This is a genomic window from Hoeflea sp. CAU 1731 (assembly GCF_039888615.1).
In the GTDB taxonomy this organism is placed as follows: Bacteria; Pseudomonadota; Alphaproteobacteria; order Rhizobiales; family Rhizobiaceae; genus Flavimaribacter.
Map to the genome: position 1 here is coordinate 226,037 of NZ_JBDQQS010000007.1, position 49,664 is coordinate 275,700.

Annotated in this window: 47 protein-coding genes, 1 tRNA gene and 1 rRNA gene (1 of these 49 cut by a window edge); 17 read left to right on the plus strand and 32 right to left on the minus strand. The window is 59.3% G+C overall.

From position 1 onward, the window contains the following. Positions 1 to 3 carry the end of a CaiB/BaiF CoA transferase family protein gene (locus AAFN47_RS13675; protein WP_499809793.1) on the plus strand. It extends 1,191 nt beyond the left edge of the window, so 3 of the gene's 1,194 nt are visible here — the last part of the coding sequence; the start codon falls outside the window, past its left edge; the stop codon is at positions 1 to 3. Positions 4 to 14: 11 nt separating this feature from the next. After that, on the plus strand, positions 15 to 1,694 hold the full coding sequence (gene hutU, locus AAFN47_RS13680) for a urocanate hydratase (RefSeq protein ID WP_499809794.1): 1,680 nt from the start codon (positions 15 to 17) through the stop codon (positions 1,692 to 1,694). Here the strand turns inward: hutU and AAFN47_RS13685 are convergent, their stop codons facing one another. Together AAFN47_RS13685 and AAFN47_RS13690 are read right to left on the minus strand one after the other, a co-directional pair. Further along, a complete protein-coding gene (locus tag AAFN47_RS13685; protein ID WP_499809795.1) occupies positions 1,695 to 3,002 on the minus strand; it encodes an HlyD family type I secretion periplasmic adaptor subunit in 1,308 nt (435 codons plus the stop codon). Continuing rightward, complete coding sequence (locus AAFN47_RS13690) at positions 2,999 to 4,783, minus strand: type I secretion system permease/ATPase (protein WP_499809796.1); 1,785 nt, start codon at positions 4,781 to 4,783, stop codon at positions 2,999 to 3,001. Before AAFN47_RS13690 ends, AAFN47_RS13685 begins: the two co-directional genes overlap by 4 nt. 410 nt (positions 4,784 to 5,193) lie before the next feature. Here AAFN47_RS13690 and AAFN47_RS13695 point away from each other — a divergent pair, with 410 nt between their 5' ends. Together AAFN47_RS13695 and AAFN47_RS13700 are read left to right on the plus strand one after the other, a co-directional pair. Beyond that, entirely contained in the window at positions 5,194 to 8,139 is a 2,946-nt protein-coding gene (locus AAFN47_RS13695; protein ID WP_499809797.1) for a calcium-binding protein, read from the plus strand. 78 nt (positions 8,140 to 8,217) lie between these two features. Continuing rightward, positions 8,218 to 11,163, plus strand: a complete 2,946-nt coding sequence (locus AAFN47_RS13700) for a calcium-binding protein (protein ID WP_499809798.1) — start codon at positions 8,218 to 8,220, stop codon at positions 11,161 to 11,163. 25 nt (positions 11,164 to 11,188) lie between these two features. On the opposite strand, the gene AAFN47_RS13705 is transcribed toward AAFN47_RS13700, so the two are convergent. From AAFN47_RS13705 to AAFN47_RS13720, 4 genes are all read right to left on the minus strand, one after another. Beyond that, entirely contained in the window at positions 11,189 to 11,659 is a 471-nt protein-coding gene (locus AAFN47_RS13705) for a deoxycytidylate deaminase (protein ID WP_499809799.1), read from the minus strand. A 120-nt stretch (positions 11,660 to 11,779) separates the two neighbouring features. Then, positions 11,780 to 11,965: a PLDc N-terminal domain-containing protein gene (locus tag AAFN47_RS13710; protein ID WP_499809800.1), complete on the minus strand. Its 186-nt coding sequence runs from the start codon at positions 11,963 to 11,965 to the stop codon at positions 11,780 to 11,782. Between the two features lie 42 nt (positions 11,966 to 12,007). Further along, on the minus strand, positions 12,008 to 12,148 hold the full coding sequence (locus AAFN47_RS13715; protein WP_499809801.1) for a hypothetical protein: 141 nt from the start codon (positions 12,146 to 12,148) through the stop codon (positions 12,008 to 12,010). A 28-nt stretch (positions 12,149 to 12,176) separates the two neighbouring features. Beyond that, entirely contained in the window at positions 12,177 to 12,542 is a 366-nt protein-coding gene (locus tag AAFN47_RS13720; protein WP_499809802.1) for a hypothetical protein, read from the minus strand. Positions 12,543 to 12,699: 157 nt separating this feature from the next. Here AAFN47_RS13720 and AAFN47_RS13725 point away from each other — a divergent pair, with 157 nt between their 5' ends. Beyond that, positions 12,700 to 12,879: a hypothetical protein gene (locus AAFN47_RS13725; RefSeq protein ID WP_499809803.1), complete on the plus strand. Its 180-nt coding sequence runs from the start codon at positions 12,700 to 12,702 to the stop codon at positions 12,877 to 12,879. Positions 12,880 to 12,935: 56 nt separating this feature from the next. Here the strand turns inward: AAFN47_RS13725 and AAFN47_RS13730 are convergent, their stop codons facing one another. Then, positions 12,936 to 13,427: a DUF992 domain-containing protein gene (locus AAFN47_RS13730; protein WP_499809804.1), complete on the minus strand. Its 492-nt coding sequence runs from the start codon at positions 13,425 to 13,427 to the stop codon at positions 12,936 to 12,938. Positions 13,428 to 13,493: 66 nt separating this feature from the next. Beyond that, on the minus strand, positions 13,494 to 14,837 hold the full coding sequence (locus tag AAFN47_RS13735) for a mechanosensitive ion channel domain-containing protein (RefSeq protein ID WP_499809805.1): 1,344 nt from the start codon (positions 14,835 to 14,837) through the stop codon (positions 13,494 to 13,496). 211 nt (positions 14,838 to 15,048) lie between these two features. On the opposite strand from AAFN47_RS13735, the gene AAFN47_RS13740 reads away from it, so the two are divergent. Continuing rightward, positions 15,049 to 16,950 (plus strand): CHASE2 domain-containing protein, encoded by a 1,902-nt coding sequence (locus tag AAFN47_RS13740; RefSeq protein ID WP_499809806.1) that lies wholly within the window; start codon positions 15,049 to 15,051, stop codon positions 16,948 to 16,950. Here the strand turns inward: AAFN47_RS13740 and AAFN47_RS13745 are convergent. Next, complete coding sequence (locus AAFN47_RS13745) at positions 16,929 to 17,561, minus strand: FecR family protein (RefSeq protein WP_499809807.1); 633 nt, start codon at positions 17,559 to 17,561, stop codon at positions 16,929 to 16,931. The genes AAFN47_RS13740 and AAFN47_RS13745 overlap by 22 nt on opposite strands. Positions 17,562 to 17,689: 128 nt before the next feature. Here AAFN47_RS13745 and AAFN47_RS13750 point away from each other — a divergent pair, with 128 nt between their 5' ends. After that, entirely contained in the window at positions 17,690 to 18,457 is a 768-nt protein-coding gene (locus AAFN47_RS13750; RefSeq protein ID WP_499809808.1) for an HpcH/HpaI aldolase family protein, read from the plus strand. On the opposite strand, the gene AAFN47_RS13755 is transcribed toward AAFN47_RS13750, so the two are convergent. Next, positions 18,446 to 19,675, minus strand: a complete 1,230-nt coding sequence (locus AAFN47_RS13755; protein ID WP_499809809.1) for an MFS transporter — start codon at positions 19,673 to 19,675, stop codon at positions 18,446 to 18,448. The genes AAFN47_RS13750 and AAFN47_RS13755 overlap by 12 nt on opposite strands. A gap of 45 nt (positions 19,676 to 19,720) precedes the next feature. Continuing rightward, the gene (locus tag AAFN47_RS13760) at positions 19,721 to 20,413 is read right to left on the minus strand and encodes a GntR family transcriptional regulator (RefSeq protein WP_499809846.1); all 693 of its coding nucleotides are present in this window, start codon (positions 20,411 to 20,413) and stop codon (positions 19,721 to 19,723) included. A 330-nt stretch (positions 20,414 to 20,743) separates the two neighbouring features. On the opposite strand from AAFN47_RS13760, the gene AAFN47_RS13765 reads away from it, so the two are divergent. From AAFN47_RS13765 to AAFN47_RS13775, 3 genes are all read left to right on the plus strand, one after another. Continuing rightward, positions 20,744 to 22,381 (plus strand): FAD-dependent monooxygenase, encoded by a 1,638-nt coding sequence (locus AAFN47_RS13765; RefSeq protein WP_499809810.1) that lies wholly within the window; start codon positions 20,744 to 20,746, stop codon positions 22,379 to 22,381. Positions 22,382 to 22,517: 136 nt separating this feature from the next. Further along, a complete protein-coding gene (locus tag AAFN47_RS13770; protein WP_499809811.1) occupies positions 22,518 to 23,582 on the plus strand; it encodes an NAD-dependent epimerase/dehydratase family protein in 1,065 nt (354 codons plus the stop codon). Positions 23,583 to 23,655: 73 nt separating this feature from the next. After that, on the plus strand, positions 23,656 to 25,530 hold the full coding sequence (locus AAFN47_RS13775) for an adenylate/guanylate cyclase domain-containing protein (RefSeq protein ID WP_499809812.1): 1,875 nt from the start codon (positions 23,656 to 23,658) through the stop codon (positions 25,528 to 25,530). 3 nt (positions 25,531 to 25,533) lie between these two features. Here the strand turns inward: AAFN47_RS13775 and AAFN47_RS13780 are convergent, their stop codons facing one another. From AAFN47_RS13780 to AAFN47_RS13815, 8 genes are all read right to left on the minus strand, one after another. Next, positions 25,534 to 26,475 (minus strand): nucleoside hydrolase, encoded by a 942-nt coding sequence (locus tag AAFN47_RS13780; protein ID WP_499809813.1) that lies wholly within the window; start codon positions 26,473 to 26,475, stop codon positions 25,534 to 25,536. 13 nt (positions 26,476 to 26,488) lie between these two features. After that, complete coding sequence (locus AAFN47_RS13785; RefSeq protein WP_499809814.1) at positions 26,489 to 27,382, minus strand: ABC transporter permease; 894 nt, start codon at positions 27,380 to 27,382, stop codon at positions 26,489 to 26,491. Next, a complete protein-coding gene (locus AAFN47_RS13790) occupies positions 27,375 to 28,415 on the minus strand; it encodes an ABC transporter permease (RefSeq protein ID WP_499809815.1) in 1,041 nt (346 codons plus the stop codon). The genes AAFN47_RS13785 and AAFN47_RS13790 overlap by 8 nt, the downstream gene beginning before the upstream one ends. Further along, positions 28,405 to 29,976: an ABC transporter ATP-binding protein gene (locus tag AAFN47_RS13795; protein WP_499809816.1), complete on the minus strand. Its 1,572-nt coding sequence runs from the start codon at positions 29,974 to 29,976 to the stop codon at positions 28,405 to 28,407. Before AAFN47_RS13795 ends, AAFN47_RS13790 begins: the two co-directional genes overlap by 11 nt. Before the next feature lie 32 nt (positions 29,977 to 30,008). After that, complete coding sequence (locus AAFN47_RS13800) at positions 30,009 to 31,079, minus strand: BMP family ABC transporter substrate-binding protein (RefSeq protein ID WP_499809817.1); 1,071 nt, start codon at positions 31,077 to 31,079, stop codon at positions 30,009 to 30,011. A 74-nt stretch (positions 31,080 to 31,153) separates the two neighbouring features. After that, entirely contained in the window at positions 31,154 to 31,474 is a 321-nt protein-coding gene (locus AAFN47_RS13805; protein WP_499809818.1) for an NIPSNAP family protein, read from the minus strand. Beyond that, positions 31,471 to 33,102, minus strand: coding sequence for a GMC family oxidoreductase (locus AAFN47_RS13810; RefSeq protein ID WP_499809819.1), 1,632 nt, complete (start codon positions 33,100 to 33,102; stop codon positions 31,471 to 31,473). The genes AAFN47_RS13805 and AAFN47_RS13810 overlap by 4 nt, the downstream gene beginning before the upstream one ends. Positions 33,103 to 33,106: 4 nt before the next feature. Next, a complete protein-coding gene (locus AAFN47_RS13815; RefSeq protein WP_499809820.1) occupies positions 33,107 to 33,955 on the minus strand; it encodes a uracil-DNA glycosylase family protein in 849 nt (282 codons plus the stop codon). A 205-nt stretch (positions 33,956 to 34,160) separates the two neighbouring features. Here AAFN47_RS13815 and AAFN47_RS13820 point away from each other — a divergent pair, with 205 nt between their 5' ends. After that, a complete protein-coding gene (locus AAFN47_RS13820) occupies positions 34,161 to 34,799 on the plus strand; it encodes a TetR/AcrR family transcriptional regulator (protein ID WP_499809821.1) in 639 nt (212 codons plus the stop codon). A gap of 57 nt (positions 34,800 to 34,856) precedes the next feature. Here AAFN47_RS13820 and AAFN47_RS13825 read toward each other — a convergent pair whose 3' ends face one another. Further along, the gene (locus AAFN47_RS13825) at positions 34,857 to 35,309 is read right to left on the minus strand and encodes a MaoC family dehydratase (protein WP_499809822.1); all 453 of its coding nucleotides are present in this window, start codon (positions 35,307 to 35,309) and stop codon (positions 34,857 to 34,859) included. A 401-nt stretch (positions 35,310 to 35,710) separates the two neighbouring features. Between AAFN47_RS13825 and AAFN47_RS13830 the strand changes: the two genes are divergently transcribed. Then, entirely contained in the window at positions 35,711 to 36,196 is a 486-nt protein-coding gene (locus tag AAFN47_RS13830; protein ID WP_499809823.1) for a hypothetical protein, read from the plus strand. On the opposite strand, the gene AAFN47_RS13835 is transcribed toward AAFN47_RS13830, so the two are convergent. Beyond that, positions 36,175 to 36,387, minus strand: a complete 213-nt coding sequence (locus AAFN47_RS13835; protein ID WP_499809824.1) for a hypothetical protein — start codon at positions 36,385 to 36,387, stop codon at positions 36,175 to 36,177. The genes AAFN47_RS13830 and AAFN47_RS13835 overlap by 22 nt on opposite strands. A 130-nt stretch (positions 36,388 to 36,517) precedes the next feature. Here AAFN47_RS13835 and AAFN47_RS13840 point away from each other — a divergent pair, with 130 nt between their 5' ends. The 5 genes from AAFN47_RS13840 (at position 36,518) to AAFN47_RS13860 (ending at position 40,618) form a co-directional block, all read left to right on the plus strand. Beyond that, positions 36,518 to 37,699 carry an alpha/beta hydrolase gene (locus AAFN47_RS13840; RefSeq protein WP_499809825.1) on the plus strand — a complete coding sequence of 394 codons (1,182 nt, stop codon included), beginning with the start codon at positions 36,518 to 36,520 and terminating at the stop codon, positions 37,697 to 37,699. A 93-nt stretch (positions 37,700 to 37,792) separates the two neighbouring features. Further along, positions 37,793 to 38,788: an LLM class flavin-dependent oxidoreductase gene (locus tag AAFN47_RS13845; RefSeq protein WP_499809826.1), complete on the plus strand. Its 996-nt coding sequence runs from the start codon at positions 37,793 to 37,795 to the stop codon at positions 38,786 to 38,788. A 47-nt stretch (positions 38,789 to 38,835) separates the two neighbouring features. Beyond that, the gene (locus AAFN47_RS13850; RefSeq protein ID WP_499809827.1) at positions 38,836 to 39,279 is read left to right on the plus strand and encodes an SDR family NAD(P)-dependent oxidoreductase; all 444 of its coding nucleotides are present in this window, start codon (positions 38,836 to 38,838) and stop codon (positions 39,277 to 39,279) included. Continuing rightward, positions 39,230 to 39,601 carry an SDR family oxidoreductase gene (locus AAFN47_RS13855; RefSeq protein ID WP_499809828.1) on the plus strand — a complete coding sequence of 124 codons (372 nt, stop codon included), beginning with the start codon at positions 39,230 to 39,232 and terminating at the stop codon, positions 39,599 to 39,601. Before AAFN47_RS13850 ends, AAFN47_RS13855 begins: the two co-directional genes overlap by 50 nt. A gap of 9 nt (positions 39,602 to 39,610) precedes the next feature. Beyond that, a complete protein-coding gene (locus AAFN47_RS13860; RefSeq protein ID WP_499809829.1) occupies positions 39,611 to 40,618 on the plus strand; it encodes a serine hydrolase domain-containing protein in 1,008 nt (335 codons plus the stop codon). A 251-nt stretch (positions 40,619 to 40,869) separates the two neighbouring features. Here AAFN47_RS13860 and AAFN47_RS13865 read toward each other — a convergent pair whose 3' ends face one another. The 11 genes from AAFN47_RS13865 to rrf all read right to left on the minus strand — a co-directional run. Then, complete coding sequence (locus AAFN47_RS13865) at positions 40,870 to 41,082, minus strand: hypothetical protein (protein WP_499809830.1); 213 nt, start codon at positions 41,080 to 41,082, stop codon at positions 40,870 to 40,872. 45 nt (positions 41,083 to 41,127) lie between these two features. Continuing rightward, complete coding sequence (locus AAFN47_RS13870; protein ID WP_499809831.1) at positions 41,128 to 41,727, minus strand: ANTAR domain-containing response regulator; 600 nt, start codon at positions 41,725 to 41,727, stop codon at positions 41,128 to 41,130. Continuing rightward, entirely contained in the window at positions 41,724 to 42,863 is a 1,140-nt protein-coding gene (locus AAFN47_RS13875; RefSeq protein WP_499809832.1) for a transporter substrate-binding domain-containing protein, read from the minus strand. Before AAFN47_RS13875 ends, AAFN47_RS13870 begins: the two co-directional genes overlap by 4 nt. Then, the gene (locus AAFN47_RS13880; RefSeq protein ID WP_499809833.1) at positions 42,850 to 44,217 is read right to left on the minus strand and encodes an amidase; all 1,368 of its coding nucleotides are present in this window, start codon (positions 44,215 to 44,217) and stop codon (positions 42,850 to 42,852) included. Before AAFN47_RS13880 ends, AAFN47_RS13875 begins: the two co-directional genes overlap by 14 nt. Further along, positions 44,201 to 44,356 (minus strand): hypothetical protein, encoded by a 156-nt coding sequence (locus AAFN47_RS13885; protein WP_499809834.1) that lies wholly within the window; start codon positions 44,354 to 44,356, stop codon positions 44,201 to 44,203. Before AAFN47_RS13885 ends, AAFN47_RS13880 begins: the two co-directional genes overlap by 17 nt. Positions 44,357 to 44,358: 2 nt before the next feature. Continuing rightward, entirely contained in the window at positions 44,359 to 45,057 is a 699-nt protein-coding gene (locus AAFN47_RS13890; protein WP_499809835.1) for an ABC transporter ATP-binding protein, read from the minus strand. Next, on the minus strand, positions 45,050 to 46,861 hold the full coding sequence (locus tag AAFN47_RS13895; protein ID WP_499809836.1) for a branched-chain amino acid ABC transporter ATP-binding protein/permease: 1,812 nt from the start codon (positions 46,859 to 46,861) through the stop codon (positions 45,050 to 45,052). Before AAFN47_RS13895 ends, AAFN47_RS13890 begins: the two co-directional genes overlap by 8 nt. Before the next feature lie 10 nt (positions 46,862 to 46,871). Continuing rightward, positions 46,872 to 47,738: a branched-chain amino acid ABC transporter permease gene (locus AAFN47_RS13900; RefSeq protein ID WP_499809837.1), complete on the minus strand. Its 867-nt coding sequence runs from the start codon at positions 47,736 to 47,738 to the stop codon at positions 46,872 to 46,874. 53 nt (positions 47,739 to 47,791) lie between these two features. Further along, complete coding sequence (locus AAFN47_RS13905; RefSeq protein ID WP_499809838.1) at positions 47,792 to 49,003, minus strand: urea ABC transporter substrate-binding protein; 1,212 nt, start codon at positions 49,001 to 49,003, stop codon at positions 47,792 to 47,794. Positions 49,004 to 49,390: 387 nt separating this feature from the next. Beyond that, positions 49,391 to 49,467, minus strand: a tRNA-Met gene (locus tag AAFN47_RS13910). A gap of 110 nt (positions 49,468 to 49,577) precedes the next feature. Further along, a 5S ribosomal RNA gene (gene rrf / locus AAFN47_RS13915) occupies positions 49,578 to 49,664 on the minus strand; the annotation flags it as partial.

Consider the following 49,664-nt stretch of genomic DNA (forward strand, 5'->3'; position numbering starts at 1 on the left):
TGAAGGGTGAGGACATGAACACAAACCTGTCGAACACGCGGGTTGTTCGCGCGCCGAGGGGCGCGGAACTGAACGCCAAGAGCTGGCAGACCGAAGGCCCGCTGCGCCTGCTGATGAACAATCTCGACCCGGAGGTCGCCGAACGGCCCCAGGACCTGGTGGTCTATGGCGGCATTGGCCGGGCGGCGCGGGACTGGAATTCCTTCGACGCGATCGTCCAGCAGCTGAAAGACCTTGAAAGCGACGAGACGCTGCTGGTCCAGTCCGGCAAGCCGGTCGGCGTGCTGCGCACCCACAAGGGCGCGCCGCGGGTGCTGATCGCCAACGGCAATCTCGTGCCGCACTGGGCGACCTGGGAGAAATTCCATGAGCTCGACCGGCTGGGACTGACCATGTTTGGACAGATGACGGCCGGTTCCTGGCTCTATATCGGAAGTCAGGGGATCGTTCAGGGCACCTTCGAGACCTTCTCGGAAATCGGCCGCCGGCATTTTGGCGGCGAGACCGCCGGCAAGCTGGTGATGACCGGCGGGCTTGGCGGCATGGGCGGCGCCCAGCCGCTTGCCGCGACCATGGCCGGCTTCAACGCCATCGTCGCCGAGTGCCAGCCGAGCAAGATCGAATTCCGCCTGCGATCCGGCTATCTCGACACGCAGGCATCGAGCCTTTCGGAAGCACTCGCCATGATCGAAAAGACCAACGCAGACGGCAAGCCGCTGTCCGTCGCGGTGCCCGGCAATGTCATCGACATGCTGGAGGAGACGCAACGCCTTGGCGTTGTGCCGGACGTGCTGACGGACCAGACCTCGGCGCATGATCCGGTCAACGGCTACCTGCCCCATGGCTGGACGCTTGAAAAGTGGGAGAGTATGCGCGAGAGCGACCCCGACACGGTTTCAAAGGCGGCCAAGGATAGCATGGCGCGGCATGTCGGCCTGATGCTCGAATTCGAGGAGAAAGGCTCCATCGTTCTCGAATATGGCAACAACCTGCGGGCCATGGCGCAAGAGGCGGGCGCCGACAACGCATTCGGCTTCCCCGGCTTCGTGGAAGCCTATGTCCGCCCGCTCTTCTGTCGGGGCAAGGGACCGTTCCGCTGGGTGGCGCTCTCGGGCGACCCGGAAGACATCTACAAGACCGATGCGAAGGTGCGCGAACTGATGCCGGACGACGCGTTTCTGCACACCTGGCTCGACAAGGCGCGCAAGCACATCAAGTTCCAGGGCCTGCCGTCCCGCATCTGCTGGGTCGGGCTCGGCGACCGACATCGCCTCGGCCTCGCTTTCAACGAGATGGTGCGCAACGGCGAATTGTCGGCGCCGGTGGTGATCGGCCGCGATCATATGGACAGCGGCTCCGTCGCCAGCCCCAATCGCGAGACCGAAGGCATGAAGGACGGATCGGATGCAATCTCCGACTGGCCCATTCTCAACGCGCTGATGAATGCCGCCAATGGCGCGACCTGGGTGTCGTTCCACCATGGCGGCGGCATGGGCATGGGCTATTCGCAGCACGCCGGCATCGCGCTCGTCGCGGACGGCTCGTCAGACGCCGACGCCATGATCGAACGCACGCTGTGGAACGACCCCGCAAGCGGGGTCATCCGGCACGCTGACGCGGGCTATGAATCGGCGATCGAATGCGCCGAGGAGTTCAAACTGAACATCCCCATGCCGCAGCGTCGAACGCCTTAATCAGCGTTCGCGCAGGGCGTGGGCGATCTGGTCGGTCATCGGCTTGACCAGATAGGACAGGACATTGCGGTCTTCGGTCTTGATGAAAACCTCCACCGGCATGCCGGGAAGCAACGGCTTGTCGCCAAGTCTGGCGATTTCATCTCCGCCGATTGCAAGGCGCATATTGTAGAAACCCTGACCGGTCGTTTCGTCGAAGACCAGATCCGGCGAAATGGTCTGCACCGAAGCTGTAAGCGTCGGCGTGGTGCGCTGGTTGAAGCTCGGGAAACGCAAGGTCGCCTCCTGTCCTGGCGCGAGCTGGTCGATACTGACAGGAGACACCGGCGCTTCGACCACCAGGACGTCCGCGCCAGGCACGATCTGCATGACAGTCTGGCCAGAGCCGATCACGCCGCCCACCGTGTGCATGCCGAGCGCATGCACGTATCCGGATTTCGGCGCGCGCAATTCGTTGCGCGTCAGGCGATCCTCGGCGTCCACCTTCCGCTCTTCCAGCCTGGCGATTTCAGTGCGGACCTGGTCCAGTAGCTCCAGCGTTTCGGCGCGAAAATCCTCGTCAATCCGGATTTCCTGGACGCGGCGCTCGCTGATCGCCTCTTTGGCTTCGGCGATCGCCGCCGTGAGGCCGCCATGATCGCCGAAAAGTTGCGCGCGCGTACGCTGCAACGCCGTTACGCGGCTTTGCTGGACGAGCTGCTGTTGCAGCAGATGCTCGAGGTCGACGAGTTCCTTTTCGACCAGTTCGATTTCCTGCACCTTCGCGGTGAGTTGCGCCTCGAACCCCTCGATCTTCTTGTTGATCTGGTCGATCTGGTCGATCAGTTGGTGTTTGCGGCCCTCACGGCTCTGGCGGCGGGCGTCCATCAGATGGGCCTGATGCTCTTCATGGCGCCAACGCGCTGTTTCCGTCGCGCCGGCCTTGCTTGCGGGAAGGGCGAGATCCGGGAGGCCGTCGCGCTCGGCCTTCAGGCGGAGCTTCTTAGCATGCAGGGAGTCAAGCTGCTGCGTCAGCGAGCAGACCTCGGCGCGGGTGACCGTGTCGTCCAGAACCAGGAGGAGATCGCCGGCCTGAACATAGTCGCCGTCGCGGACATGGATGTCGCGCACGATGCCGCCCTCCTTGTGCTGGATCGTCTTGATCCGGGATTCCACGACCAGCGTTCCGGGCGCCACGACCGCGCCGGAGATCTCGGTGAAGGCAGCCCAGCTTCCCATCCCGATCGTCAGGGCGAGAACGACGACGAAAGCGGCTGTCAGATGACTGCGTATGCTTTTGGTGAATACGCTTGCGGTCTTCATGGTCATTCTCCTGTCTCCTTGACAGCTTCCACCGGCCGGACAAGCTTCTGCCTGGGTCCGAAAGCCGCCACCTGACCGTCTCTCAAGCAAAGGACCTTGTTGCTGACGGCCATGGCGGACGGACGATGGGATACGATGATGACGATCGAACCCTTCTCGCGCAGGGTCTGGATTGCCTCTGTCAGCGCAGCTTCTCCATTGGCGTCGAGATTGGAGTTCGGCTCGTCGAGAATGACGACGAAGGGGTCTCCGAACAGGGCCCTGGCGAGCGCGATGCGCTGCTTCTGGCCGCCCGAGAGCGAATAGCCCGCCGATCCGATGACCGTGTTGTAGCCGTCCGGCAGACCCACGATCAATTCGTGAACGCCGGCGAGACGGGCCGCCTCGACAACGGCCGCCGGATCCGCCTCCCCGTCGAACCGCGCGATATTCGCAGCAACCGTTCCGTCGAACAGCTGGATGTCCTGCGGCAGGTAGCCGATGAAGGCGCCGATCCGGTCATCGGCCCACTGCTCGAGCTCGGCGCCGTCGAAACGCACGTCGCCCGACATGCGCGGGATCGCGCCGGCGATGCCTCGCACCAATGTCGATTTGCCCGATCCGGAGGGGCCGACGACCGCCAATGCGTCGCCTGCCTCGAGATCGAAGGTCGCGGCCTTGACCACGGCCTGGCCGTCCGGACCACAGGTGAAGCGGTCGAGTTTCAGCGACTTGTTGGGCAAGGGCAGCGGAATGAGACCGGACGCTCCCTCATTCTCCCGCAGGATCTTGCGCAACTGGCCGAGGCTTCTGCGCGCCGTCACGAAGACCGGCCAGTTGCCGATCGCCGCTTCCACCGGCGCAAGCGCGCGCGCCGTCATGATGGAGGCCGCGATCATGACCCCTGCGGAGATCTCCTGCTGGATGACGAGCCAGGCGCCGACGGCGAGCATGGCTGACTGAAGCACCATGCGCGTGCTCTTGATCATGGTGGAGAACAGCGACGACCAGTCCGCAGCGTGGCGCTGTTTGTTCAGATAGTCGGTGTTGCTGTCGATCCAGCGGGCCGTCAGCGCGCCGGACATTCCCATGGCCTGGATCGCTTCGGCGTTGCGGCGGGACTCCTCGATGCTGGAGGTGCGCCGACCGGCCGTCTGCATGGCGCTTTTCACCGCCTTGCGCGCAATGAGCTCGTTGATGATGATCAGGGTGAAGATGATCGCCGCGCCGGCAAGGGCGACATAACCCAGCAGGCTGGCGAACAGGAAGACAATCCCCAGATAGAACGGCAGCCAGGGCATGTCGAAGATCGCCGCCGGACCGGATCCGGCGAGGAATGCGCGAATATTGTCGAGATCCTGAACGGGTCTGATCGCCGCGCCTTTTGCGCCGAACCTGACCGGCAGGACTGTCGATGTCCGGAACGCCAGACCCGACAAGCGGTTGTCCACGTCCTGGCTGATCCGGGTGAATATGCGGCTTCTCAATCCGTCGAGCAGCGCCATGAAGCCGAAGAGCGCCAGCACCAGCCCGGATAGGGTGACCAGCGTCGGCACAGAGCCGCTTGCAAGCACCCGGTCATAGATCTGCAGCATGAAGATCGGTCCGGTAAGCATCAGCAGATTGATGACGGCGCTGACGACGGCGACGCCGGTGAAACATGCCCGAAGCGACCGGAAGGCGTCTCCTACCGGATCGACGCTCTTGCCAGTCGGCGCGGCTCGGTCATCCGCGGCCTTCCCTGGATCAGCGTGTTTTGGCTTGGCCGGGGGAACCGACAAGTCCGCATAATTTTCTGCAATGGACATAACAGACGCTCCCGTTCGTCCTTTCATGCCGGCCAGACGGCCGGTCGGATGCGCCGGATATAATGATACCCCTGGTTGAATTCCACGCGGCTTCCATTAAAGATTCTTAATGCGGATCATTTCGGCTCACCGTAAGCGGTCTGAAAGATCGGCTTGTAATCCCGACACCTTGGTCGGCAGAGCCACGAATCCGTTTCGCAACGGCAGCCTGCGACGATCCGGCTCTTCCATATGCGACTAAAGATGCAATTTCAGGTCGAAACATTACCGGCGACTAACCCCTGGATTAAATCTCGTCCATGATGGTGCAAGCGGCATTGATCGAACACATTTCCTGTGTCTAAAGCCAACACCAATGACAGGGCAACTTTGCCCGACATTATTGCGTCACGACAAAGGAGGACGATATTATGTCTGGATATCAATGGGATGAGCACTGGATCGAGCCCGACGACGGGGGAAGGATCAGCACCTGGACGTCACTGAAACTGGGGCATAGCTTCCAGTTCACCAGCAACGGCACGTACCAGATGACAGATACCTATTATGACAACAGCTGGGACGTTGTCCCTGGCGGAACTTTGTCGTTCACCACGAGGCATTACGCCCATTCCACCATCATCGGAACCGACGGCGACGATGTAATCCACGGCAATGACGATTACTCCAAGGAGTATACGATTCCATCAGGCCCCGGAGGTACGAACAAGGAAACCATCAAGCACGACGCCATCGGCGATACAATTTATGGTGGAGAAGGCGACGATATCATTTACGGCTACGGCGGCAACGACTGGCTGGAAGGCGGGTCTGGCAACGATTTCCTTTACGGAGGCGATGGCGCGGACACGCTTATCGGCGGCAGCGGCAACGACTGGCTGTTTACCGGCAGCCTGAAGGACAATGAGGGAGACACGCTGACCGGTGGCGAGGGTTTCGACACTTTCGTCATCGGGGAACTGGAAGGCCCCAGCTACACGCATTTCGACTGGGAATATTGGGGCAATCAGCTTGTAAACGCGTTTACCCAGACAGCTGGTGATATGGGCCTGATAGCGGTCAGCGGGAACAAAGCCTATCGCGGCCTTGTGCCGGTAATGTCGAATTTTATCGCAGCCCTGTCCTCTACCGGAGGGACGACAGTTACCCCCGCCCCTTCCGCCGCTTTCGTCGAGATAACCGATTTCGATCCGACGCGCGACGTCATCATCTTCCCGCTGGACGGAAGCTCCAAGCAGGGCATATTCCTGTCCGAGGACTACAATTTCGTCAGTGATTTCAGTTTCACGCAGGACCTCGACAACACCGCCGACAAGATTTTGACGGTCAAGTTCGATCAGCTTGCAGAGGAACTCGGCCTGGGATCGAACCTTGATACGGCCGAGAAGGCCGCCTTTATCGAGGCGCTGAAGCAGAACGCGATTCTGATCACCCAGGACGGAGTTTACAGGGGCATCAACGGCCCGACGCCCGTCGAGGGATTCGATCCTGAGCTACTGGCCGGAATCGGCAATGGTTCGTACCTGATCCTTGGCGCCCATGGCGGCTTCACCGTCGAAGGCACGGTGTCGGACGATCTCGTCCTCGGAACCCAGTATGGCGATGTCCTTTATGGCTTTACGCCGGACGGCTATGAGGCCAGCAACGACGGCAACGACACATTGCACGGCTTCGGCGGAGACGACGTGTTCTATGGCGGCGGCGGCAACAACTTTCTCTACGGTGGAGAAGGAAGCGACACAGCCTCCTACATATCGGCCAATCGCGGCATCACCGTCGACATGACGGACACATATTCCGACGCCAGCGGCCAGGAGTATTACGAGGTCGTCAACGGCCACGTGTACAAGATGGAACTCAACGGCGTGCTGACCGACGTCATCGGCGTTGACCGCAACTACAGCATCGAGAACATTCGCGGAACCGAGTTCGACGACGACATCCGCGGAGACGCAAATTCGAACATCCTGATGGGCGGCGGCGGCGACGACTACCTGTTCGGCGACGACGGGGCGGACATACTGGCCGGAGGCGAAGGCGACGACACGCTGGAAGGCGGCAAGGGTCGCGACCTGTTCGTTCTGGACGGCGGCGAGAACACGATCGTCGACTTTGAACCCGGCGAAGACCACATCGAGATCGATTACGAAGCTTATGGAATTACCGGTCGCGACGACCTCGTCTATATCGGACCGGACGCCGATGGAAACGGCTATCTGCAGATCGCCGCGACCGGAGAGACGATCGCCATCCTGCAGAACATGACGGGCAAGACCTTCTCCATGGAGGTGGACATTCCAGAAAAGCTGTTCGCCGACGACGACAACGCAAGCAGCCTGACGGGAAGCGAATCGGCAAACTGGCTCTACGCCGGCAGAAGCGGCTTCACCAACCTCACCGGCGGCGACGGCGTCGACACTTTCATTTTGCGCGGCGGCTATGAACACTGGATCATGGATTTCTCGGTCGCCGAAGGCGAAGTCATCCATATCTCGGCAGACACCTACGGGCTTTCCGGGTTCGACGACCTCGTCATCCAGCAGTTCGGCGCGAACCGCTTTTTCGTTTTCGACGCCGAAGGAAACCCCATAACGCTGATCTCAGTCCAGGGATCTCAGGCCACGGCCGAGGACCTGCTGGGTCAGATCTATCTCGACGGGGTCCGCTACAATGACGATGCTGCCGATTCAGTAGAGGCAGGACCAACGCATGCGCTCAACATCTACGGCGTCGATGTTGAAAAGACCTACGCCGGCTATCAGTTCGACCCGGATCTCGACCGGGACGAAGCCATGGCACGATGGGCGGAGTCCGGCGACGACGTCATGACGGGATCATCGGCCGACGAGCTCTTCGTTCCCGGAGCGGGCAACAACACGATCGACGGCGGCGAAGGCAACAACACCGTCTCCTATGCGGACAGCGCCGAAGGCGTCACCGTCTGGCTCGGCATGGCGGCCTACACCGATTCCAGAAGCGCCTCCGACGCGTTGAAGAACATCCAGAACTATATCGGCAGCGATTTCGACGACCGGATCTGGGGCAGCGACCAGGACAACATCATCGTTTCGGGCGCAGGAGACGACTGGCTGAAAGGCGATGGCGGCGTCGATACGTTCTACCTCAATGGCGGCAGTAACGAGATCGCGGACCTCTGTATCGTTGACGGTGAAACGGTCCACATCTCGATGGACGTCTACGGCGTCGACAGTCTTGATGACCTCGAGATCGTCTTCAAGGACGGATCGGACACCGATTTCTACGTGCAAATCGCCGGTTCGTCTTTTGTGATCGCCGACATCACCCAGGTCGGCAACGCCAACTTCAAGATCCAGGACTTCGTGGAACTCTACTAACCGGCAATCAGGAGGCCGAAGCGGCCGAATATTTACTTTGATGATTGCAAGGGCGCAGCAGCCCAGGAGGACAAGATTATGTCTGCCTATGAATGGGATGAACATCTGATCGAACCCGACGACGGGGGCAGGATCAGCACCTGGACGTCATTGGAACTGGGGCGAAGCTTCCAGTTCACCAGCACCGGCACGCACCAGATGACCGATACCTATTATGACAACAGCTGGAACGTTGTCCCTGGCGGAACTTTGTCGTTCACCACGAGGCATTACGCTCATTCCACCATCATCGGAACCGACGGCGACGATGTGATCCACGGCAATGACGATTACTCCAAGGAGTATTCGATCACCTACGGCCCCGGAAACACAAATACGGTCACCATCAGGCATGACGCCATTGGCGACACAATATATGGCGGCGCTGGCGACGACATCATCTACGGTTACGGTGGAGACGACCGGCTGGAAGGCGGGTCGGGCGACGACTTTCTTCATGGCGGCGCCGGCGCCGACATCCTGATTGGGGGCACAGGCAACGACTGGCTGGTCACCGGCAGTCTGAAAAACAACGAGGGCGACACGTTGACCGGAGGCGAGGGTTTCGACACCTTCGTCATCGGAGAGATAGAACAATCCGTCTACAAGGCGTTCGATTGGGGAGAACAGACTTCCGAATTAATGAGCGGCCTGTTCTCCGACATGATCGATTTGGGCGTGGACCTGGGGTTCGGAGACGGCGGAGAACCGCTGAAGGAAATGGCGATGAGGATTGTTGAATTCATCGAAGCCTGTTCGTCCGCAAAAGGCGAAACGACGGCGCCGCCTTCCGCAGCCTTCGTCGAAATCACCGATTTCGATCCGACGCGGGACGTTATCATCTTCCCGCTGGACGGAAGCTCCAAGCAGGGCATATTCCTGTCCGAGGACTACAATTTCGTCAGCGATTTCAGTTTCACGCAGGACCTCGAAAACACCGCCGACAAGATCTTGACGGTCAAGTTCGATGAACTCGCCGAGGAACTTGGGCTTGGATCGAGCCTGGACGAGGCCGAAAAGGCGGCCTTCATCGAGGCGCTGAAGCAGAACGCCATCCTGATCCGGCCGGACGGAGCCTATCTGGGGATAAACGGCTCAAAGAAGATCGAAGGCGTGGATCTGGACAAACTGGCGGAACTGGGAGACGGTTCTTATCTCATTCTCGGCGCCCATGGCGGCTTCACCGTCGAAGGCACGGTGTCCTACGACCTCGTTCTCGGAACCCAGTATGGCGACGTGCTCTACGGCTTTACGCCGGACGGCTACACCGCCAGCGACGACGGCAGCGACACGCTGCACGGTTTCGGCGGAGACGACGTGTTCTATGGCGGCGGCGGCAACAACTTTCTCTATGGAGGAGAAGGAAGCGACACCGCCTCCTATGTCACCGCCAATCGTGGCATTACCGCCGACATGACGATCACCTATACGGACAGCAACGGCGAACAGTACTACGAGGTCGTCAACGGCCACGCCTACAGCGAACAGATTGACGGCGTTGTACGAGAAGTAATCGGCGTCGACCGCAACTACAGCATCGAGAACATCCGCGGCACGGAATACGACGACGATATCCGCGGCGACGAGCAGTCGAACACGCTCATGGGCGGCGCCGGCGACGACACCCTCTACGGAGCCGGAGGCGCCGATGTGCTTGTCGGCGGGGCCGGCGACGACACGCTGGAAGGCGGCGAAGGACGCGACCTGTTCATCCTGGACGGCGGCGAGAACACCATCGTCGATTTCGAACCGGGCGACGATCATATCGAGGTCGACTACGAAGCCTACGGCATTACCGGTCGCGACGATCTCGTCTATGTCGGACCGGACGCCAATGGAATCGGCTATCTGAGGATCGCCGCGACCGGCGAGACCATCGCCGTCCTGCAAAACATGAAAGGCAAGACCTTCTCCATTGAGGCGGACATTCCAACCAAGTTCTTTGCCGACGACGACAAGGGCGGCACAGTGACGGGAGACGATACAGCCAACTGGCTCTATGCGGGCAGGAGCGGCTACAGCAACCTCGTCGGCGCAGACGGCGCCGACAGCTTCCTGCTGCGCGGCGGCTATGAACACTGGATCATGGATTTCTCGATTACTGAGGGAGAAGTGATCCATATCTCCGGCGACGCATACGGACTTTCCGGGTTCGACGATCTCGTCATCGAGCAGGTCGGCGGCAACCGGTTCTTCATATTCGACGGCCAGACCGGAAACGTCATCACCCTGGTCACCGTCCAGGAGGACTACTGGACCATCGATGAGCTTCTGCAGCGGATCACGATCGACGGAGAAGGCGTGGACGGATCCGTCACGGCCGGCGACGGCGTCGTGAACCCTTACGGGATGTTCGGGATCGATGTCGGCAAGATCCACGAAGGTTATGACTTCGACCCGGACCTCTGCCAAAAAGACGCCATGGCCCGGTGGGCGGAGTCCGGCGACGACGTCATGACGGGCTCGGCGGCCAACGAGCTCTACGCGCCGGGAGCGGGAAACAACACGATCGACGGCGGCGAAGGCAACAACACGGTTACCTATGCGGACAGCGCCGAAGGCGTCACCATATGGCTCGGCATGGCGGCCTACACGGATTCCAGAAGCGCCTCCGACGAATTGAAAAACATTCAGAACTATATCGGCAGCGATTTCGACGACCGGATCTGGGGCAGCGACCAGGACAATATCATCGTGTCGGGCGCCGGAGACGACTGGCTGAAAGGCGATGGCGGCGTCGACACGTTCTACCTGAATGGTGGCAGCAACGAGATCGCCGATTTCTGCATCGTTGACGGTGAAATGATCCACATTTCGAAGGAAATCTACAAGATCAACTGCCTTGACGACCTCGAGATCGTCTTCAAGGACGGATCTGACACCGATTTCTATGTGCAAATCGCCAAGTCATGCTTCGTCATCGCCGACATCACCCAGATCGGCGACGCCAACTTCAAGATCCAGGACTTTGTGGAGCTGTACTGATAAAGGCGGCTCTCAAATCGCCTTGCTATTCGATTTCCAGGGTATCGAGTTTGACGCCCGCTTCCCTGAGCATGATTTCGGAAACGTCGAAACTGTGATCGAGCGCCCCGTCGAATTCGGGCTTGGCGGGGCAACACACCCTGGAAATACCCGACTGTATGATCGAACGGGCGCAATCCGAACAGGGAAACCGGTTCACATAGATCGTGCAGCCGCCAACCGGAACGCCAGCCCTCGCCGCATTGTAGATCGCGTTGCGCTCGGCGTGTTCGAACCAGAAGAACTTTTCGCCGCTGGCCCGATCGAAGCGGCTGTCGTCATCGTCTTTCACGCCGCGGGGCAAACCGTTGTAACCAGTCGATCGGATCTCGAGCGCAGGCCCGACGATCACCGCTCCGACCTTGAAATCTCGGTCTTCGGTCCATTGAGAAATGTGATTGCTGAGGGCGAGAAACCTCTGATCCCACAGCTTCTGCTTTTCCGCACTGACTTCCACGCCAAACTCCGAGTCTCAATTCGAGACTGGACCATACGGACCCCATGCTGGAAGCGCAATCTGGCCCAAACAAAAACGGCCCGGAAAATTCCGGGCCGCCAAAATCCGGTATCCGTTTGCCTAGACCGTCACGCTTCCAGCCGCCTTCGGGCCGGCAATCAGCCAGACGATGAAGCCGACGATCGGGAAGAAGATGATGCCAAGTATCCACAACACCTTGGCGCCCGTGGCGGCGCCGCTCTGGACGACCTTGATGATCGCATAGATGTCGAGAATGAAGATCAGAATGCCGAACAGATATTCCATTGATAACTCCGTTGGTGGTTGCCGCTGACAGAAACAAAACCGTCAAGCGCGGTAGAAGTTCCGAAATTTTGCGTGGCGGGCCGCAAAGTGCGCCCGCGCTTCGTCTTCTTCACGCATATTCATGATCGCCGCGCTCATCGTGCCGAGAAACATCCCGCCGACAAGAATTGCGAGTAAACTCATTGCAGTAACCATCTCTATCTCCGTTTGTTCAGCCCTCGGCGCCGGTCCGCGTTACGCGGTTCCTGGCGACCGGGATGCTGTCGATGTCGGAAGGCCGGATGACCACCTGCAGGTCGTCCACGCGAAGCACGCGCTCGGCGTCGACGCTGAAGGTCACCTGAACGGTTTCGTCTGTGTGGAATTCGGCGACCTCGATTGTTTCGATTTCGCCCTGATCATCGACTGGAGCGTCCAGCACGTAACCAAGCGGGGTTCCCTTTTCAGACACGACAGTCAATCCAAGAACCGAATCGTTTGCCGGATGCGCTTTATCGTCAGCCGCCAATGCGGCCGCCGGCGTCAGCGCGACGCCTGCGGAAATGAACAGTGCTTTCATGGCTTTCAGGTGCGCCATCATGAGCCTCCTTTGATGGACTGTTAACGCTGATCGCCTGGATTGGTTTCATCGCGGATGGACGAAGGGAGAGCGCGGCACCCTGCAAAAGCCCAGATTTCAGGAACTTTTCGGCGCGCCGCGGTTTATCACGTCACAGCCTGCAAGGAGGTCTGTCATGACGGATATCACTGGAACGGTTGAAAAGAAAAAGGCCGTAAAGAGACGGGATCCGTGCGATCCTGAATCAATCGAGAACATGTCTCGAATCAAGAGGGCGTCGGGCAACTACTGGCGCATCATGGCGTCGATTGGCGCCGCCTGCGCAGTTCTTGTTACCTTGATCATCATCCTGTAACGCCCGCTATGTTGCGAGCCCCTCGTCAATACTGTCGAGGGGCTCGCATGCTGACGTCAGTCAGGGATGTCGGTCAGCTTCAGTTCGCTGATGGCAAGCGCGAAATTCAGACCCGTCTGAGCCGATACGCTCACCGGCTGCAAGGCGATGCTCTTCTCAAGCCCGCCGACAAGCACATTGGCGCCAAGTCCCGCGCCGACGGTCGCCTCGGCGCTCACGCCGCCATATTCGCCGGCAAGCGCGCCGGGAGGCGTGTTTTCACCAGTCGGAGCGAAAACAACCCAGCTGATCAGAGCCTTGTTGGTCTTGCCGATGTCGAGACCGTATTTCGTGATCGAGCCGGTGTAGGTGTCGACCGGGCGGCTGCCGTCGATGGACTTGAACGTGCAGGTAAGTTCCTTTGTCGACTTGAAGATAAAGCCCTTTCCGCCGCTGACCGTGCAGTCGAGGGCGCCGATTTCCACGTTGTCCGCCTTCGCGGCAGTGACGAAAGGCAGGCCCAGCACTGCTGCAACCGCAGCCGTTTTCATGATATTCGATATGGTCATATTCTACTCCGATATGTGATTTCCGGTCCCCGTCGGGGATCCGGTCGGTACGTACGAAACGGACCGTCAGGAATCGCCATATTCCTTCGGCGCGGCGACATCAAGAAGATCTCCCTTCAAACGGGAATCGCGCTCTTCCTCCACCCGCCGTTCGAGATCGTGATCGGCGCTGGTGTTTTTCGGCGTGGCCGATTCGGCCTTTGCGCGTTCGATTACCTTCCTCTCCGCCGTGTCCGTGTCCGTCGATGTCAGGCGCTGCAGCTCGCCGCCCTCAACACCACCGTCAACGCGCAGCCTGTATGTCGGTTCCGGCAGTTCGAATCCATTTGCCTCCAGCGCCCGTTTGACGAGGCGCATGGCTTCAGACCTGGCTTTGAGAAAGTCGGTTTTCATCTGGTTGATCCAGCCGGTGAAGCACAAGACAACCGTGGAGTCGCCGAAATCATCGATCCATCCATCCGCGACGGGGTCGTCGAGGACGAAGTCGAGATCCCTGATCGTGCGTTCCCCGGTCTCAAGCGCCTTGTCGATATCGCAATCGGGACCGACTCCGATCTTGAAGATGAACCGGCGATCCGGATTGGTCGAATAATTGACGATATTGCCCTTGAAGACCGTGGAATTGGGGATGCGGATGTGGTTGCCATCCGGCTCCATCAATATGGTGGCGCGGGATGTAAGACTGATGACGAGGCCCTCATAGCCTTCGATCGCAATGAAATCCTTGGGTCGGAACGGCTGCCTGACGCTGAGCAGAATACTGGCGATGTAGTTTTCCACCGTGTCGCGCACGGCGAAGCCAACCGCCAGACCTATGATGCCGGCTGCGCCGAGGATCGTGCCCAGCAGCGCGGTCGCTCCCAGAATGTCCAGCGCAAGGACAGCGCCGATCACGAAGAAGACGATGCGGACAAGCTGTCTTATGAGATTGGCGATGAAAGCATTGGGCGCAATGCGGTTCCACGGCCACTCCCAGTAGGCGATGAGAACGCCGACGCCGGTGACGACGGCCCAGAAAAGCAGGGCGACGAGGAACAGCGGAAAATAGTTGATCGACTGGAAAAGCCGCGTCTCCAGACGATCATAGACCGGCACCAGCCTCTCGGATACCGATGTTTCCTCCTCGATTTCATTGGTGACTGCGACAACGCCTTCGACGCGTGACGCCAACGCTTCCGCCTGCGTCGCCACCTGCAGTTCCGCGACCTTTCCGGTCAATCGCACCACGCCGGCCCGCACGGAAACAGCAACATCCTGCAAACCCGCGATTTCGTGATAAATCCGGCGAATTCGGTCTTCGATTTCGGTGTCGCCGATGGCGTCGTCCCCGGCCGCGATCGCCGCCTGGGCGTTTTGGCCCTGCGCGGCCTCTGTGTGCGTTGCGCCGAAAAGCAGTCCCGAAGCAAACATCGCCAGGATCAAATACAAGCAAGAGCGGCGCACTTTTATTCTCCTTTTACCAACGGACATGCAATCGGCGTCTCCATTGACCTACAAAATATTGCAGTCGGAGGCGAGACTTTTGCATTTCCCTGCGATAAGCGCGTAGAAATGACGCGAGCCCGCCGCGCCTGCATTTCGCGATGGTTGCGGACGGCGCTGACAAACCGGAATCGCCATTATGTTGATGCGCCGCAGGGAACTGGGTTCGGGGGTAAAAGGAGCCGTCATTGCGGTCCTCTTCGCCGTGCTCTGGATATTTGCCCCCGCCAGCATCACGGATCGCTTCAACTACGCCGTCACCGACACGATCGCATCCCTGAGGCCGCCCCCGGACACCGATCGCGTGCTCGTTGTCGATATTGACAGCGCAAGCCTTGAGGAAATCGGCGGGCGGCGGATTTCACGCGCACGCTTCGCTGACCTGATTGAAACAATCGGAGAATCGGGAGCGTCGGCGATCGGCCTCGACCTTATCCTCGGCGAGCCATGCGATCCCTCCGATCCGGATGTACAGCGTCTGACGCAGGCGCTTCGGGAAACGCCCGTGTCGATGGGTTTTCTGCTGTCTGACAAAGCCGGCGGAGCGCCGCCAGCCGCAAACACGTTGGTTCTGGAGAGAAATCTCGAAGTGCCTGACTTGTGGATCGCCAATAGCGCCGATGCGTCATGCAGCGTCTATCTCGACGCAGCCGCCGGCAGTTCGACGCTTTCGCTGACGGGCGGCTTCGATGGACGAATTCGATCTGTGCCCGTGGCTGTCGGCATCGCAGGCGCCGGATACGCCTCGCTGCCAGTCGACATGCTTCGGCTGACGTTGCCGCCGACCGCGATTTTCCTGCTCGGGAATCCAAACGAAATCAGGCTCGGCGACCGTCATGCGCGGATCGACAGGAGCGGCAGCTTGCGGCCCCGGTTCGCAACAGGACAACAGCGCAGAGACCGCACGGTTTCGGCCGTGGACGTGCTGAACGGCGCAGTCGACAGCGACCGGTTCAGCGACCGGATCGTTTTCATCGGATCCAGCGCGCCGGAACTCGGAGGCCTGCGTCCCGTACCCGGCGATCCCCTGATGCCCTCGGTCCAGATTCACGCCGACGCCGTCACCAGCATCATGACAGGATCGAGCCTCTATGTTCCCGGCTGGGCGAATGCAGCAACGCTGTTTATCGCAATCGCGCTCGGTGTTGTGATGGCGTTTTGCTGTTCCACGGTGCGACCGATCGCTGTGCCCGCCGTGGTCGTGCTGCTGATCGCCATCTGGATCGCAGCCTGCGCCTTCCTTTTTCACATATTCAGCATCATCGTTTGGCCAACACTGCCGCTTGTTACCGTAATCGCCGGTTCGGTCGCCGGCGCGGCCTTCGAATACTCGGCTGTTCGGGCCGCCGAAACCCTTATCCGCAACAGGTTTGAACAACGCATGCCCGCAGCGCTCGTGTCCAAGCTCGTCAACGAGCCCGATTTGCTGAAGCTGCGGGGAGAACGGCGCCTGGCGACGTCGCTCATCAGCGATCTTGAAGACTTCTCCGGTTTTTCGGAGCGTACGACGCCGGAGCAGCTTATCGACATACTCGACCGTTACTTCGCCGGACTGACAAGGATCATTATCGCCCATGGCGGCATGGTCGACAAAACAACGGGCGACGGCGTTCACGCCATATTCAATGCGCCGCTCGAGCTTGAGCGGCACGCCGACGCCGCGCTTGATTGCGCGACGCAAATCATCAGCTTCTCCGAACGCTTCCGGAAAATGTCGCCGGCGATCGATCATGGCCTTGGCCGAACCCGCATCGGCATCGAATCCGGCGAAGTGGTGCTTGGAGACGTCGGCGACGCCGACCGGGTCGACTATGCGGCATTCGGCTCATCCATCAACATGGCGGCGCGGCTGGAACAGGCGAACAAGACGTTCAAAACCTCGATCCTGGTGGGCGAAACGGCGCGCTCCCTCATGCCCGAACGCAACCTGATCGATCTCGGCGAGACCGAGCTGCGCGGCATCGGCGCCATGCATGTGTTTACGCCTTCCGGCGGGGAAAAGCGGCCGCCGTCGCCGGATCAGAGCCCGACGCTGGCGTAAACCTCGTCAATGCGTCCCTGACCCCATTGCACGACGTCTTCCGGCGGAGCGCCGGGCTCGGGTATGTTTACTCCATCGCCGGGCCCGAGCGTGACGGTTTCGCCGCCGGCTGCGACGGCGACAGCGCCGCGCTCCACGAACACTGCAAAGACGCCCCGGTTGGGACCGGCGAAGAACCGCGTGCCGCGCACGCCGAGTTGGCCGAACACCGTCCGGATCAACACATCGGATTTCGGCTCGTCTGCCGGCCTGTCAAAGAACATCGCGCCCTGCATCAGGTCGAATCTGCCGCGCATGTTCATGACAAAAGAATCGATCAGGAGCTCCGCGCTCTCGCCGAGCCTTATCGTGGTGCGCCGCCCGAGCAACAGTTCAACGATGGTGCGGATATCCGTCTTCACAAGATCTCCGATTTCGAGTTCGGACCCCTTTTCCAGCGCCACATCAAGAGAGTTGCGCACGGCCGTCGCGCGGCCGCTTATCAGGCCGACCTTTCCGACGGGACCTTCAGCGCGGGCGACTCCGGGCAACATCAGCGAACCTGCGACGCCCGCCAACGCGGCGAGCACGCGTCGCCGCTCTTCAAGGAAAATCCTCATGTTCGGTTGCATTTGCTCGCCCCGAGTGGTGTTGATCTTCATGCTTGTGCACAAGTAGATACATCTGACTGTATTACTGCGCCAGATGTTGAATATGTGGCGAGGATCACAGTCTGTGAGCATCACGAAGGGGAAGCGAAGTGGAACTGCCGAAAAATACGTTCAAACACGCCATCGCAGCAGGCAAGCAGCAGATCGGTCTCTGGTGCACCCTGCCGTCGGCCTATACGGCTGAAGCCCTTGCGACATGCGGCTTCGACTGGATGCTGTTCGATACGGAACATTCGCCCGCCGATCCGATAACCGTACTCGACCAGTTGCAGGCCGTTGCGCCCTACCCTGTTTCTCCGCTGGTTCGCGTGGCCAGCAACGACGCCGTTCTGATCAAGCGGATCCTCGACGTCGGCGCCCAGTCGCTGCTCGTGCCCTATGTCCAGAACCGGGAGGAAGCCGAACAGGCAGTCGCAGCCGTGCGCTACCCGCCCGCCGGCATTCGCGGCGTCGCCGGCTCCACCCGCGCCACCCGTTTTGGCAAGATCAGGAATTACGCCAAACTGGCGGCTGACGAACTGTGCCTGATCGTGCAGGTCGAAACCCGGTCGGCGCTCGACGAAATCGAGGCGATCGCAGCGCTGGACGGGATCGACGGCATCTTCATTGGCCCGGCGGATCTCGCCGCCAGCATGGGCTTTCCCGGCGAACACGGACACCCCGAGGTCGTCGCCGCAGTGGAAGACGCCATCACACGAATTCGCAAGGCCGGCAAACCCGCAGGCATCCTGACGCTCGACAGGAATTTCGCGAAACGATGCATCGAAATCGGCACGGTGTTCACGGCCGTCGATGTCGATGCGAGCCTGCTTGTGCGCCAGGCGAGCGCTGTCGCGGAAGAGTTTTCAGGAACCTGAAGCACGACCGCGCAAAAGCATAAACGAGGCCAGCACGACAAGCGCCAGGCTGACTGCGGTGACGGAAAACACTGGCGCTGAAAACCCGCCCGTCCAGTTGGACAGGACGCCCATCGTCACGGGGCCGAGCACGCCGCCCAATTCGGCGGCGACGAAGAACATGCCGCCTGCGAGCCCCAGTCGGCGCCTTGGCACGTTGGGCGAGGACATCAGCACCAGCATCACCACGGCCATCAGAGCGCCACGGCCGACGCCGAACAGGATCAGGGCCGCAAACAGCGGCGCGCTTGTCGACGCCTGCAGAAGCAGGCTCGACAACAGTACGGATATGAACAGTCCGAGCAGCAAGGGAACGCGTCGTTCCGGCGTGGCGAAGCGCGGAATGAGCAGCGAGCCCGCAATGCCGACGATTGTCGGAATGGACGACCAGAACCCGGCCTCGGCCGCGGATTGTCCCTTGAAGCGGAGCATTTCAGGCAGCCAGTTGTTGATGCCGTGATTGATGAAGAACACCCCGATCGCCATCAGGAGCACAATCCTGACGATGGGCACGGACAGGATCTCGGAAACCGCGCGGAAACTGAACTGAACCCCCTCGGAATGCAGCTTCGAATCGCCTGCGTTGGGATGGCTGGCGATGGCGAGCCACAGGATGGAAATGACGAAGGCGACAGCGGCGTAGACGAACATCACGGTCCGCCAGTCTCCGTTGGAAAGCGGCAACACGAGGCTGTTGGTCGCGGCCAGCGCAACGGCGTTTCCGAGCGCCGGTCCGGTAATATAGAGTCCCATGGCGGCGCCGCGGGTCTTGTCGTCGAACCAGAGCGAGATGAGTTTCGGCGCGCCGATCGAGATCAGCGGCCCGCCGACGCCAAAAACGCCGACAGCCAGAAACATGGTCAGATCGGACTGGGCGACGCCGCGCAAGACGCCGGATAGACCGATAATGATGCAGCCGATGAACATGGTCAGGCGCGGAGACATCGTATCCAGCAAGGCCCCGCACGGAATGGCGGCTGCGATGTAGACCAGCGGCCAGGCGCCGAGGATCGTTCCGATCGTCGCATAATCGATGTCGAGATCCAGCGCGATGCGGGACAGCAGCGGCGCCATGGACGCTGCGATCAGCCCGAAGCAGAAGTAGATGAGCCAAATGCCGCCCAGCAGAACCCAGCGATAGCCCCTGGTCGGCATGGCGGCGGACGCGATGTCGTTCATGCGCGCTGCGCAGCTACGCGGCCTGTCAGGCGAGTGGTTTTCAATCTATGCATATGCAGGAGCCAGAGGCGCGGCGAAAGGAATTTCCGACTTTAGCAGGTTTTCGGCGGTCAGGCGAAGATGGCTCGCCATCAACTGCTTGGCCTTATCCACATCACGCTCCAGAACGGCGTCGACAATGGCTCGGTGCTCGGCGGCGACATCCCTGTCGGTATTTCCGAAGGGGCCGGACAGTCGCCGATAACGCTCGGACTGGACGTAGAGTTGCCGGCGCAGTTTCAACCAACAATCATTCGCGCATCCCGACGTCAACTCGTCGTGAAATTTTTCGTGACAACGATGCCATTCAACTTCGCGGTCTTCCGTTGCAATGGCGACGACTTCAAGCTTCGTTAACTGGTGCGCAATCGAAAGCACACGTCCTTCCCAGGCGATGTCGCCATTCCTCATCGAGGATTCCAGGCATATCTGTTCGATGATTACGCGCGCATCGGTCAGATCCGTCAGTTCCTTGCGTGAAATCAGCGACGCCATGAAACCTTTCTGCGGCTCTGCCGTCACCAGCCCCTCCGAGGTAAGCCTCGCCAGCGCTTCCCGCACGGCGCCGATACTCGCTTCAAATTCCTTCTTCAAAGAATCGATCCGCAGTTTTTCACCCGGTTTGTAACGCGCGGTCACAATGGCCATGCGAATACGTTCATAGGTCAGGGCGGTCAGGCTTTTATGGGCTGTCGGCACTTCCAAGGGTTTCTGCTTTCCAGTGATTCATGATCACCAAAAATGTTTTTTTATTGACAATTTCTTTTTTTCATTCTTACAGGTTTACTATTCAAGTAATAGGCGACGGGAACCATCAAGTAATACACTTTATAAGTTTTTAATATATTTACACACTCGGATAGGTGGTGACCAGTGCGAATTCTTGAGGTCCGCGTTCTATTGGCCCGCATCACCGCTTTCAGCATAATTGAAGCAATTGTCGCCTGTAACGTTCTGGACCAGGCGGTTTCGGTACGGTCTTCGTGATCGCTGAAAAGCCCCACCGCGGTCCGACCGGAAGGTAAGTAGGTGACTGCAAAGCAATATGATGTGGTCGTTACCGGAGCGGGACCCGTGGGACTGGCGCTCGCAACGGAACTGACATCGCGCGGACACACCGTCTGCGTCATAGAACAGAACGAGCAGACCGGCAAAGAGACTCGCGCTAGAATCGCTGATGTGCGCACCATGGCGCATGTGCGGCGATGGGGGCTTTCCGGCCTGATGCGGTGGCGATCTCCCTTCACGACAGACTTCCCGCGTCGCGTCCGATATGCGACCAGGCTTTTCGGCAAAGACATTTGCTTTTTCGACAATGCTTTCTGCTCGTCGCCAATTCGTGATGACCGTTTCCCGGAACGCGCGGATTTTATCCCCCAGAATTCCATTGAAGGCGTCCTGCTCGACAATCTGCTCGAGAAGTCCGTGGCCGACGTCAGATTCCGGCATCGGCTTGAGAATTTCCGGCAGGCTGAGAACAGCGGCGTCACGATTTCAGCGCGCAATCTGGATACCAATGAAGTCCTGGCTCTCGATGCGCGTTTTCTTGTAGGAACCGACGGCGCGGACAGTACAGTGCGCAAGAGACTCGGCGTCCAGATGACCGGGGCGAGTTCAATTGTCTCATTTACCACCCTGTTCCTGCGCATTCCCGGACTGAACAATGGCCTCGACGACAGGCAGGCGCTGTTTCACTTGCTCGTCAACCCGGACGCCCCGTGCATCATGGGCCCTATGGACACCAATGACGCCTGGTTCTGGGGCATGTCAGTCCCCGAAGAAAAGGCAATCGACGACGAGGCTATGCTGGACCTTGTCGGGAAATCGATAGGGCGCGACTACTCTGTCGAAATTCTGGAACGCGACGACTGGGCCGTTCACGAATTGCTGGCCGAACGCTACAGCGTTGGCGATGTCTTTCTCGCGGGAGACGCCTGTCACCAGCATGCGCCGTTCGGCGGCCACAAAATGAATCTCGGCATCGGCGACGCCGTCGATCTCGGATGGAAAATTTCAGGCGTGCTCGAAGGATGGGCGAACAGAACGCTTCTTGACAGTTACGAGACCGAACGAAAGCCGTTGCATCAAAAGGTGCTCGAAACCTCGACCGAACATGTCGGCGCGCTGAGCGAACGGTTCCTGTCGCCAGATCTCGAAGAAGACACGCAGGAAGGCGCGTCACGGCGCCGTGAGACTGCTGAAGCCGTGAGACAGTTGAAAACGCCAGAATTCTACTCGCTTGGCGTTGTTCTCGGCTATCGCTATGAATCGCCTGTGATACTTTCCGAGAAGGGTGACAAACCGCCTGCCTTCTCAGTAACCCAATACAGACCATCAACTTGCCCCGGGTCTTTGGCGCCCCATGAGTGGTTGTCAGATGGATCGTCGCTCTACGATCATTTCGGCAAGGGGTTCACGCTCCTGCGACTGGACCAGCCCCTGGAGGAACAGGAGCAACATCTGATGGAAGCGGCAAGGGACGTCGGCATGCCCCTCACCATTTATGCACCCGAAAGTCTGAGCGTCAGCGTGCTCTACCGGACGCGATACGCGCTCGTCCGTCCGGACCAGCACATCGCCTGGCGGGGCGAATCCATACAATCGCCGGAAGCGCTGATCGACGGCGCGCGCGGGGCTCGAACCATACCGCACCGAATAGCCGTGTAGTTTCGATGGAGTGACCATAACGCCTTACGTCGCACCCTGGCGCCGCCAATTCTGCGTAAGACCCTAAAAGACAAGTGCAAATTCTCCAAGGCAACCTATATTGAAAGTCGTGGGCACTCGTTGAGCGGAGATCTTCATGACTCAGGACGCATCGCGCCCGGTTCTGGTAACCGGCGCCACCGGTTACCTGGCCGGCTGGATAGTCAGACGCCTGCTTGAAGAAGGCTTTACGGTCCACGCCGCCGTTCGCGACCCGGACAACGAGGCAAAGACCAGCCATTTGAAAGCGATGGAAGCGGATCTGCCTGGCGCACTGGTTTTGTTCAAGGCGGATCTCCTCGAGGAAGGCAGTTACGGTCCCGCGATGGACAATTGCCACATTGTCTTCCACACTGCATCACCCTTCACTCTTGACGTAAAAGACCCGCAGCGCGATCTCGTTGACCCCGCAGTCAAGGGCACGAATAACGTCCTTCAGACAGCCAATCGCACAGAATCGGTCGAACGGGTCGTGCTGACCAGTTCCTGCGCCGCAATATACGGAGACAACGCCGATGTCGCCAAAGCCCCGGGAGGCGTTCTGACGGAGGCAGTCTGGAACCGGTCCTCTTCCCTGGATCACCAGAGCTACTCATTCTCGAAAGTGGAGGCCGAAACGGCCGCGTGGAAAATCGCCGAAGCGCAGGATCGCTGGCGGCTTGTCACGATCAATCCGGCGCTCATCGTCGGCCCCGGAACAGCAGACACGCAGACTTCCGAGTCCTTCAACCTGATGCGGCAATTGGGAGGCGGAACGATGAAGGCTGGCGCTCCTGGCTATGAGATCGGACTTGTGGATGTGCGCGATGTCGCCGAGGCCCATCTGAAAGGCGCGTTGCTGCCCGAGGCTGAAGGCCGTCATATTGTCTATGCGGACCATCACAGCCTGCTGGAGCTCGCCAAAATGCTGCGTGAAGAATTCGGCGATGGCTGGCCTTTCCCGACCCGGGAACTGCCGAAATGGCTGGTCTGGCTTTTGGGCCCGATAACCAACAAGGCCATCACCCGCAAGATGGTGGCGCTGAATATGGGTTATCCATGGCGTGCGGACAACAGCAAGTCAAAGGAGGCGCTTGGCATGAAATACCGTTCGATAAGGTCTTCAGTCACCGACATGTTTCGACAGATGATCGAAACTGGAGCAGTCAAGAAGGGGGATTGAACCTTTCCTATCGCGCAGGCATATGTTGCCATGGTTCTGAGGCCGACAGGCAAACGGAAGGGTCGACTGGAGGATGTCTGACCGGAAAGACAATGCGCTGGCAAATCCCGATTCCGGCGTAAAACGCGGCAAGGCGGCGCGACGGAAAGATCAGTGGGACGGCCGGCTCTCGATCACCGTGACGCTGGCGAGCGCAATCAGCGTGCTTGTTCTGATTTCCGTCGGCAGCGTGCTTTTTGTCGGCGTGTGGCTGGCGCAAAGAAACACGATCGATCTGCTGAGCGCCAATGTGAACCAGAACATCGCCTATTCCGTCAATCGCGTTCGCGACCATTTGCGGCCAGCCGAATATCAGGCCGAATTCATCGCCAACCAGATCGTGCGCGGCGATGTCGATCCGCACGATGTCGACACGTTCGGGACTTTGCTGACCGGCGCCCTTGCAGCGACGCCGCAAATCAACGCGATCTCCTACGTGGACGCCGATTTCCAGTCAATCCAGGCGCAACGACTGCCAGACGCCAGCGTCAATATCCGGACGGGGGATGTCTCGGACGACCAGCAAATACGTGAAGGTTGGAACAAGTTTACCAACAAACCGCAATGGTCTCCGCCAATCTATCGGGAAGGACCGGATAGCACCTTCATCAACATGGCCTACCCCGTGCACCGTGACGGAAAACTCGTCGGCGTGGTGGCGGCCGCCGTTTCCATTCCCGAACTCTCGTCCTTCGTTCAGTCCACGGACACGGGCGATCCCACGCAGCGCTTCATTCTTTACGGGCGCGACCACGTGCTCGCGCATCCCGATCTGCTTGGCCCCTATCCCGGCCGAACGGTGGACAACCCGCTGCCCCCAGTGGAAAATTTCAGCGACAATATCCTTGGCTCCATCTGGAGAGACGTCGACCGCTATGAACTTGAGCTGGCGCTCGCAGAAGGCAATCAGGGCCACGCGCTTGATATCGGCGGCGATCAATATGTCTACGTCTATCAAACGCTCGACGGTTACGGCGACGAACCTCTGCTCGTCGGCGCTTACGTCAATACGTCCGACAGGGGAGACGAGATTCGCCGGTTGATCATCTCCGGCTATGTCGGCGTCGGCGCGCTGCTGATCGCACTGATCGCCGCCGTATTGCTGGGCCGTCGCATCGCCAGACCGATTGTCAATTTCTCGCATGCCGCAGGCCGCATTCGAGATCTGGAAATCAATCAGATCAGCGACCTGCCAGGCAGCATTTTCAGGGAGATCGACAACCAGTCGAAAGCCTTCAACGCCATGCTGCATGCGCTGCGCTGGTTCGAGCTTTACGTTCCGCGCAAGATCGTGGAACGATTGATCAAGCGCGACGAAGCCGGGGCAACCGCAACCACGGAGCAGGAAATAACGGTTCTCTTCACCGACATCGCCGGGTTCTCGACTGCTTCGCAAGACATGACGGCGCCCGAAGTGGCTGCGCTGGTCAATCGTCACTTTGAAATTCTCGGAGCATGCATCGACGCCGAAGAAGGCACCATCGACAAATATATGGGCGATTCGGTAATGGCCTTTTGGGGCGCGCCCGATCCGCAGCCGGATTCCGCCCGGCGGGCCTGCCGCGCCGCGCTCGCCATGGCAGAGGCGGTGAAGAAGGAGAACGATGAACGCAGACGCCGCAACGAGACGCCGGTGCGTATACGCATCGGCATCCATACCGGCAACGCGACCGTCGGGAATATCGGAGCGCCGGGCCGGATAAATTACACGATTATCGGAGACACGGTGAATATCGGCCAGCGGCTGGAGCAGCTGGGCAAGGTTGTCTATCCGCCGGACACCGAAGTCGCGATCCTGATCAGCGGATCAACCGCTGCGACGCTTGGACCGGAATTCGAGACGATCGCCGCCGGAGCCCATACTCTGAAAGGCAGAACCGGCGATTTCGAGGTTTTCAGATTGATATGAGCGTCACGGCAGATTGCCGAGGCATTTCAGGAGAAGCGCGTAGTAGGCGTCGGCGTCACCATTGCGGACATAAAAGACGTTTCTCCCGCGATCTGTGATTTGCCACCAGTCGGCGACAGTCATGCCGCGGGTGAGTTCGCTGCCGGTTTCGACGGTTACGTTGATCTGGCGTCCTTCGAACATATCCGGCTGCAGCATGAAGGCCGGCACGCAAGGGCCGTGCAGCGGTGCGCCTTCCCAGCTATACTTGTTCAGATCGAAGCTTTCGGAGAACTCCAGCATTTCAGCGGTGGCGACGCCGCACCGATTGCCGAGCCCGCGCATGGCCGCAAGCCGTTCGGGCGTCGACAGCATCTGGTGGGTCACGTCCAGCGGCAGCATGGTCATCGGAATGCCGGCGCTCAGCACGATATCGGCCGCTTCCGGATCAACATAAACGTTGAACTCCGCAGACGGGGTGATGTTGCCGACCTCGAAATAGGCGCCGGCCATCGCGACGATATCGCGGATGCGCGGTGCAATGTCGGGAGCCTGGACAAGCGCCATGGCCAAATTGGTCAGTGGCGAGAGACCGCAGATCGTCACCTCGCCGGCCGGCTGTTCCCGCAATGTGCGGATGATGAAGTCGACGCCATGACCGGGGGCGATCTGCGTCACCGGCTCCGGCAGGACGGGACCGTCGAGCCCAGTCGGTCCGTGAACATGTTCGGCGGTGACGAGGTCGCGCATCATCGGGCGCGGACACCCGGCGTAAACAGGAATATCCGTGCGGCCGGCAAGTTCCAGAAGCTTGAGACAGTTCGTCGTCGTGTAGCCGAGATCGATATTCCCGGCGGTCGCCACCATGCCGAGCACGTCAAAGGTTTCAGGCGCGCCGAGAATCATCAAAATGGCGGCCGCCTGGTCCTGCCCCGGATCTGTCAGGATGATGAGTTTGCGTTTCATCCCGCCGCCTTTCTCAATTGTCGCGCAATTCGCCGAAACCGGAGATGGCCTTGGCGCCGCCGCGCAGGCGGGCGCTCATCCAGATGCCGATAACGGTCGCGATATAGGGCAGACCCAAAAGCAGGTCGTGCGGCACTCGGTCTCCGAAGACGAGCTGCGCCCTTATGCCCAGCGCGCCGACAATCGCGAAGAACATGGCGGCGAGCGCCGCGCCGACCGGATGACCCGCGCCGAATATGACGGCGGCGAAAGCCATGAAACCGCGACCGGCGGTCATGTTCTGCGAGAAGAACTGCAAACTGCCGGCGGCCAGTTCCGCCCCGCCGAGAGCGCACAGGGCGCCGCCTATGACCAGTGCGACAAGCCGGATCCGCGACGGTTCGATGCCGACGCTTCTCGCCGCGTAAGGGTGCTCGCCTGCAGCCGCCAGCCGCAACCCGAAACGCGTGCGGCGAAGCAGAACCCAGAACGCAAGAACGAAGAAAGGCATCAGCAGAACCAGGATCGAGAGATTGCCGAAGGAGCCAAAGAGAGGCCCGATGCGCGGCAACCCGAACGGCGCGCTGACGGCCGCCTGGCTGCCGAAAATCGATTCGATCGCAAGCGTCGTGCCGCCGAGACCAAGCCCTGTCAGACCAAGGCCGGCGATGATCTGGTTCGCCTTGAGCTTTTCCACCACGAACCAGAACAGAACCGAGGCGATCATGCATACACCAACGGCGATGAGCAACGCCAACACGATCGATTGCGTGAACACGACGCCAAGGATCGTGGCGCAAGCGCCGGCGATCATCAGCCCTTCCAGACCCAGATGCCAGATGCCGGCGCGCTGCGCGATCACGCCGGCGAGCGTCACGTAAACGAGCGGCGTGCCGGACCGCAGGATGGCGATGATGATGTCATCCATTGGCTCTGCTCCTGAAGCGCATGATGCGGTCGATCAATTGCGAGCGCGCGGTGATGAAAAGGGCGATCGCCGCATTGATGATGTCGATCGCCGAGGACGGCAGTCCGGCGATGACGGGAAGGTAGAGCGCGGCGGAAGCGAGGCCGCCGAAGAACAGCGCTGCAACGGCGCTTCCCAGGATCGAGAGATTGGCGACCAGCGCGATCAGGATGGCGGTGAAGCCATGGGCCGGAAGAAAGCCGGATGCAAGCCTGCCATTCGGCCCCATCAGTTCGATGGTTCCTGCAAGGCCGGCCAGCGCGCCGCTGATGAGGAAGCTGGCGAGCCCCACCTTCCACAGCTTCGCGCCCTGCCAGGTGACCATGGTCGGGTTGCGCCCGGCCAGACCCGACATCATGCCGAACGACGTGCGGTTTACCAGAAGCCACATCGACAGGCCGACCATGACGGCGATCGAGATGATCAGCGGCGACACGCCCAGAGAATTGCTGATGCGATAGGCGGCTTCGAGGGGACGGCTGGACGCCTGCTGTCCCGATCCGGACTGGTCCTTGAGCGGTCCAGACGTGACATAGATGAGCAGCAGACCGGCAAGGAAGTTGCCCATCAGCGTGGTGATCACCTCGTCCGCGCCCGAACGCAATCTCAGGAGACCGGGCCACAGCGCCCACAGGGCCCCGCCGATCATGCCCGCCAGGAAACACAGGGGAATGACGATGAAAGCCGGCGCGCCGCTTGTCCATTCAGCGACGAATGCGGCGCAGATCGCCCCCACATAGAACTGACCCTGCGCGCCGATATTGAAATAGCCCGCACGGAACGAGATGGCGACGCCAACCGCAGTGATGAACAGCGGCAATCCCCAGCGCAGCGCGTGATTGAGCGCGCCATTGCGCAGGAACGCCCCGTCGAGAATCGCGCTGAACATGAGCTCTGCGGAGAAGCCGGCGATCGAGAAGATCACGGCGCAGAGGACAAGCGCGACGACGATGAATACCAGCGCGCGGGCGATGGAGACGAGACTATCGCTCATGGGTCACCCCCGTCATGGCGGCTCCGATGCGTGCAATATCGTAGGGAGGTTCGAAGGTTCCGGCGATACGCCCGGAGAGCATCACGACGACGCGGTCGCAGATGTCCATGATTTCGTCAAGGTCGGACGAGATCAGCAATATGCCGCAATTGCGGCGCCGCGCCTTGTCGAGGGCGTCCCAGACGAAGGCGGTCGCACCGATATCCAGTCCGCGCGTCGGCTGCGCGGCGATGATGAGCCGCGCGTGCTCGTCCATCTCCCGCGACAGGATGACCTTCTGGGCGTTGCCGCCGGAGAGGCTTCCTGCGCGCTGGGCGACGGTCGCGTAGCGCACGTCCCAGGCGTCGAGGGCTGATTTGCATTCCGAACGCAACGCGGACGGCCTGATCCACGAAAGCAGCGAACCCTGCAGCAATTTCCGGGCGGACCAGTTTTCCCACAGTGAACTCGTCAGGCTCAATCCCTCGACATTGCGTTCAAAGGGAATGACCCGCAATCCCGCGATCCGGCGGCCCTGCAACGGCATGGTCGTGACCTGCCTTCCGTCAAGCGCGATGGTTCCGCTCTGAACATCGGCAAGGGCGGAAAGCGCGCGAACCAGCGTGCGCTGACCATTGCCTTCAACGCCGGCGACGCCGACGATCTCGCCCGGTCGAATGCCGAGGCTGACATCGATGAGCGGCGGTCCGTCGCCGTCCGGCGCGGAAGAGACCGACTTCATGTCGAGGATCGGCGCCGCCGCGCCATCCTGTTCGGAGACGCCGACATGAGTGTGCAGCGACGCCGCGGAACCGGTCAGCGCCGCGCGGTCGTCCTCGTCGAGGGGCCGGGCGGAAGGACCTATGATCAACTCGGAAAGCTTGTCCGCGTCGATGCCCGAACAGGCGACGGGACCTTCCACCAGCTTGCCGCCGCGCAGGACGGAAACCGTATCGGCGATCGCCAGCACCTCGCGAATTTTGTGCAGGATGAGAATAATGGTGACGCCGGCGTTCTTGAGATGCCTGATCCGTTCAAAGAGTTTTTCCGTTCCCTCGGGCGACAGCACGGCCGTTGGTTCGTCCAGGATCAGCAGTTTTGCGTCGGTGACGAGCGCGCGGGCGATCTCCACGCTCTGCTGGCTTTCGACAGGCAGGTCGCGAATCCGCTGCCCGGCTTTCACATTGATGTTGAGGGCGTCAAGATGAGCCTGCCAGCGCCGCTCGAGCTGGCTGCGGGAATAGAGCTTCCCGCCGGCGCCGCCGAACTGCATGGCTTCGGCGACGGTAAAGGACGGCGGCAGCGCGAAACTCTGATGCACGAGTTCCACGCCTGCTCGCCTGGCGTCGTTGACGCTGCCTTTCGGCATGTCGCGCCCGGAAATCCGGACGCTGCCCGCGTCTGGATCGATGAGACCCGCGATGACGCGGGCGAAGGTGGTCTTGCCGGCGCCATTCTGGCCGACAACCGCATGGATCGCTCCGCTGGCGAAGGAGACCGAAACATTCGACAAGGCCACGACGTCGCCGAAACGAACGGTGACGTCGTGGCAGTCAAGAACGGGAGGCGTCGTTTCGCTCATTTGCCGTTATCCGCGGATTAAAGCCGTTCTCCTCAGAGTTCGGTATTGAACGGCACTTTGAGCGATCCGTCGAGTATGGCGGCTTTGGCCTTCTCGACTTCCGGCCAGATTTCCATGGCCTTGGCGTTGAGTGCGTCCGATCCGTCTGCTTCGAAGAGCGGTGAGCGGATGAAGTCGATGACGCCCGTGCCGAGACCCGTCGAGACATGGCTTCCGCCATCCCAATCGTCTCCGAGCGCGCTGCTGACTTCATTGTAGAGCGACATGCCGAAATCGAGGCCGACGATCGCGATCAGCGATTTCGGACCGAGCGGGAACTGCGCCGGATCGAGGGCGCTGACCATGCGACCTTCTCCTTCATTCGCCGCGGTGATGATTCCGAAATCGGTCGCTGCGGCGTCGGTCTGGATGTAGTCGATGCCGTCGCTGAACATCTGCGTGGCGATTTCCTGACCCTTGGCCGGATCCTGGAACGAACCGGCGAAGGCGGCGGTCGTCGTCACGTCCGGACGCAGTGATTTGGCGCCCGCGGTGAAGGCGTTGAAATCTGCGTTGATCGGCGGAATGGAGATGCCCCCGATAAAGCCGAGCTTGCCGCTCGCGCTGACGCCTGAAGCGAAAATGCCGGACAGGTAGCAGCCGAGATAATAGTCATAGGACACCGTGACGACGTTCGGCATGGGCGGCTCGATCGGATCGGCGAACAACTGGATCCACTTGGTGTCGGGGTAGTCCGGCGCGACGGCCTTGATGGGCTCGGCGACTTCGTTGAAGGTCGAGACGACCACGGCGGCGCCTGCGTCGCCCAGTGTTCGGAAAATGGTCTCGTAGGTCGCCGGGTCCTGCGCGTAGATCGCCCGGTAGGGAAAACCCTTTTCCGAAGCAAGCTGTTTCAGCTTCGAGATCATGGAGTCTACAGGACCGTTGTCGCCTGCGGCCTGCGTGTGGACGAGCGCCACGAGACCGTCGGCCGCATGGGCGAGCGAGGAAAACAGGTTGCCGGTCATCCCGAGCGCAGCCGCGCCCGCCGCCGTCTTGAGCAGGCCGCGCCGCCGGACGGGCACGCGAAGCATGGTGTTTCCTTGTATGATCTTTCCAGTCATCGTTCAGTTCCTTCTCTGAGTTTCGCAGTTCTTGTTATGACGGCCGCGAGGCGTCGAAGCGGCCGTTTCGCGTATCAAGCGCCGGGTGAAAAGGGCGCAGGATTCATGATCATCACGTCCTGGCTCTGGATCGCGTCCAGCGCCCAGACTTCCGAAATGAAGGTTTGCCAGTCCGGGTCCTGATACATGGCCTGGCGGCGAGCCTCGCGATCCGCCAGACTGTCGTATCCCCACATGAGAACCGTTGTATGCAGCTTGCCGATCTCGCTGACATAAAGACCCAGAAACCGGTTGAGATGCCGCTTCTGGATCGCGAGGCCTTGCGACTCGTATTTCTTGAGCCATCCGTCGACCGAACCGGGACGAAACGTATAGGTGCGATGTTCGACAATCATGAGCGCTGATCCTCCAATGTCATGAATTCCGCCGCCTTCTCGCCGATCATGATGGCGGGCGCGTTGGTGTTGCCGCTCGATATGATCGGCATGATGGACGCATCGGCGACCCGGAGTCCTTCAAGACCGCGCACCTTGAGCCGCGCGTCGACGACGGCGTTCGGGTCGGTTCCCATCTTGCAGGTGCCGACCGGATGGAAGGTCGTCATCGCCGTCTCCCGGAGCCAGGTCTCGAGGTCTGCGTCGCTATGCGTTTCCGGGCCCGGCGCCAGCTCCTTGCCGCGATAGGGGTCGAAGGATTTCTGCGCGATCACCTCCCGCGTCATCCGGATGCCGGCGATCATCGTCTGAAGATCGAAATCGGACTGGAGGTAGTTGGCCTGGATGCGCGGCGCGTCGGCGGGATCGGCCGAACGCAGCGTAATTTCGCCCCGACTTTCCGGATTGACCGGACCGACCCGCATCGTGAAGCCATGGTCGCTTTCCGTCGTATCCTTGCGCTTGAATGGATTGGGGAAATGCAGATTGGCGGTCCTTTCCAGCGCCGGCATGAAGTGAAGCTGGATATCGGGCGCTTCCAGCCGGTCATCGGATTTCAGAAAGGCGCCGCCCTCATAGGGAAAGGTCGTGACAATGCCCCGGCCGAACATCATTCCCTCGACCATCGACCATGCCAGCTTGTCAGCGCGCAGGTCTGAATACAGGGTGACGGGCTTGGTGCATTCCCAGGACATGACGCAATCGACGTGATCCTGCAGGTTCTTGCCAACGCCGGGAAGATCATGCACCGGCTCAATGCCGTGCACGGCGACTTCATCGGCCGGACCGATGCCGGAAAGAAGCAGAACCTGCGGCGAGTTGACCGTGCCGGCGCAAACGACGATCTCTCGATCCGCATGCGCGGTTTTCGTCTCTCCGTCCTGCAGATATTCGACGCCGACGGCCCGTCCGCTCTCCACGACGATCCGCTTTGTCAGCGCGCCGGTCTCGACTGTCAGGTTTTTCCGATCGAGGACAGGCTGCAGGAAGGCGCGCGAGGTCGACCAGCGCTTGCCGTCCTTGATGGTGAAGTCGAACCGGCCAAAACCCTCCTGGCCTTCTCCATTGAAGTCGTCATTGGCCGGATGCCCGGCCTCGACGCCGGCATTGATGAAGATCTCGTGCAGCGGATTGGAGCCCCTCGCCCGGCAGACCGTCAGCTCTCCCTCGGAGCCGTGGAAATCGCCGTTGCGCTGAATATGTCCTTCGGAGCGGCGGAAGGCCGGCAGCACGTCTTCGTAGGACCATCCCGGTAGCCCCATCTGGGACCAGCGGTCGTAGTCGTGGCGATTGCCGCGGACATAGATCATGCCGTTGATGGTGGACGAACCGCCCAGCACCTTGCCGCGCGGCCAGTAGAGCGAGCGTCCGTTAAGGTAGGGTTCCGGCTCCGTGTGATAATGCCAGTTGTAGACGCCGCTTTGAAACAGCTTGCCCATCAGCATCGGCAGACGGAACAGCGGATTGCGATCCCGTCCGCCGGCCTCCAGAAGCAAAACCCGATTGCCGGGATCGGCCGACAGCCGGTTTGCCAGCACGCAGCCGGCCGAGCCTGCGCCGATGATAACATAGTCGAAGGTCTTGCTCATATCGTCACCAGGCAATCGGCTGGACGCCCGCAGCTTCAAGCAAGCGGTTGCAGGCGACAAAGGGGTTTTCCATCGGCAGCAATTCGTCGGCGAACGCCGGATGCGGGCGAGAGATCACGTGTATGGGCGGCGACGGATTGGTCATGCGGGCGATAGCCAGACAGTCCGTCGCCGCGTCGCCGAACGCGATGATCACCAGAGGGGTATTGCGTTTGGCGAGAATCTCGAGCACCCGCAACATCAGCGGACGCCATACGGGCAAATGCCCGCGAGACTGATGAGGATCGACTGCAACCTGGAAGCGGGAAAGCGTGAGCGACGAGTTCAGCAACAGCACGCCCTGCGTCACCCACCGTTCGGCCAGACGATCAGCGGGCTCAAGATCGACCTTGCCGGTCTCGATGTCGTCAAGCAGTCCGGGCCAGGATTCAAAGGAACGGGCGTATTCTGCATTGCCTGAGCGCGCCGCGCAGATCAGCTGCATATAGGCGCGAACGCTTTTCGAGAACATCTTGTCCAGCTCACGCCAGACCGCGACATTGCCGGCTTCGAAGGCGCGACCGGTCGCAAAGTCCGGCGCGGGATAGGGATCCTGCCCCAATATCAGGCAGGTGACGTCATCCGGCGCAATATCATCAAAGGCGCGCAGAATATGCGCGCCCTCCGGCGCGCCAGGAAAGGTCTGGCCGCGACGGGCCGGAAAGATCGGCTCCCAGGGCTCAAGCGTGAGAGAAGGATCGCAATCGTCGAAACCGAGTGCGACGTCGCCAAGAACTGCGCGCCAGGATTCGGGCAGGTCATCCTGCCAGCCCGTCAGCGTTTCCTGCAATGCCTCGACCAGTCTTTCCGGCATGAAATCTCCCTGAAACGGAATTCAGCTTTGCAAAACCTGACCAAAACGTCAAGTAATGAAATTCCAAAACCTGACCAAAACGTCAGATTTTTTCAACAGGCCCTTCCCTCTCCGGAAAGAAGGGTTTATTGCCCTTGACTGCTATACGGCCGAGGCGGAGAAAGCAGACCGGGGAGAGATCAATGCCGGAGACAGCAGGACGACCATGGTAGCGCCGAAGAAAAATTCCGAGGCTCGCATACGCGCGCGCAACGAGGCCAAAATTCTAAAAGCCGCCGTGGACCTGTTTTCCCGCAAGGGTTTCGACGGCACGCGCATCGCCGAGATTTCACAGGCGAGCGGTCTGCCGAAGGCCAATGTCTACTATTATTTCGAAACCAAGGAAGCGATCTACGCGACGCTGATCGAACGATTGCTTGCCGGTTGGGACGAAGCCCTGGGACATATCGATCCGGCTCGCGAGCCGGAAGAAGCGCTCCGAGACTACATCCGCGCAAAGATGGATTATTCTCGCAAACACCTCGTCGATTCACGGTTCTTCGCCAACGAGATGTTGCGCGGCGGCAGGTTCCTGTCGCGCAAGCAGAAGAAGCACATGCAGAAGATCACGAAAGAAAAGGCCACGGTGATAGAAGGCTGGATCCGTGATGGAAAAATGGCGCAGGTCGACCCCAACCACCTGTTCATGACGATCTGGGCGTCGACGCAGTTCTACGCCGATTTCGCCACCGTCGCCGCCGTGACGCTCTGCAAGAACAGGCTTACGACCCGGGATTATGAGGAAGCCTACGACAATATCGTGACGTTGATCCTGAACGGGTGCCTGAAACCGGCGGCTCAGTAAGCCCACCACGGCTGCGACTTTCGAATTACTTCGGCCAACGATTGATTCTGCGATTCGTCACGCCGGCCTCTTCAGCATCAGCGCGAGGCGTCGGCATTCGCATACGATCTCGTTGCGCTGATTGATCCCGCGCTGCAGGAAGGTGACGATGCCTTGCGTCGGTCGCGACTTGCTTTCGCGTTTGGCAAGCACTTCCGTTGTGGCGCGGATCGTATCGCCCGCAAAGACCGGCTTCGGAAACTTGACCTCTTCCCAACCCAGATTGCCGACGGTCGTGCCGAGCGTCGTCTCGCCGACCGAGAGGCCGACGACCAGACCAAGCGTGAAGACGCTATTGATCAGAGGCTTTCCGAATTCCGTCGTCTTCGCGTACTCGTGGTCGATGTGAATGGCCGCCGGGTTCATCGTCAGGGTCGAAAACAGCGTGTTGTCCATTTCGGTAACGGTGCGTCGAACCTCGTGTTCGATGACCATGCCGATCTCGAATTCCTCGAAATATTTGCCTGCCATTCTGTATGTCCTCCCGTCGCGGCGAATCGGCCTTTTGAAGGAAGGAGGTTATCACAGCGCACGAACATGCCGATCTCCCGATACGAGGAAATTCCGGAACGCCAGTCGTCTTCCACCGTTGCCGGTGGACAATGAAAAAGCGCTTCGGCAAAGTAACAATCAAGGCGCCGGGATAGAAATGGCGCCGAGTCGCCACAGGAACGTGTCAACCACGCTCATATTTGTTAAGTCTGAATCTGCCGGTGGCGGGCGTCTCCAGCATTCCAAAATGCGGGCGCGGAACATCCGGCGTAACCGGTCGTTATTTCGCGACAACGCCGTTCACCGCCCCTTTCCCGACATGAAAACGGGCTATCGGACGGATCGATTGAAACTCACACAAGATATCTGCAACAAGAGCCATGATTATTAATACTTCAGAATACGACTTCCATTGGCTACTGCGTGCGACAGTGCTTACGACGTTGCTTCTGACGGCGGCGCCCGTTGTCGAAACAGCCGCGCAGACCCTTGATAGCGACAGGACGGAGACGATTGTCGGTTCCGAAGTGAAGGAAAAGACGAAAGCCGATGTCCCGTCCGTAGATACGGTGGTAGCAGCGATCGCCCAGGCCGACGACGCGGCTGGAAAAATCCTGCTTCTCGTCAACGTCGAGAGTTTCGACATTGTGTTCCTTGGCGAACCCGAGACGATCGAGGGTTTCGAGAAGGTCGAGACGGCGATCGCCGACAGCGAAAGCGCCGTCGCCGAAATGCGCCACGCCATGAAGGGCAGCGCCGTCTTTTACAATGCGCTCGATTCCCATAACGTCGACATCGACAAAGTCGTCGCCGCAGAGATCACGGAGGACGGCGCAGTCACAGTTTACCTGCTCGCCTCGAAATAGCGGAAGGCCCTGTGCGAACGCAGCTTGTTCATGAGAAACCGGAAGAGCAGAAGCGGGTCCGGAATGCGGCGCGCAACGGCGCCCAACGCCTGATGGGCCTGCCTGCTGCGAATGGCGCGGCTTCTGGCGATGTAAAAATCATAGTCGATCGATCCGTCCTTGCGGGTCTGAAAGCTTTTCGTATCGGTCATGGCAATCTCTCCTTGTTCAGTGAGGACAAGATTGCTCGACTCGGCGCCGCTTCGCTTGAAGACCATGTTGAGATAGTCTTGAGATTATCTTGATTTCTTCACGCAACCGGCCACAGGAAACAAAGATCGCATGAAATATGGTTTTGCCGATTGTGTGCTCGACGCCGAAAGCTACAGCCTCGCACGCAACGGCCAGACGGTCGCCGTTGAACCCCAGGTTTTCGATCTTCTGCTGCTGCTTGCGCGCAACGCCGGACGCCTGGTGACCAAGGATCAGATTGTCGAGGAGATCTGGAACGGACGCATTGTCTCCGAAGCCACGATCAGCGCGCGCGTCAACGCCGCTCGAACGGCCGTCGGCGACAACGGGAAGGACCAGAAGATTATCCGCACCGTGACCCGTCGCGGCCTGGAATTGATCGTCCCCGCGACGACCGACGCCGAGGAACAACCAGCGCCGATCTCTGAAGCGCCGCAAACAGTGCGCTTCACCCGGTCATCTGATGGGATGCGCATCGCCTATGCGGCATCCGGATCCGGTCCGCCTGTCATGCGGGCGGGCCATTTCCTGACGCATCTGGAGAAAGACTGGCGCAGCCTGGTATGGCGTCCTTATCTCGAGGCGCTCGGCGCCCGCCACACGCTCATCCGTTATGATCAGCGTGGAACCGGTCTTTCGGACGCCAGGCTCACCGATATCTCTGTTGAGTCCTATGCGTCGGATCTGCTGGCCGTTGCAGACGCCGCAGGGCTGGAGAGGTTCCCGATCGTCGCATCCTCTCAAGGCGCGCCGGCGGCTATCAGGATTGCGGCGACGCATCCCGACCGCATCAGCCGACTGGTGCTCTATGGTGGTTTCGCTCAAGGACGGGCGCACCGCGATCCCGATTTCGGCGAGGCTGAAACCGAGGCGCTTCTGACCATGATCCGCAGCGGTTGGGGCAATCCGAAAAGCGCCTTCATGACCGCATTCACCACGCTGTTCTGTCCGAGCGCCTCACGCGCCGAACTGGACAATCTTGTCGAAATCCAGCTCGCCTCCGCCTCTCCGGAAAACGCAGCGCGTATCCGTGTCGAGATTGACCATATCGACGTGTTGAACGATCTGGAAAAGGTGCGCGCGCCAACGCTCGTCATCCACGCCAGCAATGATTCGGTTCATCCGGTCTCGCAGGGACGCCTGGTGGCTGCGACGATCGAAGGCGCCGAATTCCTTCAGGTCGAAAGCGACAACCACATCTATTTGCCATCCGATCCGGCATGGAAAACGATCGTCGACGCGCAACTGGAGTTTCTGGCCAGAGGCGACTGACCCCGCCCGTTGGCTTCTGCATCGCGGGGCACTACATAGGAAACGGCGCCGGTTGCCCGTTCCCTCGAATTTTCATCCTGTCAGAGTAGTTTCATGATCCCCTATTCCATTCTCGACCTCGCCCCCGTGCCCGAAGGCTCGAGCGTCGAAGACGCGTTGCGCAACAGCATTGATCTCGCGCGCCACGCAGAGAAACTTGGGTACAACCGCTATTGGCTGGCCGAGCACCACAACATGCCGGGCATCGCCAGCGCTGCAACCTCAGTATTGATTGGCCAGATCGCCGGCGACACAACCTCAATGCGCGTCGGCTCCGGGGGCGTGATGTTGCCCAATCATGCGCCGCTCGTCATTGCGGAGCAATTCGGCACGCTGGCGACGCTTTTTCCGGGTCGGGTCGACCTGGGTCTTGGCCGCGCTCCGGGCACCGACATGCCGACGGCGCGAGCCCTGCGGCGCAACCTCGACGGCGGAGACAACTTCCCGCAGGACGTGGTCGAACTGATGGCGTATTTCTCAGACGAGGCGCAGAACTTTTCAGTGCGGGCGATCCCGGGCGCGGGAACGCGCGTTCCCATATGGATTCTGGGATCGAGCACCTACGGTGCGCAATTGGCGGCCCATTTGGGCCTGCCCTATTCCTTTGCCTCGCATTTCGCCCCGGCGGCGCTGGATGTCGCGCTGGAAATCTATAGGGATACCTTTAAACCCTCCCAACAGCTCGAAAAGCCTTACTTCATGCTGGCCATGAACGTCTTCGCCGCCGACACCGACGAGGAAGGCCAGTTCCTTCATTCAACCATGTTGCAGGCCTTCGCCAATCTGCGCAGCGGCCGACCGGGCAAGCTGCCAAGACCGGCCAAAGACCTGCATGAGCGATACGACCGGGCGATCCTGGAATCCGCCAGTCAGGCGCTCTCCTTTTCGGCCGTCGGCTCGGCTGCGACCGTGCGCGACCGGATCCGCTCCGTGATCGATCGATACCAGCCGGACGAAATCATCTTCACCGGACAGATTCACGACCACGCAGCGCGGCTCAAGTCCTTCGAATTGGCGTCCGGCGTTATGGGAGCCCTGGAGCCAGCCTGACATCGAAAACGCAATTGCAGGGAACACGAAACGGAGCACAGTGCGAGATGTTCGATTTTGCAAACAAGGTGGTGCTGATTACCGGCGCGGCGCAGGGTTTTGGCAGGGTGCTGGCCGACGCCTTCGCCCAACACGGCGCGAAACTGGCGCTGTGCGATATCAATGACGCGGGCGGCGAAGAAACCCTCACCGCAATCAAAGGCAAGGGAGCGGAAGGCTTCTACATGCACGCCGACGTATCCCGGGAAGCCGATGTGGAGGCGTTTGTCGCGGAGACCGTGGCGCGCTTCGGAAGGCTCGACATTGCGATCAACAACGCGGCGAAGGAAATTGCGGGGCCGACGCTGGACTTGCCGTCGGAGGATTTCGACACGCTCATCGACACAAATCTGAAGGGCACTTACTACGGCATGAAGCACCAGGTCGCGCAGATGCGGAAGAATGGCGGCGGGGGCCGATCGTCAATCAGGCGTCGATCACCAGCAGCATGACAGGCGTCGCCGACAACGGGCTATACGGCGCGACCAAAGGCGGGGTCATCGGGCTGACCAAATCCGCGCTCTGCAGGTCGCAGCCGAAAACATCTCGATCAACGCCATCGCGACCTGCGCCTTCGACATTCCAAACGACGTGTTCATGCGCTGGGTTGAGGATCATCACGCAACACGCGATGAAGCCGCCGAATGGGTTCCGATCAAGCGTCTCGGTCGACCGCAAGAGATCGCCGCGGCGACGCTTTATCTGGCGTCCGACGAAGCGCGTTTCGTGGTGGGCCATGTACTCACCGTCGATGGCGGATTTACAGCCCAATAGGCAAAGTGAATGTTGAGGATGAACAGGCGCAATTTTTCAAAGGTAGCCGTTATCGGACTCGCGGCGCCGTTTCTCATTCTGCGCGCGCTTCCCGCCTGGACACAGGAGCAGAGTATCGAAGAGGCTGCGCGTTCCTTCGATCGATTGCGCTCGCTGATCGTGCAGCATGGCGACAAGGTGTTGTTTTTCGAAGCGTTGCGTGGTCCGCCGCTCGACCAGCCGGCGAGTATCAAGTCCTGTTCGAAAAGCATCGTTTCGCTGTTGCTTGGAACGGCGATCGCGCGTGGAGAGGCCTCAAGCGTCGATGCGCGTCTTGCCACAGTCGCCCCGACCATTATTCCCTCCGACGCCACACCCGGCGTTGAAGACATTACACTTGAGGATCTGGTGACCATGAGGGCCGGCCTGGCGGCGACCTCCGGCCCCGAATACGGCGCGTGGATCAGTTCGGACGACTGGATCGGCTACGCCCTGCGGCAACCGATGGTCGGGCGCCCCGGCGGCCGCATGATCTATTCGACCGGCTCGACGCATGTTCTGGGCGCAGCGCTGACGGTCTCGACGGGCAAGGACCTGCTGACACTGGCCCGCACGCGTCTCGGCGCGCCTCTGGGAATCGAAATCCCACCCTGGACCCGAGATCCGAAGGGTTTCTATCTCGGCGGCAATGAAATGGCGCTCTCGCCTCATGCAATGCTGAAAATCGCGATCATGATGCGCGACGGCGGACGCTTCGAGGGCAAGCAGATCGTCCCGAAAAGCTGGATCGACGCCTCGACGCAAGCGCGCACCCGTTCGCCCTGGTCCGGGATGGATTACGGCTACGGATGGTTTCTGACAGAAACGGGATTCATCGTCGCCCGCGGTTACGGCGGCCAGATCATCGCCGCCAACCCCTCGCGCAAACTGGCCGTCGCCTTCACCTCCGATCCCGATCGTCCAGCGCGCTCGGCCGGCTATTTCGGCGAACTGATGCGCTTCCTCGACGGCCCGATCCTGCATGCCGCGCGGGGATGACAAAGCGGCAGCGTAGTCATCAGCAAGGAATTCTTTCGCAGGACACCGGACACGGAAGGCCTGCCTGAACCTTTTGAACAAACACTGTTTTGAGCAGGTTTGGTTAACCAGGCATGCCTCTGTTTTCCAACGCTTCGCCACCTTTGTCAGCTATACCGCCTGATCTACATCCCCGGGTCAGGTCCCGGCGTCGCTTGCTACTATAGCAGTAAAACGATCCCGCACGATATCGACCCGACCTTCCGGACTCCTTATATTACCTTCAAGGAAATGACCGAAATCATGTCGTTCTGATCGAATACAGCAAACCAACGGGGTGCCTTGGCAAAGTTCGCAGCTTCGTCGAGATGACTGAATTTGGTCGACGTGGTCGCTTCAGCTTCATTACCCAGCAATCGACTGTTCAACTTGGATGGCTCCACGATCAGGATTGTCGAGGCTTCGGGTTTCAATGTTATCGTCATGGCTGGCCCTCCAACACGTCCAAACTTATTCAGCGAAACCCGCTCCTAAATATCGCTCGCAGCAATGATCGCGTCAGCAATCGATGCGATGCTCTCCTTCGAATTCATCGATTTGTCGCGAATCCGCTTGTAGGCTTCCGCTTCACTGATTGACCGGCTTTCGGCCAGTAGTTGGACTGCCTTCTCGATCTTTCGCCGCGCCTTCAGCGTTTCATCCAGGGAAGATACCCGCTTCTTCAGCCGTACTTCGTGCCGGGCAAGACCGATTGCCGTGGACAGGGCGGCGAGCACACCGAAATGCCGGATCGGCTTCGATAGTACACCGTGCACATGCAAACGCTCCAGTTCTTCGAGTATCTCGGGAGTTTCGAACGAAATAATGCCAATCCTGGCGATATCATCTGCACTGGCCATCCACGCCAGCGCACCTTTGTCATGAATGCGGTTCACAAGAAACAGGACGATATCGATCTTGTCCGGCAAGGATGACGGAGCTGGCCAGACGCTTTCGACCTGGCATCCAATCCGGCGCAAATGCGCAAGAAACATCTCCCTTTCACTGTCATCTGGATGAATGACAAGCACCCGCATGCGCCGCAATCGACGAAGCAAATTATAGTGTCTTGGCGGCGGCTCATCTGTCATACGACAACACGTCCCGCGACTGATCGATCGTAAGCAACGAGGTACGGATCCGGCCGGACAACTGCGCCACTCCGCCAGACAATTTCAAACGTGCCATCGCTCGTGGCCTTTCCCACGAGCGGGCGAAGTGTCGAATGGTTCGTTTCGGTTTCTACAAAGATGTCGCCACTTGGGCCTTTGAAAACGGCCCCAGATAGTGCTGAAAGGATTGCATCAGTGTCGTCGCTACCAGCCTGTCTGACTGCGTTGGCAAACATGTGGACCTGATTGTAGCAGACCTCCGAATAGACGCCCGGTTCACCAGCTTTCTCATACCGCTCAACGAAATGTTTCCGAAATGCTTCGCTCGCAGCAGTCGGCAACGTTGAGAAATATGGCGCAACCGAGATGTGACCAATCCTGGCTTCCGGCTTCATTTTTGACAGTTCCGATTCCGTCGTCGTCAGAGATGCAATTGGCAGCTTTGTCCCGTCATAACCGGCTGTATGGAATGCGTCATACAATGTGATGCTGTCTTGCCCAACAACCGTCGAAATGATGGCGTTGACCTCTGGCACGATGGACGATTCAAGCACCATTCGGAAATGATCGCCATTTGCTCCGATTGGAAGGTAGCTTTCCGATGTAACCGCTCCGCCGCTTTCGGACAGAAATTCATTCACGATACGATTGACCTCACGCGCGTAAAGCGTGTCGGAACCGATCAATGCAATTTGTTTGCCTTCGTGCTCGTAGAAGTATTCCAGCAATGGCAGGATGACCTGATTGGGCACCGCGCCGCCGTAAATGACATTCGGAGAGTACTCGAACCCTTCGTATACCGATGGATAAAAGAGCACTCCGTTAAAGCGTTCAATGACAGGAAGTACAGCTTTACGGCTGGACGACAGGCAAGTGCCAAAGATCACATTGACCCGATGCTTGACCAACAGTTCCGTTGCCAATGCCGCGTACTGTTCATCAGAGCCGAACGGATCCAGCACGACTGGCTCAATGGTACGTCCGGAAATCCCGCCGGACGCGTTGATTTCTTCGCAGGCCAGCAGGATGCCTTGAACATGCGCGTTTTCTGTTACGGCCATTGGGCCGGTCTGAGAAAACAGTACGCCAATCTTGATAGTATCAGCGTCCACCACTCACACTGCCTTTCACCCGGCTATCGACAAATTTAGCAATCGCCAGAAGTTGTTCGTCTTTTCCTGGCCTGCCCATCAACATCATGCCGACAGGCAAGCCGGGCGCTCCATTGGGAACCGGAATTGTGATGCACGGAAATCCCGCAAGATTCCCGATCCAGCAAAACCAGGTCATGCTGTCCTGTGTCGTGACCTTCCGGCCACCGAACTGTTGCCAGTCGACACCGTGCTTTGGCGCCACGACCGGTAACGTCGGCAATACGAGTGCATCCCAATCGCCAATCTGGTTCAAGAGCTTGTCAGAAAATTCCGCTCTGATTGACAGGCCTTTCAAGTAGTCTTCGGCAGAGATCTGCCTTCCAGCCTCCAAATGTGCGCGCGTGACATCAGAAAAACCAGTACCAGACAGTCTGGAGACATGATACGCAGAAGCTTCACAATGGAGAATTGCTTCCCAAGCGGAGAAGTAGCTGTCCATTTGATTCAATTCGACTGAAGCCACGGGCAAGCATGTGGCTTTCAATGCTGCAGCAAGCGCATTGTCCACCTCATCTGACCGTTCCAGGCCTGGGCCGTTCAGAGCTACCAGTTTTGGATTGGAGACCCCTTCGACCAAACCAAACGGCTGTGAATGGAAGGTTGAAGCATCGGCAGCATCTGTGCCGATGAAGTACGGCAATACAAGCTCGATATCTTCAATATCCCGCGTCAAAGGACCGGGTGCGTCGAGAGACCAGCTTAGAGCAAGAACTCCGTTGCGCGAAGCGCGACCGTATCCGGGCTTGAAGCCATAGACGCCACAGGCGGCTGAGGGAATTCGGACTGATCCGCCTGTGTCGCTGCCCAAGGCCATGCCGACAATTCCTGCTGCGACCGCAGCAGCCGATCCGCCGCTACTTCCGCCGGTGATACGGCTTTTGTCATGGGGGTTTTTCGTCGGGCCAAAAGACGAGGTGCTGTTTGTTGCGCCGTAGGCCCATTCGTGCATGTTGGTCTTTCCAAAGATAACTGCGCCAGCACGACGGAGATTTGCGACGACCGTCGCATCTACATTGCCGGGATCATCGGGCAAGGCATGCGAGCAGGCCGTCGTTGGATAATCCCTTGACAGGTAGTTGTCCTTGACTGCAATTGGGACGCCATCGATTGCGCTTAATGCGCGCCCTTGTTGTCTGCGTGTTGTTGCCGCCTCGGCCTGCTCCAGGATAACGGATCGATCCAGTGCAACAAACGCGTTGAGGTCCGCATTGCGTTCTGCGAGATCAAGAGCCCGTTCAGCCAGGGAGGACGGCGTCTCGGCTCCAGCGGCCAAGGCGGCAACTTGCGCGGACATGCTCTCAAGCTCTTTTGTCATCGAAAGCCTCCGGCTGATACACATGTGCTGGTTCGGTCGGTTTTGCGAAAGAGAAACGGGACAATCCGCCACGAATCCGTTTGAGCGTCGCCTCGATTTGTTTCAGTTGGTCTTCCGTCAGTTTGTTTTCGTCGCTCATGTTCAGACCCCCAATAGCTCTTGCTGAAGCGCCTTGTCGTTCTTGAGGCTTTGGCGATCCGTTTCGAGCCTGATTGCTCCCTTCTCCATCACGTAGGCACGGCCGGCGATTGAAAGGCAGAAGTCGAGATTCTGTTCGGCAACCAGAATTGCAATCTGGCTGTCCCGATTGATCCGTTTCAAAATCCCTGCCATTTCGTCGATGATTGACGGCTGAACGCCCTCGGTCGGTTCATCCAACAGAAGAATTTTTGGACGTGTGGCGAGCGCGCGAGCAAGAGCAAGTACTTGCTGCTGTCCGCCCGACAGCCCCCCCGCCAGATCGGTGGCCTTGGGCTCTAGAAGCGGGAAGTCGGCAAGCATTTCATCTACTGTCGCTTTGGCGTCATACCCATTCGACGCCGCAGCTACCGCAATATTCTCCATCACGGTCATCCGCTGGAAGACAAAGCGGCCCTGTGGCACATAGCCAAGGCCCATGCGCGCACGCTTGGAGGGCGAAGCAGGCGCTATTTCGCCCGCAATCTCCACAGTACCATTGGACGCCGGTATCAAACCGGTCGCAAACCGCATCAGAGTGGATTTTCCCACACCGTTGCGACCGAGAAGGGCCACGATCTCACCTGCGTTCACATCAAGTGAGACATCACGGATAATCGTCGTCTTACCGTAGCCGCCAGTTGCACTAATGACCTTAAACATGCTCACTCCTCCCAAGGTAAATGTCGAGGACGGCATCGTTTGCACGCAGGGTATCGATGTCTCCCTCAGCGAAGAGCTTCCCTTGATGAAGTACGGTCACATGGCCTTCGAGGGTTCTGATAAACTCCATGTCATGTTCGACCACAACGACTGTTGTGTACTTGGCGAGTGTCCTGACCAGCAGGGACAATTCCCGCGTTTCTTCGTTTGTCATCCCAGCTGCGGGTTCATCGAGCAGGATCACGCGGGGCGCCAGACAAAGCACCATGCCGATGTCGAGCCATTGCTGTTGTCCATGCGACAAGGCTGATGCTTCGACGGCGGCTTGTTCGTGCAGACCAAGCATGTCCAGAACCTTCCGGCTTATTGCGATGGCCTGAACATTGTCTCTGGTGCGCGCATAGGCAGCCGTCCAGAGATTCTCCGCTACGGAAAGCGGGCCAAACACCTGCGGCTTCTGGTTCTTGACTCCCATGCCCTTGCGGACACGATTGAAAATGGGAGATCTCGTTACATCCTCGCCGCCCAGCAGAACTGACCCGCCCTCTGGCGGATACATTCCCACGCAAGTTTTCAGGAACGAGCTCTTGCCGGCACCGTTGGGACCAATAAGGGCGTAAGGTTTGCCAGGTGCGAATTCCCTGCTGACCTTGTTGACAGGAACAACGCCGCCAAAGCGCTTGTAGAGATCAACAGTGTCCAGTTCCTTGGCTGGCCCGGCCTGCTCAGCGGCGTCCTTGAGAATGAGTTCCAACACGTCTGTATCGATTTTGACGGCGCCGGCATTGCGCGCGGCATCGTTCGGATCGGGGATAACCTGCCGCCAGACCCGGTCGATGGCTCCAAGAACCCCGTTGTGAAGGAACAACACAAGCAGGATGAGGACTGCGCCGAGGATAAGTGTTGTCTGCCCACCCGCTGCACCACCGCCCAACCAGAAAGACAAGGCTCCAATTGCAAGCGCGCCGAGGAACGGTCCAGCCAAGGTGCCAAGCCCGCCGACCAGAACATAAATCGGAACGAGCAACGCCTCGGGTACCGAGAATATCGAGGGATTGAGGTAGTTCGCCCAAAGAGCGAACAACGCACCAGCGATACCCGCCACAGCACCGGAATAGGCAAAATTGATGATCTGGAACTTGCGGATGTCAAAACCGAGCAGTTCGCTTTTTCCGATATCAATCCGCACGCAGTCGACAATCCGACCAAAATTGCTGCGCATCAGCCATCGGGTGAAGAAATAAATGCCTGCGCTGATGACAACAACCAGGGCAAAGGCGCCGTTCGGACCGAGGGCTTCGGCCTGTGGACCGTAACCGATCACAAATCCCGGAATGTTGGACAGGCCGTTGTCGCCGCCAATGACCGCTTGACCGACATCCATCTTGAATGATTGGGTCACGGCCCAAACCAACAAGGTGAAGGTGTAGGACAGAATCGTTGATTGCAGCTCGCCCATGCGGGCAAAGAAGATGATGTAGCCTAGAGCTGCCGCAACCAGTGCGCCGAAGATTGCCCCGGAAGGCAAAGCCCAAACCAGCGTCATTCCCCATTGCGGAGCCATGTTGATCGCGATGACTGCGCCAAAGTAACCACCCAGTCCGTAGAAAGCGGTCTGCGCAAGGGACAGAAAACCTCCTCGGCCCCAGATAATATCAAGGCTCAGGCCTAGCAGACCGAAAATGACCCAAGAGGTCGCTACGAAAGCAAGGTACGGGTCGAGGGAACCTGCGACCAACAAGGCAATTGCTGTCGCGATGAGCGGGAACACGAAGCTCGCAGAATAGTAGAGTTTATCAAGCATGTCGGCGTTCCTACAGCTTGCGGCGCCAATTGCGTGAAATACCCATCGGGTAAAGCCACAGCATAAGTGCGGTTGCGACAAAGAAGAAAATATCACCGACCACGGAGGTCATGAAGCTCGCGGTAACTGATGACCCACCTCCCAGACCGAGAGCCGTCACGGCTGTGCCGGTAAGTGCGACCGGGCCCGCGACAACAACGGTAAGAAAGCCCTTGACCGCGAAAAAAAGGCCCATGGAGGGCGTCGCTGGAATGATGGGGAGCAGGATAGCGCCCGCAAAACCGGCGAGACCGCAACCGATGGAAAATGTCAGCGTGTTTACACGCGAAGAGTCGATTCCAATCGCCTGAGCCATTTCTGGCTCCTGAATGGAGGCCCGCGCCTTCATTCCGTAGACCGTCTTCGTCATCAGAAGGTAGACAAAGGCCAGCATAAGCCCAGCTACAGCAATCATTGCAAGCGGATAGACAGCCAGACTGTAGGCGCCAATCTTTAGACTGTATTGCGGCATGCCAATACCCGGGGACACAGTGCCGAAAAGCAGTACAGCGCACTGATTGAACACCATACCCAGACCCCAAGTCGCCAGCATGGTGTCGAACAAGCGTCCATAGAGACGTCGGATTATGAGGAGTTCCACAATCGCCCCGATCATCATTGTCATGATGACGGCTACTGGAATGGCGAGCGGATAGGGGATACCCAACTGCGTGGCAGTCAGTGCCGAGTAGGCCCCCACCATCAGGAACTCGCCATGGGCAAGATTGATGACGCCCATCAGGCCGTAAACAACCGCCAAGCCGAGTGTTGCTATGAGCAAGATTGATGCGCTGGATAGTGATGACAGTAGCACTGTCGCCAGATAGTCGAGTTCCATGATATCCTCCCGGAACGGGCATGCCCATCAAGAACAGGCATGCCCGGCTATGCTTACTTGCCTTCGGGAGTAAAGTGTTCAGCGGTTTCAGGATTGGCGATGAGGTCGCACTTTTCATTCTCATACGCCGGCGCCGAAGCCGCGAAGGTCTGAACGATCTCGAAGCCGTGATTGTTGTCGCCTTTGGCGATGTAGATATCCTGCGTGAGGTGGTGGGAACCGGGCTCCAGTTTGACAGCCCCGTTCGGAGCTTCAAACGTCAGGCCGCTTTCGAGAGCGGGGATGACCTTTGCGGGGTCTGCAGAACCAGCCTTGTTGGCAGCTGCTGCCCAAAGGTGAACAGCGTTCCAAACATCAACGGCACCGGCAACGATTGGCGTTTCGGTTCCATATTTGGCTTCCCAGGCAGCTTTGAACTTGCCATTGGCGTCACTGTCGACAGCTGGGAAATAGCCCATTGCAGACACAAGACCTTCACCAGCCTGTGGCGATACCACCACCTGCTGGTTACCTGAGCCGTAGTTAGTGGAGACAACACCAATTGTGTCCTTCAGACCTGCCGCCGCGAACTGCTCAAGGAAACCTGTCTGGTTAGCTCCAACCGGAAGCGCAACGACCGCGTCAGGCTTTGCAGCCTGTATCTTCTGGATGGTCGGTGCATAGTCGGTGACCGAAAGCGCCAGATAATCCTCGCCGACGACTTCAGCGCCGTTCTGCTTGGCATATTCATGGATCCAGTGGCCAGAAATGGCGCCGAAATTGTAGTCTGGCGCCATGATGTAGATCCGCTTGCCGTAGTTCTCGACTGCCCACTTGATGAGGACGCTGAGCTGCTGGGAGGCTGACGAACCGGTGACGAAGGTCTGCTTGTCGCAGGCGCCGCCTTCATAAAGCGATGAGTAGAAATAGGGAATGTTCGCCTTGCGGAAGATTGGCCGGATGGCCTCGCGCGACGAACTGGTCAAACCGGCAAACATGGCGGAGATGCCATCACGGAGCACTGATGTTTGTGCAAACTGCGTATACTTGGCGAGTTCGGATTGTGCGTCGTAGCCGACGACGGTAACCGGTTCGCCATTGACGCCGCCTGCAGAATTGATGCTTTCAACAGCAAGGTTCAGCGCATTGTTCTGCTGGATACCGTAGATGTTTAGACCGCCGGTTAAATCGAAAATTGCACCGATTTTGGTTTCGGCATAGGCTGACTGGGCTGCCAGCAGCGCAATTGCCGCGACACCGAATCGAATTTTGTTAGGATACTTCATAGTGGTGTTCCCTGTCTCTGGAGAAGAGCTGAACACCAAATCTGCGCATGCCGGAAAAAGACAAAGCGACGCGCTCGAGACAAGTGTCCAGCTACGTCGCTTTTGGCTTTCATGTGCATCGTCGCACGTTAATACGTTAGCGCGCGGGCTAGTCATCTGTCAAGTCCGCTTGAGAGGTTCAGATCACCAGCCAAATCCAAAAGTGCGAAAGATATTTGACACTACCCGAACCTCTGGACTCCGCCGTCGGAGGCCGCCTCGATATCCTGCGCGAACGCGCGCTACAATTCCTGCCCAGATGATTCCGATATGATTCCGGAGCGAACTTTAGTCGCAATGCGCCAGGAACAAAAAAGCCCGCAAGTCACTGACTTTGCGGGCTATTCTTGGTTGCGGGGGCAGGATTTGAACCTGCGACCTTCAGGTTATGAGCCTGACGAGCTACCGGGCTGCTCCACCCCGCGTCAACACGCGGTTCTGCACGATCCGTTCCGGTAAGGCCGCCGCACGATGTGCGAAGCCCCGAGTTCGGGCATGTGTAAAGAGAAGATTGATTTGGTGTTGCTATTATCAGACCTGGCGATGACCTACTCTCCCGCGTCTTGAGACGAAGTACCATTGGCGCTGGGGCGTTTCACGGCCGTGTTCGGCATGGGAACGG

What these genes read in the sequence shown, in the direction of transcription:
- AAFN47_RS13710 (WP_499809800.1), bottom strand. Translation starts at nt 11,965, where the DNA reads ATGGAATATCTGTTCGGCATTCTGATCTTCATTCTCGACATCTATGCG.
- AAFN47_RS13805 (WP_499809818.1), bottom strand. Translation starts at nt 31,474, where the DNA reads ATGATTGTCGAACATCGCACCTATACGTTTCGTCCCGGTTCGGTCGAC.
- AAFN47_RS13835 (WP_499809824.1), bottom strand. Translation starts at nt 36,387, where the DNA reads ATGACCGATACGAAAAGCTTTCAGACCCGCAAGGACGGATCGATCGAC.
- AAFN47_RS13725 (WP_499809803.1), top strand. Translation starts at nt 12,700, where the DNA reads ATGACGGATATCACTGGAACGGTTGAAAAGAAAAAGGCCGTAAAGAGA.
- AAFN47_RS13815 (WP_499809820.1), bottom strand. Translation starts at nt 33,955, where the DNA reads ATGCCGGAAAGACTGGTCGAGGCATTGCAGGAAACGCTGACGGGCTGG.
- AAFN47_RS13735 (WP_499809805.1), bottom strand. Translation starts at nt 14,837, where the DNA reads ATGTTTGCTTCGGGACTGCTTTTCGGCGCAACGCACACAGAGGCCGCG.
- AAFN47_RS13905 (WP_499809838.1), bottom strand. Translation starts at nt 49,003, where the DNA reads ATGAAGTATCCTAACAAAATTCGATTCGGTGTCGCGGCAATTGCGCTG.
- AAFN47_RS13890 (WP_499809835.1), bottom strand. Translation starts at nt 45,057, where the DNA reads ATGTTTAAGGTCATTAGTGCAACTGGCGGCTACGGTAAGACGACGATT.
- AAFN47_RS13780 (WP_499809813.1), bottom strand. Translation starts at nt 26,475, where the DNA reads ATGAAACGCAAACTCATCATCCTGACAGATCCGGGGCAGGACCAGGCG.
- AAFN47_RS13685 (WP_499809795.1), bottom strand. Translation starts at nt 3,002, where the DNA reads ATGACCATGAAGACCGCAAGCGTATTCACCAAAAGCATACGCAGTCAT.
- AAFN47_RS13745 (WP_499809807.1), bottom strand. Translation starts at nt 17,561, where the DNA reads ATGCAACCGAACATGAGGATTTTCCTTGAAGAGCGGCGACGCGTGCTC.
- AAFN47_RS13775 (WP_499809812.1), top strand. Translation starts at nt 23,656, where the DNA reads ATGTCTGACCGGAAAGACAATGCGCTGGCAAATCCCGATTCCGGCGTA.
- AAFN47_RS13730 (WP_499809804.1), bottom strand. Translation starts at nt 13,427, where the DNA reads ATGACCATATCGAATATCATGAAAACGGCTGCGGTTGCAGCAGTGCTG.
- AAFN47_RS13740 (WP_499809806.1), top strand. Translation starts at nt 15,049, where the DNA reads ATGTTGATGCGCCGCAGGGAACTGGGTTCGGGGGTAAAAGGAGCCGTC.
- AAFN47_RS13720 (WP_499809802.1), bottom strand. Translation starts at nt 12,542, where the DNA reads ATGGCGCACCTGAAAGCCATGAAAGCACTGTTCATTTCCGCAGGCGTC.
- AAFN47_RS13840 (WP_499809825.1), top strand. Translation starts at nt 36,518, where the DNA reads ATGAAATATGGTTTTGCCGATTGTGTGCTCGACGCCGAAAGCTACAGC.
- AAFN47_RS13785 (WP_499809814.1), bottom strand. Translation starts at nt 27,382, where the DNA reads ATGGATGACATCATCATCGCCATCCTGCGGTCCGGCACGCCGCTCGTT.
- AAFN47_RS13895 (WP_499809836.1), bottom strand. Translation starts at nt 46,861, where the DNA reads ATGCTTGATAAACTCTACTATTCTGCGAGCTTCGTGTTCCCGCTCATC.
- AAFN47_RS13900 (WP_499809837.1), bottom strand. Translation starts at nt 47,738, where the DNA reads ATGGAACTCGACTATCTGGCGACAGTGCTACTGTCATCACTATCCAGC.
- AAFN47_RS13715 (WP_499809801.1), bottom strand. Translation starts at nt 12,148, where the DNA reads ATGAGTTTACTCGCAATTCTTGTCGGCGGGATGTTTCTCGGCACGATG.
- AAFN47_RS13845 (WP_499809826.1), top strand. Translation starts at nt 37,793, where the DNA reads ATGATCCCCTATTCCATTCTCGACCTCGCCCCCGTGCCCGAAGGCTCG.
- AAFN47_RS13800 (WP_499809817.1), bottom strand. Translation starts at nt 31,079, where the DNA reads ATGACTGGAAAGATCATACAAGGAAACACCATGCTTCGCGTGCCCGTC.
- AAFN47_RS13825 (WP_499809822.1), bottom strand. Translation starts at nt 35,309, where the DNA reads ATGGCAGGCAAATATTTCGAGGAATTCGAGATCGGCATGGTCATCGAA.
- AAFN47_RS13830 (WP_499809823.1), top strand. Translation starts at nt 35,711, where the DNA reads ATGATTATTAATACTTCAGAATACGACTTCCATTGGCTACTGCGTGCG.
- AAFN47_RS13865 (WP_499809830.1), bottom strand. Translation starts at nt 41,082, where the DNA reads ATGACGATAACATTGAAACCCGAAGCCTCGACAATCCTGATCGTGGAG.
- hutU (WP_499809794.1), top strand. Translation starts at nt 15, where the DNA reads ATGAACACAAACCTGTCGAACACGCGGGTTGTTCGCGCGCCGAGGGGC.
- AAFN47_RS13850 (WP_499809827.1), top strand. Translation starts at nt 38,836, where the DNA reads ATGTTCGATTTTGCAAACAAGGTGGTGCTGATTACCGGCGCGGCGCAG.
- AAFN47_RS13870 (WP_499809831.1), bottom strand. Translation starts at nt 41,727, where the DNA reads ATGACAGATGAGCCGCCGCCAAGACACTATAATTTGCTTCGTCGATTG.
- AAFN47_RS13885 (WP_499809834.1), bottom strand. Translation starts at nt 44,356, where the DNA reads ATGAGCGACGAAAACAAACTGACGGAAGACCAACTGAAACAAATCGAG.
- AAFN47_RS13790 (WP_499809815.1), bottom strand. Translation starts at nt 28,415, where the DNA reads ATGAGCGATAGTCTCGTCTCCATCGCCCGCGCGCTGGTATTCATCGTC.
- AAFN47_RS13770 (WP_499809811.1), top strand. Translation starts at nt 22,518, where the DNA reads ATGACTCAGGACGCATCGCGCCCGGTTCTGGTAACCGGCGCCACCGGT.
- AAFN47_RS13795 (WP_499809816.1), bottom strand. Translation starts at nt 29,976, where the DNA reads ATGAGCGAAACGACGCCTCCCGTTCTTGACTGCCACGACGTCACCGTT.
- AAFN47_RS13695 (WP_499809797.1), top strand. Translation starts at nt 5,194, where the DNA reads ATGTCTGGATATCAATGGGATGAGCACTGGATCGAGCCCGACGACGGG.
- AAFN47_RS13855 (WP_499809828.1), top strand. Translation starts at nt 39,230, where the DNA reads ATGGCGGCGGGGGCCGATCGTCAATCAGGCGTCGATCACCAGCAGCAT.
- AAFN47_RS13700 (WP_499809798.1), top strand. Translation starts at nt 8,218, where the DNA reads ATGTCTGCCTATGAATGGGATGAACATCTGATCGAACCCGACGACGGG.
- AAFN47_RS13880 (WP_499809833.1), bottom strand. Translation starts at nt 44,217, where the DNA reads ATGACAAAAGAGCTTGAGAGCATGTCCGCGCAAGTTGCCGCCTTGGCC.
- AAFN47_RS13810 (WP_499809819.1), bottom strand. Translation starts at nt 33,102, where the DNA reads ATGAGCAAGACCTTCGACTATGTTATCATCGGCGCAGGCTCGGCCGGC.
- AAFN47_RS13860 (WP_499809829.1), top strand. Translation starts at nt 39,611, where the DNA reads ATGTTGAGGATGAACAGGCGCAATTTTTCAAAGGTAGCCGTTATCGGA.
- AAFN47_RS13820 (WP_499809821.1), top strand. Translation starts at nt 34,161, where the DNA reads ATGGTAGCGCCGAAGAAAAATTCCGAGGCTCGCATACGCGCGCGCAAC.
- AAFN47_RS13690 (WP_499809796.1), bottom strand. Translation starts at nt 4,783, where the DNA reads ATGTCCATTGCAGAAAATTATGCGGACTTGTCGGTTCCCCCGGCCAAG.
- AAFN47_RS13755 (WP_499809809.1), bottom strand. Translation starts at nt 19,675, where the DNA reads ATGAACGACATCGCGTCCGCCGCCATGCCGACCAGGGGCTATCGCTGG.